60 protein-coding genes (2 of these 60 running past the window's edge) are annotated in these 54,646 nt (G+C 62.4%); 41 read left to right on the top strand and 19 right to left on the bottom strand.

Translation table 11 applies throughout. From position 1 onward, the window contains the following. From IC232_RS05430 to IC232_RS05365, 14 genes are all read left to right on the top strand, one after another. Positions 1–403 carry the 3' portion of a DUF1643 domain-containing protein gene (locus IC232_RS05430; protein ID WP_190843898.1) on the top strand. Its footprint begins 185 nt before the window's first position, so 403 of the gene's 588 nt are visible here — the last part of the coding sequence; the start codon falls outside the window, past its left edge; it ends in the stop codon at positions 401–403. Positions 404–448: 45 nt separating this feature from the next. After that, the gene (locus IC232_RS05425; protein WP_190843897.1) at positions 449–937 is read left to right on the top strand and encodes a hypothetical protein; all 489 of its coding nucleotides are present in this window, start codon (positions 449–451) and stop codon (positions 935–937) included. 11 nt (positions 938–948) lie between these two features. After that, positions 949–1,359, top strand: coding sequence for a response regulator (locus IC232_RS05420; RefSeq protein ID WP_190843896.1), 411 nt, complete (start codon positions 949–951; stop codon positions 1,357–1,359). Between the two features lie 92 nt (positions 1,360–1,451). Next, positions 1,452–2,606, top strand: a complete 1,155-nt coding sequence (locus IC232_RS05415) for a hypothetical protein (protein ID WP_190843895.1) — start codon at positions 1,452–1,454, stop codon at positions 2,604–2,606. Between the two features lie 358 nt (positions 2,607–2,964). After that, complete coding sequence (locus IC232_RS05410; RefSeq protein WP_190843894.1) at positions 2,965–3,633, top strand: response regulator transcription factor; 669 nt, start codon at positions 2,965–2,967, stop codon at positions 3,631–3,633. Positions 3,634–3,762: 129 nt separating this feature from the next. After that, positions 3,763–4,080, top strand: a complete 318-nt coding sequence (locus IC232_RS05405; protein ID WP_190843893.1) for a hypothetical protein — start codon at positions 3,763–3,765, stop codon at positions 4,078–4,080. A gap of 15 nt (positions 4,081–4,095) precedes the next feature. Further along, the gene (locus tag IC232_RS05400) at positions 4,096–4,341 is read left to right on the top strand and encodes a hypothetical protein (protein ID WP_190843892.1); all 246 of its coding nucleotides are present in this window, start codon (positions 4,096–4,098) and stop codon (positions 4,339–4,341) included. A gap of 39 nt (positions 4,342–4,380) precedes the next feature. Further along, positions 4,381–5,079 (top strand): hypothetical protein, encoded by a 699-nt coding sequence (locus IC232_RS05395; protein WP_190843891.1) that lies wholly within the window; start codon positions 4,381–4,383, stop codon positions 5,077–5,079. 94 nt (positions 5,080–5,173) lie between these two features. Continuing rightward, positions 5,174–6,208, top strand: coding sequence for a methyltransferase (locus tag IC232_RS05390; protein WP_246812042.1), 1,035 nt, complete (start codon positions 5,174–5,176; stop codon positions 6,206–6,208). 61 nt (positions 6,209–6,269) lie between these two features. Then, entirely contained in the window at positions 6,270–6,449 is a 180-nt protein-coding gene (locus IC232_RS05385) for a hypothetical protein (RefSeq protein WP_190843890.1), read from the top strand. Between the two features lie 53 nt (positions 6,450–6,502). Beyond that, complete coding sequence (locus tag IC232_RS05380) at positions 6,503–7,252, top strand: DNA N-6-adenine-methyltransferase (RefSeq protein WP_190843889.1); 750 nt, start codon at positions 6,503–6,505, stop codon at positions 7,250–7,252. Positions 7,253–7,272: 20 nt separating this feature from the next. After that, complete coding sequence (locus tag IC232_RS05375; protein WP_190843888.1) at positions 7,273–7,512, top strand: hypothetical protein; 240 nt, start codon at positions 7,273–7,275, stop codon at positions 7,510–7,512. Positions 7,513–7,536: 24 nt separating this feature from the next. Further along, complete coding sequence (locus IC232_RS05370) at positions 7,537–8,295, top strand: hypothetical protein (protein ID WP_190843887.1); 759 nt, start codon at positions 7,537–7,539, stop codon at positions 8,293–8,295. Positions 8,296–8,304: 9 nt separating this feature from the next. Beyond that, a complete protein-coding gene (locus IC232_RS05365) occupies positions 8,305–9,108 on the top strand; it encodes a PspA/IM30 family protein (protein WP_190843886.1) in 804 nt (267 codons plus the stop codon). A 117-nt stretch (positions 9,109–9,225) separates the two neighbouring features. On the opposite strand, the gene IC232_RS05360 is transcribed toward IC232_RS05365, so the two are convergent. Both IC232_RS05360 and IC232_RS05355 read right to left on the bottom strand, forming a co-directional pair. Next, positions 9,226–10,062: a hypothetical protein gene (locus IC232_RS05360; protein ID WP_190843885.1), complete on the bottom strand. Its 837-nt coding sequence runs from the start codon at positions 10,060–10,062 to the stop codon at positions 9,226–9,228. 1,370 nt (positions 10,063–11,432) lie between these two features. After that, positions 11,433–11,810, bottom strand: coding sequence for a hypothetical protein (locus IC232_RS05355; RefSeq protein WP_190843884.1), 378 nt, complete (start codon positions 11,808–11,810; stop codon positions 11,433–11,435). A gap of 73 nt (positions 11,811–11,883) precedes the next feature. Here IC232_RS05355 and IC232_RS05350 point away from each other — a divergent pair, with 73 nt between their 5' ends. From IC232_RS05350 to IC232_RS05320, 7 genes are all read left to right on the top strand, one after another. Further along, positions 11,884–12,231 carry a hypothetical protein gene (locus tag IC232_RS05350; RefSeq protein ID WP_190843883.1) on the top strand — a complete coding sequence of 116 codons (348 nt, stop codon included), beginning with the start codon at positions 11,884–11,886 and terminating at the stop codon, positions 12,229–12,231. Between the two features lie 912 nt (positions 12,232–13,143). Beyond that, a complete protein-coding gene (locus tag IC232_RS05345; RefSeq protein WP_190843882.1) occupies positions 13,144–14,085 on the top strand; it encodes an Eco57I restriction-modification methylase domain-containing protein in 942 nt (313 codons plus the stop codon). Beyond that, the gene (locus IC232_RS05340; protein WP_190843881.1) at positions 14,052–15,251 is read left to right on the top strand and encodes a tyrosine-type recombinase/integrase; all 1,200 of its coding nucleotides are present in this window, start codon (positions 14,052–14,054) and stop codon (positions 15,249–15,251) included. The genes IC232_RS05345 and IC232_RS05340 overlap by 34 nt, the downstream gene beginning before the upstream one ends. 118 nt (positions 15,252–15,369) lie before the next feature. Further along, positions 15,370–17,247, top strand: a complete 1,878-nt coding sequence (locus IC232_RS05335) for a tyrosine-type recombinase/integrase (protein WP_190843880.1) — start codon at positions 15,370–15,372, stop codon at positions 17,245–17,247. Then, the gene (locus IC232_RS05330; RefSeq protein WP_190843879.1) at positions 17,247–19,301 is read left to right on the top strand and encodes a hypothetical protein; all 2,055 of its coding nucleotides are present in this window, start codon (positions 17,247–17,249) and stop codon (positions 19,299–19,301) included. The genes IC232_RS05335 and IC232_RS05330 overlap by 1 nt, the downstream gene beginning before the upstream one ends. Positions 19,302–19,321: 20 nt before the next feature. After that, positions 19,322–19,789, top strand: a complete 468-nt coding sequence (locus IC232_RS05325) for a hypothetical protein (protein ID WP_190843878.1) — start codon at positions 19,322–19,324, stop codon at positions 19,787–19,789. An 83-nt stretch (positions 19,790–19,872) separates the two neighbouring features. After that, positions 19,873–20,049, top strand: a complete 177-nt coding sequence (locus tag IC232_RS05320) for a hypothetical protein (RefSeq protein WP_190843877.1) — start codon at positions 19,873–19,875, stop codon at positions 20,047–20,049. A gap of 92 nt (positions 20,050–20,141) precedes the next feature. Here IC232_RS05320 and IC232_RS33050 read toward each other — a convergent pair whose 3' ends face one another. The 4 genes from IC232_RS33050 to IC232_RS05300 form a co-directional block, all read right to left on the bottom strand. Next, positions 20,142–21,917, bottom strand: a complete 1,776-nt coding sequence (locus tag IC232_RS33050) for an ABC-three component system protein (RefSeq protein WP_190843876.1) — start codon at positions 21,915–21,917, stop codon at positions 20,142–20,144. Further along, positions 21,914–22,165 (bottom strand): ABC-three component system middle component 6, encoded by a 252-nt coding sequence (locus tag IC232_RS05310; RefSeq protein WP_190843875.1) that lies wholly within the window; start codon positions 22,163–22,165, stop codon positions 21,914–21,916. Before IC232_RS05310 ends, IC232_RS33050 begins: the two co-directional genes overlap by 4 nt. Next, the gene (locus IC232_RS05305; RefSeq protein WP_190843874.1) at positions 22,162–23,097 is read right to left on the bottom strand and encodes an ABC-three component system protein; all 936 of its coding nucleotides are present in this window, start codon (positions 23,095–23,097) and stop codon (positions 22,162–22,164) included. Before IC232_RS05305 ends, IC232_RS05310 begins: the two co-directional genes overlap by 4 nt. Positions 23,098–23,407: 310 nt before the next feature. Beyond that, complete coding sequence (locus IC232_RS05300) at positions 23,408–23,824, bottom strand: MerR family transcriptional regulator (RefSeq protein ID WP_190843873.1); 417 nt, start codon at positions 23,822–23,824, stop codon at positions 23,408–23,410. Positions 23,825–23,900: 76 nt separating this feature from the next. On the opposite strand from IC232_RS05300, the gene IC232_RS05295 reads away from it, so the two are divergent. The 5 genes from IC232_RS05295 (at position 23,901) to IC232_RS05275 (ending at position 29,207) form a co-directional block, all read left to right on the top strand. After that, complete coding sequence (locus IC232_RS05295; RefSeq protein WP_190843872.1) at positions 23,901–26,021, top strand: heavy metal translocating P-type ATPase; 2,121 nt, start codon at positions 23,901–23,903, stop codon at positions 26,019–26,021. Next, positions 26,021–26,509: a signal peptidase II gene (gene lspA / locus IC232_RS05290; protein ID WP_190843871.1), complete on the top strand. Its 489-nt coding sequence runs from the start codon at positions 26,021–26,023 to the stop codon at positions 26,507–26,509. Before IC232_RS05295 ends, lspA begins: the two co-directional genes overlap by 1 nt. Continuing rightward, positions 26,509–27,180, top strand: coding sequence for a methyltransferase family protein (locus IC232_RS05285; RefSeq protein ID WP_190843870.1), 672 nt, complete (start codon positions 26,509–26,511; stop codon positions 27,178–27,180). Before lspA ends, IC232_RS05285 begins: the two co-directional genes overlap by 1 nt. 4 nt (positions 27,181–27,184) lie before the next feature. Further along, complete coding sequence (locus tag IC232_RS05280) at positions 27,185–27,817, top strand: cation diffusion facilitator family transporter (RefSeq protein WP_210335225.1); 633 nt, start codon at positions 27,185–27,187, stop codon at positions 27,815–27,817. A 235-nt stretch (positions 27,818–28,052) separates the two neighbouring features. After that, positions 28,053–29,207: a murein L,D-transpeptidase family protein gene (locus IC232_RS05275; RefSeq protein WP_190843868.1), complete on the top strand. Its 1,155-nt coding sequence runs from the start codon at positions 28,053–28,055 to the stop codon at positions 29,205–29,207. Between the two features lie 95 nt (positions 29,208–29,302). On the opposite strand, the gene IC232_RS05270 is transcribed toward IC232_RS05275, so the two are convergent. Together IC232_RS05270 and IC232_RS05265 are read right to left on the bottom strand one after the other, a co-directional pair. Continuing rightward, positions 29,303–29,473 carry a hypothetical protein gene (locus IC232_RS05270; RefSeq protein ID WP_190843867.1) on the bottom strand — a complete coding sequence of 57 codons (171 nt, stop codon included), beginning with the start codon at positions 29,471–29,473 and terminating at the stop codon, positions 29,303–29,305. A 182-nt stretch (positions 29,474–29,655) separates the two neighbouring features. After that, positions 29,656–30,831, bottom strand: coding sequence for an adenylate/guanylate cyclase domain-containing protein (locus IC232_RS05265; RefSeq protein WP_190843866.1), 1,176 nt, complete (start codon positions 30,829–30,831; stop codon positions 29,656–29,658). A 262-nt stretch (positions 30,832–31,093) separates the two neighbouring features. Between IC232_RS05265 and IC232_RS05260 the strand changes: the two genes are divergently transcribed. Then, the gene (locus tag IC232_RS05260; protein WP_190843865.1) at positions 31,094–31,900 is read left to right on the top strand and encodes a DUF1194 domain-containing protein; all 807 of its coding nucleotides are present in this window, start codon (positions 31,094–31,096) and stop codon (positions 31,898–31,900) included. A 450-nt stretch (positions 31,901–32,350) separates the two neighbouring features. On the opposite strand, the gene IC232_RS05255 is transcribed toward IC232_RS05260, so the two are convergent. Both IC232_RS05255 and IC232_RS05250 read right to left on the bottom strand, forming a co-directional pair. Further along, positions 32,351–33,013, bottom strand: a complete 663-nt coding sequence (locus IC232_RS05255) for a transglutaminase-like cysteine peptidase (RefSeq protein WP_190843864.1) — start codon at positions 33,011–33,013, stop codon at positions 32,351–32,353. Positions 33,014–33,136: 123 nt separating this feature from the next. After that, positions 33,137–33,652: a hypothetical protein gene (locus IC232_RS05250; RefSeq protein ID WP_190843863.1), complete on the bottom strand. Its 516-nt coding sequence runs from the start codon at positions 33,650–33,652 to the stop codon at positions 33,137–33,139. 215 nt (positions 33,653–33,867) lie between these two features. Between IC232_RS05250 and IC232_RS05245 the strand changes: the two genes are divergently transcribed. The 7 genes from IC232_RS05245 to IC232_RS05215 all read left to right on the top strand — a co-directional run bounded on the left by IC232_RS05245 (position 33,868) and on the right by IC232_RS05215 (position 38,295). After that, positions 33,868–34,251: a hypothetical protein gene (locus IC232_RS05245; protein WP_190843862.1), complete on the top strand. Its 384-nt coding sequence runs from the start codon at positions 33,868–33,870 to the stop codon at positions 34,249–34,251. 217 nt (positions 34,252–34,468) lie between these two features. Next, on the top strand, positions 34,469–34,972 hold the full coding sequence (locus tag IC232_RS05240) for a copper chaperone PCu(A)C (protein ID WP_190843861.1): 504 nt from the start codon (positions 34,469–34,471) through the stop codon (positions 34,970–34,972). A gap of 9 nt (positions 34,973–34,981) precedes the next feature. Further along, a complete protein-coding gene (locus IC232_RS05235) occupies positions 34,982–35,614 on the top strand; it encodes an SCO family protein (RefSeq protein WP_190843860.1) in 633 nt (210 codons plus the stop codon). Between the two features lie 36 nt (positions 35,615–35,650). Beyond that, positions 35,651–36,094, top strand: coding sequence for a disulfide bond formation protein B (locus tag IC232_RS05230; protein ID WP_190843941.1), 444 nt, complete (start codon positions 35,651–35,653; stop codon positions 36,092–36,094). After that, positions 36,087–36,749: a DsbA family protein gene (locus tag IC232_RS05225; protein WP_190843859.1), complete on the top strand. Its 663-nt coding sequence runs from the start codon at positions 36,087–36,089 to the stop codon at positions 36,747–36,749. Before IC232_RS05230 ends, IC232_RS05225 begins: the two co-directional genes overlap by 8 nt. Positions 36,750–36,837: 88 nt before the next feature. Then, on the top strand, positions 36,838–37,479 hold the full coding sequence (locus IC232_RS05220) for a TlpA family protein disulfide reductase (protein WP_246812040.1): 642 nt from the start codon (positions 36,838–36,840) through the stop codon (positions 37,477–37,479). An 87-nt stretch (positions 37,480–37,566) separates the two neighbouring features. Next, positions 37,567–38,295 carry a cytochrome c biogenesis CcdA family protein gene (locus IC232_RS05215; protein ID WP_190843858.1) on the top strand — a complete coding sequence of 243 codons (729 nt, stop codon included), beginning with the start codon at positions 37,567–37,569 and terminating at the stop codon, positions 38,293–38,295. Positions 38,296–38,437: 142 nt separating this feature from the next. On the opposite strand, the gene IC232_RS05210 is transcribed toward IC232_RS05215, so the two are convergent. The 3 genes from IC232_RS05210 to IC232_RS05200 form a co-directional block, all read right to left on the bottom strand. Beyond that, a complete protein-coding gene (locus tag IC232_RS05210) occupies positions 38,438–38,860 on the bottom strand; it encodes a Fur family transcriptional regulator (protein WP_190843857.1) in 423 nt (140 codons plus the stop codon). 26 nt (positions 38,861–38,886) lie between these two features. Further along, complete coding sequence (locus IC232_RS05205; RefSeq protein ID WP_190843856.1) at positions 38,887–40,236, bottom strand: Nramp family divalent metal transporter; 1,350 nt, start codon at positions 40,234–40,236, stop codon at positions 38,887–38,889. Positions 40,237–40,379: 143 nt separating this feature from the next. Beyond that, positions 40,380–41,114 carry a DUF1223 domain-containing protein gene (locus IC232_RS05200; protein ID WP_190843855.1) on the bottom strand — a complete coding sequence of 245 codons (735 nt, stop codon included), beginning with the start codon at positions 41,112–41,114 and terminating at the stop codon, positions 40,380–40,382. Between the two features lie 199 nt (positions 41,115–41,313). Here IC232_RS05200 and IC232_RS05195 point away from each other — a divergent pair, with 199 nt between their 5' ends. After that, a complete protein-coding gene (locus IC232_RS05195; RefSeq protein ID WP_190843854.1) occupies positions 41,314–42,069 on the top strand; it encodes a DsbA family protein in 756 nt (251 codons plus the stop codon). 250 nt (positions 42,070–42,319) lie between these two features. Here the strand turns inward: IC232_RS05195 and IC232_RS05190 are convergent, their stop codons facing one another. Continuing rightward, on the bottom strand, positions 42,320–43,930 hold the full coding sequence (locus tag IC232_RS05190; RefSeq protein WP_190843853.1) for an amidohydrolase: 1,611 nt from the start codon (positions 43,928–43,930) through the stop codon (positions 42,320–42,322). Positions 43,931–44,358: 428 nt separating this feature from the next. On the opposite strand from IC232_RS05190, the gene IC232_RS05185 reads away from it, so the two are divergent. Together IC232_RS05185 and IC232_RS05180 are read left to right on the top strand one after the other, a co-directional pair. Beyond that, positions 44,359–45,348, top strand: coding sequence for a GGDEF domain-containing protein (locus tag IC232_RS05185; protein WP_190843852.1), 990 nt, complete (start codon positions 44,359–44,361; stop codon positions 45,346–45,348). A gap of 638 nt (positions 45,349–45,986) precedes the next feature. Then, positions 45,987–46,604: a L,D-transpeptidase gene (locus IC232_RS05180; RefSeq protein ID WP_190843851.1), complete on the top strand. Its 618-nt coding sequence runs from the start codon at positions 45,987–45,989 to the stop codon at positions 46,602–46,604. Positions 46,605–46,701: 97 nt separating this feature from the next. Here the strand turns inward: IC232_RS05180 and IC232_RS05175 are convergent, their stop codons facing one another. The 3 genes from IC232_RS05175 to IC232_RS05165 are packed head-to-tail and all read right to left on the bottom strand — an operon-like array spanning position 46,702 to position 48,023. Further along, positions 46,702–47,253, bottom strand: a complete 552-nt coding sequence (locus IC232_RS05175; protein ID WP_190843850.1) for a Spy/CpxP family protein refolding chaperone — start codon at positions 47,251–47,253, stop codon at positions 46,702–46,704. Between the two features lie 27 nt (positions 47,254–47,280). Then, positions 47,281–47,754: a DUF411 domain-containing protein gene (locus IC232_RS05170; protein ID WP_190843849.1), complete on the bottom strand. Its 474-nt coding sequence runs from the start codon at positions 47,752–47,754 to the stop codon at positions 47,281–47,283. Between the two features lie 11 nt (positions 47,755–47,765). Further along, on the bottom strand, positions 47,766–48,023 hold the full coding sequence (locus IC232_RS05165) for a heavy-metal-associated domain-containing protein (protein WP_190843848.1): 258 nt from the start codon (positions 48,021–48,023) through the stop codon (positions 47,766–47,768). Between the two features lie 162 nt (positions 48,024–48,185). Between IC232_RS05165 and IC232_RS05160 the strand changes: the two genes are divergently transcribed. The 4 genes from IC232_RS05160 (at position 48,186) to cueR (ending at position 52,516) form a co-directional block, all read left to right on the top strand. Next, positions 48,186–48,548, top strand: a complete 363-nt coding sequence (locus IC232_RS05160; RefSeq protein WP_190843847.1) for a hypothetical protein — start codon at positions 48,186–48,188, stop codon at positions 48,546–48,548. Between the two features lie 111 nt (positions 48,549–48,659). Beyond that, complete coding sequence (locus IC232_RS05155) at positions 48,660–49,172, top strand: DUF305 domain-containing protein (RefSeq protein ID WP_190843846.1); 513 nt, start codon at positions 48,660–48,662, stop codon at positions 49,170–49,172. Between the two features lie 356 nt (positions 49,173–49,528). After that, positions 49,529–52,009: a heavy metal translocating P-type ATPase gene (locus IC232_RS05150; RefSeq protein WP_210335232.1), complete on the top strand. Its 2,481-nt coding sequence runs from the start codon at positions 49,529–49,531 to the stop codon at positions 52,007–52,009. 12 nt (positions 52,010–52,021) lie between these two features. Beyond that, the gene (gene cueR / locus IC232_RS05145; RefSeq protein WP_190843844.1) at positions 52,022–52,516 is read left to right on the top strand and encodes a Cu(I)-responsive transcriptional regulator; all 495 of its coding nucleotides are present in this window, start codon (positions 52,022–52,024) and stop codon (positions 52,514–52,516) included. 170 nt (positions 52,517–52,686) lie between these two features. Here cueR and IC232_RS05140 read toward each other — a convergent pair whose 3' ends face one another. Together IC232_RS05140 and IC232_RS05135 are read right to left on the bottom strand one after the other, a co-directional pair. Beyond that, positions 52,687–53,103 (bottom strand): hypothetical protein, encoded by a 417-nt coding sequence (locus IC232_RS05140; protein ID WP_190843843.1) that lies wholly within the window; start codon positions 53,101–53,103, stop codon positions 52,687–52,689. Positions 53,104–53,186: 83 nt separating this feature from the next. Then, positions 53,187–54,646 carry the 3' portion of a heavy metal translocating P-type ATPase gene (locus IC232_RS05135; protein ID WP_190843842.1) on the bottom strand. The gene runs 937 nt beyond the window's last position, so only the last 1,460 of its 2,397 coding nucleotides appear in the window; its start codon lies off the right edge, out of view; the stop codon is at positions 53,187–53,189.

The following is a 54,646-nucleotide window of genomic DNA, read 5'->3' as shown; positions in this document are numbered from 1 at the left end:
CCCTTCGGTGGCTAGCTTTGATGTAGATGATCCCACATGCGCCCGTGAACAGGAGTTCACCCGCCGCTGGGGTTACGCATCATATGTCAAATGCAATATCATGGATGCGTGTTTTACAGAGCAGAAGCGGCTGCGCGATCCGGATGTCATCCCCTGCAGCGAGCACAACCTTCCAGCCATCCGCGACCAGGCCAGCCGCGCCGCCATGATCGTTCTCGGCTTTGGGGCGGTTCATCCTTCCCTGCAGCACTATGCAGACGCAGTGTGCCAGGCGCTGGTCGAGGACGGACGTCGCCTCTGGTGCCTGAAACTCACCAAGAACGGCAACGCCGGGCACCCCCTCTACATCGCCGGCGACACCAAGCCGGTTCCGTACGCCCCAAAGCTGAAGCCTGCTGTCTGAAGCAGAGCGTCAGTGCTCACCTCTCCCGCCATGAGGACATTCTACATGACCGCCAAGTTCTGGACCCTCCTAACGGGGGTCGATACGGTTCAGCCATTCTACGATCAAGCTGAAGCTGAGACTGCGGCGGCCAACTTCGTTCAGTCCTGCGATGACAGCCGGATTGTGACTGTCGAGAACTGGCGGGACGAGCTCGCCGCCCTGAACAAGGAAATGGATGATGCCGGCGAGGCCGGCTACCTCTGCACTCTGACCGAGCATTCTGTTCCTGAGCTTAAGGCTGTTGCCGTGCTCGAGGAGGGGGAGGTCTGCCGCATTGAAACTGCATCGCCGTTGCTCCAGCACCTGAAGGTAGCTGTGGTCGAAACCAAGTTCAGCCGACTCGACTACCATCCGGACGACGTGTTCCAGGTTGAGACTCCGCACGGACCGATCGACGCCGTCGGCCATGTTCAGGCGGTTCAGCCTCAGGATTGGCCGATTGAAACCGTCTTTGAACGTATCTGCGCTAGTGAACCAGTCCGCGTGATCTGAGTACAATACCTATGGCCCTTGATACCTCTGTTCCAGTTCTGATCATCGACGATTATCAGACGATGCTCCGGATCATCCGCAATCTTCTCAGGAAGATCGGCTTCACCGACGTGGACGAGGCCAAGGACGGCCGTGAGGCACTGGGCAAGCTCAGGCAGAAGCAGTATGGGCTCGTCATCTCCGACTGGAACATGGCGCCCATGACCGGGTTCGAACTCCTCCAGGAGGTCCGCGCCATCCCGGCACTCAGCCGCTTGCCATTCATCATGGTCACGGCCGAGGCGAGGACCCAGAATGTGATCGCCGCCAAAGAGGCCGGTGTCGACAACTATATCGTGAAGCCGTTCAGCGCCGAAACCCTTAGAGCGAAGGTAAGCACAGTGCTCGGGTTCCCGGCGGAGAACCATGCGCGCTCAACCTGACCAAGCAATCCAACCAGCATCGTTACGGAAACCCGCTACGGTAAGGCGGCCGGGGCAGATCAAAACCAACTAAAGCCTACCCGAGGAACATTATGCACCCCCTAAACTCCCGCCTGTTGGCTCTCGGCATTGCTGTGGCTGCGAGCCTCAGTCTCGCCGGCTGTTTTGAGTCTAAGACGAAGGCTATTGAAGTCGGTGAGGATGTTGGCTTTCCCAGCAAGGCATTCTGTACAACGCTGGGCAAGAAAAAGATCGAGCAGCTTCCTGCCCCCGAGATAGAGCCAAATGGTGGGGTCATTTACCGCTCAGACGGCAAGCCAAACAAATTCGCATTCAAGAAAGTAAATAAGAACCTTTATCTTGCTCAGGAAGAGACCCAAGGCAAATACAGGTTTGGCTATCTCTGGCGCGATGACAAAAAGCTTCGGACCCTCGTCTTCCCTCCTCAAATAACCGAGGGAACCAGGAAGTCCGTAGAGAATGCGGGCCTCACCCTCAGCCCCCAAGCTGATGGTTTTCAGGAACTTGTCGGTAAGCAGGCGGACCTTCAACGCTTTCTTCTCTCGCCGAACATAGACAACCTAGTTGCCTTCTCCGAGTGCAGCTTTGACAAACCCGCAGACTGGGATCCCCCGCTGATCGGGCAGGTTCGGAAGAATATGAGCCGCGAAGAGGTTATGTCGCTGCCTGGAGCGACTGAGTGCGGCGACAATATATGCTTCAGTGATCTCGGCTTGGCTCGCATCAACCCAAGATCTCAGCGGAATGGCTCTGGACAGATCCGCGTCAAATTCAGCGAGCAAGGCGTGAACCGGATTTCCGTGCGCGCAAAGGGGCTCGACCTCGGTTGGCAGGAGGGTCTCCTTAACAAAACGGTCCAGTCGCTCCTTCTGGTTCCTTATACTGGCGATGAAGGCGCATTTGTTTTTCTCCAGGTTAACGGTGACCAGGTGCTATACTCCGGCCCCGATGCGACCAAGCTCTCTGATGATGTGGCAAAGCGGCTGGGCACCTTCCACCAGGAAATCCAGCGCCGAAGCCATGTGGCTAACATCTTCAGCAACCAGAGCATCCGGTTTCTTCGGATTGTCCTGACGGATAGCAAGGGCATCGAAGCTATCAAGGACCTTGCCGACTTGAATGCCGCGATCCACGAACTGGGGTTGCAGAACCGGCCCTACATCGATTTCACTCTCGAAAGAGAAAAGGATGTCGGGCAACGCCTGTCTATCGATAGCCAACACTGAATGGCGGCGGTTCGAAGAAGAGGACCCGATCTACCGAGCATCAGGCAGCGTTCATGAACGAGCGTAACTATTAAGTATTTGTTAACCTTATGCTCGGAACCGCTACATACTGTAATCCGGATGCAACACTCTGGGGCAGTCACGAGCCAAAAGAGTGTTCGTGATTGACCCTGACCCGCCCTAACGACATCTTCACGCAAGGTTAGTTGATTCGAAGGAATCACAACGGCGGCGACGGACGCACACAATCTATTCGAAAACAATACTAACGGACCTGTGGATCTTTTTATGATCAGCGGGAGCCGGAGAATAGAAAGTGGGGCGTTCCAATAGTTCTCTGGGTTGGGGCATTACTAAGATGTTTATCGTTGTTGCTTCGCAGCAATCGGCTGCGGCTGCCTATGTGTCTGAGTTTCAGCATGAGGGAATCCCCTCCATGGGATTGTTCTCGAACGATTTTCAGACTTGGCTTGGCGATCCATCTAAGAACGACCTGAACGGGGTCCGCGGCTTTCTGATCGACGAGAGCGAAGAACCCGCCATGTTCGCTAAGACGATCCGCCAGCGTACGCCCGCTCCGATCATTGCCTTTAGCGAATCCCGCTCGCTCGAAAAGACGCTGGAACTGCTGACCGCCGGGATTGACGACGTTGTCCGCCGGCCGATCCACGTGAAAGAGATCCTTGCCCGCTCTGAGGCTGTCTGGCGCCGTCACCGTGAAAGCCAGCCTGTTACATCAACTGACCGCGTTCGGGTCTACAACAACGGTCAGGATGCAGAGGTCGACGGCATGCCCCTGATCCTGCCCCGGCGCGAGCTCTGCATTCTCGAATACTTCCATCGCAACCGCGGCCGCTCCGTCACAAAGACCCAGGTCTTCAACGCCGTCTATGACAGCCAGGAAACCGGGGTCTCGGACACGGTGGTCGAAGGCCATATCAGCAAGCTTCGCAAGAAGCTGCGGCAGCGTCTCGGGTATGATCCGATCTTGGCCAAGCGGTTCGAAGGCTACACCTACTTGGGTTAATGCAGACAGCTGAGTTCAACCTCAACTGATCTGTTCCTGTAGGAACGACAGAATCTAAAACCCCAACAAACTCTTGCGAGCGCCGTCCGAACCACCTCGGGCGGCGCTTTTGCTTGTCATGAGGTCAACATGCCTGATGTGAATGTTCGCACCCTTGCGGATTTCAAGCGCTTCCTCGCCCGCCCCGGGGCCTCCATCGAGACGGTCCGGAACGACGTCATGATGAGGAATGGACAAACGCCCGAGACCCGGCCACAGGCCTATGGCCTCCGCCAGGTTAAGAAGCTCCAGACGAACGCCGTCCAGTTCACGGGCGACAACTGGCTCTGGTTCGACAAGGTTGCCAAGTACCGCTTCGCCGGCGACACCGTGACGATCGACGTCAGCAAGGGTGAGCCCTTCGCAGAAGTCATCGAGTACAAGCTCTCATTTCAAAATGCAGCTTAGAACAGGGAGGCATCCATGGGATTGACCTGGATTCGCAAGGACGACGTGCGCAAGGGCCTGCTCGATACGAGCAACCAGCATATCTATGCAACTTATCGTGAGGTGCGAAAGCGCGGCGGCGCTCCGAACACCTTCATGGTTGAGGGTTACGCTCAACGGGCAAAACGGCACCCGGCCGACGAGAAGGAATGGCCGGACGTCGACAGTGCCCAGGCGGCATGCCTCCGCATTGCAGCCTGCTACACCCAGGCCACCCTCTAAGCGGTGGCCGCCTTCTCCCTCACCCGTGGATCATCGCCCATGTCCTCTCAAGTCCAGGTTCGTCACCAGAAGCTCAAGCAATTCGTCGAAGAAGCTCTCGATGCCGGCGTGTTCTATGAGCGGGATATGAAGGAACGCATCCTGCCGCAGATTCTACCCTTCGACGAAGCGGTCGAGAATCTGTTCGGCACCTTCACCAATCCATCGTTTCAGGAACTCCAAAGCCTCGAAAAGCAGGTCTGCGCCCTGCCTCGCGGCTCCTGGGCCATCATCCACAAGGAATGGGATGGCGGTGGATGCTACTCTCTGATCTTCAGCGACGGGACCGGAGACCGCGCCCCAGGTGTGTCGTATGACACGTATGATCGTGTCCTGTCCTACGATGAGGCCCTGGCCAGTGTCGTCGGCTTCGAAATCTACAAAATGCGACAGGCGGTGGAACTCGAACGTGAGATCGCCGCGGACCTCAAGGCCATCGCGGACAACGGCTTCGAGCTGTATCAAAAGTTCGAAGGCCTCAAGGTCGAGTCCCGCATCTTCACGACGGCGCAGATATCCGAGATCCGCCCCAACGGCCATATCGTTCTGCGCCTGACGCTCCGGGGTAGCCGCAAGACCTATGAGACGACCCTCGGGGGCCGCGACCTTGAACGCCGTATTCGTGAGGCGGAGGAAAGGGCAGCGCCCAAAGCGGCTAACGTCGAGCCCGCTGGCCAGACGGCCCTATTCCTCGCCTAGATCAGCTTCCTCTCATCGCCAACACAGCCGGCCGCGCTGCCCTTCGCTGCGCGTCGGCTCCGCTCGTCCAGATTCACAACCGTAGCGCCAGCCGATGCCCAAGATTTCCAAGGAAGAAGCGGCACGCCACCAGGCGGCCGAGAAGCTCCTCGAAAAGGACGTTCTCACCATCTCGGAGCGCGAATTCGTTCTGGAGCACTGGCACGAGGGAGCCCGGCACCTCAATTCCGTGGCCGGTGCGTTCTTCACTCCGCTCGAACTTGCCCGCGATTTCGCCGTCGAGGTCACGGGCCGCCGGATCATCGACCTGTGTGCCGGAATCGGGAGGCTGTCTTACCTGATCAAGGCCGCAGCCGAATTCTCCCGTCAGCCCCTCGAACTCACCTGCGTCGAGATCAACAAGGACTACGTCGAGGTCGGCCGCAAGATTCTCCCTGAGGCGCGCTGGATCCACGCCGACGTGCTCGATCTTCCCAAGCTCGGTCTCGGGTCCTTCGACTGCGCGATCGGCAATCCGCCCTTCGGCGCGATCCGCTCCGACGGCAAGGCGCCTCGCTACAAGGGCAGCAACTTCGAATATGCGGTGATCGATCTGGCCTCGGATGTGGCCGACTACGGCGTCTTCATCATCCCGCAGGGATCGGCCCCGTTCCAGCTCAGTGGCACCCAGACGTTCCGGCATGCGACTTCGCAGAAGTACGAGGCGTTTGTGAAGTCCACCGGAATTGCCCTGCAGCCAAACTGCGGGCTCGACACCTCGGGCTACGATCACCTGTGGCGCGGAACCTCCCCGCGCACCGAGATCGTCTGCGCCGATTTCAAGGAGGTGAGGGCAGAGCGCCAGGCAAATGCTGCTCCGGCCATCGCCTCCCTCCTTGATCTTGCACGTTCGCCATCCATCCCGCCCGTCCGACCAGGCCTCGCGCAACAGGCCGATCTCTTCGCCTCAGGATCCCATGACCGAAACGATCCATTCCCCGACCTCCCGCTCCATCGCTTTCAACGAAACCACAGAGTTCGAAGCGAAGGGGCGAAACGGCTTCATGAAGACGGCCGGCATCACCCTGGTGCAAATGCCCAACGGAGAGATCCATCTGGGATGCATCACATCCAAGGGTGTGCCCTCTGATGCCGTTCGGCTCCCTGTTCCGAAATCGGCTGTCATCCCACTGGCGAACGCTCTCCTCGCCATGGTTCAGGCCGAACAGGTGACCGGACATGAAACGGTCATCACTCCCGAGCAGGCCGAAGCCGCCCAGACCCTCCTTCAGATTTCGATGGATAGCGGCGGGGATCTCGCCGACCTGGCGCAGGCGGTATCCAACGCTCTTGATGGTGATCGCATCGTCATCCGTGATCCGGACGCATAGTTCTGCCGGCCGCTGTCGCCGATTCCCATTCTCCAAAAAGAGCTTTGATAATCATGACCCTGCACAAAGGCATGGGCGGCCACCACAGTTCTGCGGCTTTGACCGAGTCCTGGCTCACCCCGCCCAACGTCATCCAGGCGCTCGGCTCGTCCCGGTCATTCGACTTGGACCCTTGCGCCGCTCCCAATCCGCGGCCGTGGGACACCGCCCGTGAGCACTACACCTGGCCCGAGCAGGACGGGCTGAAGCTGCCTTGGGAGGGCAGGGTGTGGCTCAACCCGCCCTATGGCCGCGCCATGACGGATTGGCTCAAGAAGATGAGCCGCCACAACAAGGGCACAGCTCTGATCTTCGCCCGCACGGAAACCGAGGCTTACCACGAGTTCATCTGGCCCTACGCCTCCGGCATCCTCTTCCTGCGCGGAAGACTGCACTTCCACTATCCTGATGGTCGGCGGGCCGAAGCCAACTCCGGAGCTCCCAGCGTGCTCGTCGCCTATGGTGAGGAGGATGTGGAGCGGCTGATCCACAGCGGTCTTGATGGCGCCTTTGTCGGCCTCACCCGTCCGGTGCTCCTGCATATGGTGCTCAACTTCGAGCAGCCGATGCCCCATTGGCGCGAGGTGGTCTGCGATACGATCAAGAATCTCGGCGGCATGGCCCGGCTTCAGGACATTTACCAAGCCCTGGAGAACCACCCCCGAACCAAGGTCAACCCTCACTGGAAGGCCAAAATTCGACAGACCATCGGAAGGCTCGGCCTCCCGCGCATCGACGACGGTCAGTACGCCCTCTTCGCCTGAACCCTCTGAAAGGCTTCCCCATGACCCACGTCCTTGTGACGGTTGCCCAGCAGGTAACCGATCAGGAACTCGATGCCGACGACAGCCCCGAAATCGCCGGCAGCTATGTCGTCCAGGTTAAGGATGGATCCACCGATCCGACGGAAGATGCACTCGACACCTTCCACGACACCATCGGCATCGCCTGTCTGGATGATTTTAGCATCTCGGCCAGCCTCATCGATCCCGCCAGCATTCCGGCTGACGCCAGCTGGATCTGATCATTTCCAGAAAAGAGAACTCCCATGACCGACCAGGATGCCATTCTCTGCCAGACCCAGGTCCGGGACTGGCGCATTGCCGAAGACAGCACGGAGGATCTTGTCGGCCGCCAGACGGAAGACTGGCTCGTCGAGATATCCCATTCCCACTACCAAGGCTTGTCGCTCACCTTCAAAACGCCCGATGGCTCCGACCGCCTGGTCGACATCGAGATTGACCAGGGCAACGTGGTCGTTCGCTCGTACCGCGGCGATGAGCCCGATGCGAAAATGATCGTCGCGGCCGACGCCACCTATGTCTCCTCCTGCGCCGAGATTGGCCCGCTGGGGCGCAAAATCATCCGGTACGAACCGGAAGATGCGGCTCTCCATGGCGGAGAGGTCCCGGCCAACATGGGCACGCTCGCAACCGAGATCGTCGCGACGGGCGACAAGTTTCAGGCCAGCCTGGAATGGATCGGCGAAGGTGAAGACGGAGATTACCGTCCCGACGACCCCAATGACCGCCCGCTTCTTCGCTTTGATGTCGCCCAGATGGACGAGAGCGGCGCTTGGGAAGACGTGCCGGACACCAGCTATTGCATGCAGCTCGATGCCCGGCTCCCCCGTGCAGTTCGGGAACTGGCAGCCAACCTCGTCCTGAAAGCCGTCGAGGAGGCCCATGCCGCTGGCCTGTCCCTCAAGCGGGTCTGTGAACGCCTGTCCTGGATGGACGAGGCAGCCGCCAGAGCCGGTGACACCGCCACATTCCTCAAAACCGAACTTGTCGCCGCTGCGGAGTAAATCGATCCGATGACCAAAAAGAAGAACAACACGACTGAGCCGCGCTACACCGTCATTCTCGACAATTGCGGCAACCCTGATCGCGGTCAGGATGCATCCCGCCGTCTCCCTGGCACCGTCCGAAAGGTGGTTGCCGCGGACCACTTCCCGGCCGCCTCAAAAGCCTGCCGCGATTACATCGAGGAGAACGATCTCGGCGGCGGCAACTGGACCGGCGGTGATATCCGCGAGAACGGCAAGGTCGTTGCGAAAGTCTCCTACAATGGGACTGTCTGGCCGCCTGGCGAATTCGCCGTCGGCATGAAGCCACTGTGGCCCGAGCCGAAGGAGGACGCTCCCAAGCCGAAAGATCCTCTCGAATGGGAAACCGCCCAGGTCGACACGCCCTATGGGCCCATTCTGGTCGGCGGATGCTTCCGGATCGGCAACGTAAAGAGTGTCGAGGGCAAGTTTTCGGTCGACGGGCAGCACTATGAGTTTATGACCTATGCGACCTTCGACGAAACCGGGCTCAAGGACATCCAGAGCCACAACCTTCTCAAAAACGGCGTCTATTCAGACACCGTGGCGCCATCGAAGGAGGTCCGGGATGCCATCCGGTCGGCTGTCACAGCGTGGGCGTCGGTTCCGGCCAATATGGCGCTGATCGTCCGGAATGAGATCAAGGACCAAAAGAAATCGGTCCAGCATGTCGAGCGGCAAATCGCTAGCTTTGAGCAGCAAATCGCCAATTCACGCGAACAGCTTGCTGTCCATAAAGCGCAGATCGCGGAGCTTGAGGAAAAGGCCTCTCATCTCGGAACTCGCTCCTAGTCACGAGCAGGGTCTCAGCGGAAAGCTCTACAAGATCTCCGGCGCATTTGAGGTTCCACTTACCCGCTTCTCTGAGACTTCCAAGAATGCTAGGCGAGTGAGCTGAGGCCCACGGCCTCAGTTAAGCGACACGTCCTCGATTTCGCACGAAGCGGTTGAGACCGACGCACCATAAACTTGGTCGAAATCAGAAAAATCGAACGACAATGTCATGGTCTCGCTCTCGCTGTCGTGAGCGTAGAGTGTGTGGGACTCGTCATCCTCCGCGACTTCGGAGCCTGAGAACCCTTGGCGCTTCTTAGTATCGATCGATGCCTCACACTCGACATCTACGTCGATTGAGGACTGCCCCCGGTAGTCAGAGGACACTTCGTACGAGATCAACAGGGCACAGGAACTGTAGCTTCTTCCATCAAATGACTCATCGCAGTCCAGATTGACACTCTCGACTGAGACACAGACCTCAGCCCCCGACTGGCTCTCTGTTTCACAGTCGCCCTTGGCCGCCTGTTGCCTCGCCAATTCAATAAGGCGCGCCATCTGCTCCCTGTGCGCTTTTAGTTCCTGCGCAGTCATCACCCTGCATATGTCTCCTTCACGGGTGAATCCAGACTTACACTGCCAGCCATTTCCAACGGAGTTGAGCTCCGCATTCTGCGGCACCACCACGGGACGACAGTTGTCATCGGTGCGATAGAATCCCCTCCGGCATTGCCAGCTATTGCCGAGAGCATTCAGTTCCGCATTCTGGGGGACCTGTACCGGCTGGCAGCTGCTGTCGGAGCGATAGAAACCTCGTTTGCACTGCCAGTTGTTGCCAAGAGCGCTAAGTTCCGCATTGACCGGAACTTGAACCAAGGAGCAGCTTTCACCCGACCGGAAATAGCCCCTCCGGCACTGCCAGCCATTTCCGAGGGCATTAAGCTCCGCATTTTGCGGGACTTGAACCACCACGCATCTATCGCCAGAGCGGAAATAGCCTCTTCGGCACTGCCAACCGTTTCCTAACGCATTAAGCTCCGCGTTCACGGGCACTTGGACAGGCAAACAGCTGTCACCAGAGCGGTAGAAGCCTCGATTGCACTGCCAGCCGCTACTGAACCGACTAGGTGATGCATTTTGGGGCACGGACTGAGCTACCGCTTCAATCGATGCTAAGCAAAATAGAATGCAGAGACTCCTCAGAAACCAGTGCAGCATTGCCCCCGACCCTTCATTTTAGGGGAACCTATAGCCCTAGCTGCATTCCCCGCAAGACATTGGTGTTGTCAAATTTTTGCGCACCCTTCGACGGCTCCGCGGACCCGCCTGTCATCTGTCCCGGCTCGTAAACATATGAAGGAACGGGTTCGGATGAGGTTATGGAGCGCCGCTTCCCCTGCTGCCCAATCAGGGCGACGTAACAAGCCCTGGTGATATCTGATCACTAACGACATTGAGGCGCTGGTTCTCTAAACGGACCAATTCGACCAACCTCGCCTCTCCAGCATGCCAGTTCTTCGTCCGGGCAGCCTCAATCAGGTCGTGGCAGGGCTTACAGACTGGAACAAGCGGGGACAGGTCTTCTCCAGCCAAAACTCGGGGCCGGTAGTCCCGGTGGTGAACTTGCGTTGCTCGTCGTGGGCAACAGGCACACTTATGGCCTGCCTTCTCAAGAACCTTGCCCCTTATCCTCTTCCAAACGGTCGTTTCTAGATAGGCCTCGTAGTTGATAGCTGGCCGTATCCAATTCACGAATGGGACCAGGAACGCATTTTCGTCCTGCTCGATAAGTCCCATTCGCCATCTCGATTCGGCTGTGAAGCGATCGAGTTCCGGGACGCCCGAATCTCCGGGCAGATAAGGCTTCAACTGATCGTTGGTCGGCGAGGGGTCCGGCGGGATAGGAGTTAGGATGAAGGGTGCCGACGATCTCGGCTTCGACCTATTTGAGTCGTTTGCGGTAGCCTGCTTGAGCGGAACCGGCCGATTGAGGCCTCTCTCAAGCTCCTCCCACCTGCTGTTCCAAATAGCGATTGCTCCAACATGAGCACGATCGCGATCCGCAGCTGTCCTGAAGTGAGGGACCCCGTTTATGTTTCGATGGTGGATGCCAAGTTCCCTTATAGCCGCGCGCAGTGCCCCTTCCCAAACCGTGTCTCGAGGACTGCCGGTTAGATTGCGCTTTGGTTTGCGTGGACGTGGGTGAGCACGGATGGTGAATGCCTCAAACGACGCCTCCACCAAGCACGCCAGCTCCGCACGGACCTCGTCATCCTCCGGCAAATTGCCGAACAAAATACGCTTACTTAAGCTCATTACGCCCCGCGCCTCGCCGAGATCCATCATGGCGACCGACAAGGCGGCCCGCAACCTTCATCATCGTCTATCAGCACGTTCGAACCGAATTGCCACGTTGTCATTGTTATCTTTGAGGACACTGTTCCTTGGCACGGCCGGCTTGCGGCCTCAGCAGACAAAGGAATGACCATGGCTACGAACAAGAAGGACGGTACCCAACCTAGCAGGAGCCGGAAGACATCAGAGAAGTCGGCCTCGAAGTCCGCTTCCCGATCCACCCAGAAGAAGGAAGCTAGCGCTTCCAAGCGGGCGCAGCCCAAGGCAATGGCAAGCTCCCGGTCAGCCACGAAGTCCCAGGCTGTTCCCGCGAAATCCCGTTCTGCCGCAGGATCGCGCACGGCTGCGCGCTCGACCTCGGGCACGTCGCGATCCCGCTCCACAACACAAACCCGCTCCGGATCGCGTTCGCAGTCACAGGGCAGCATGCTGAACCCGATGACATGGCTCTCCAGCCTTGAGACCACGCTCGTTTCCCCGCAGGCCCGGTCGATGATGGCTGAGGCTCTTCGGGCGGTTGCAAATGTGCTTGAGAAGCCGCAGGGAGCCGACCAGAGCCAAGCCGCCGAAACTCAGGAAGGTCGGGACGCTGTCTCGGCTGCAGGAAGCCTGGGGGCCGAAATCATGGCTGCCCCCCTGCAGGTTGCAGCTGCTGCTGTCGGAGCGGCAGGGGAGGTCGTGACGACCGCTCTTGGTGGCTCGTCGGGCGAGGGGCAGAGCCGAAGCAACGGCGGCAAGGGAGGCAGAAAGTCCTCGTCGCGCAAAGCTTCAGACACGAAGTCGTGACATAAAAATGGGCAGCGATGCTGCCCAGATGGTCTTGCCTGCCGTTTAGGCATGAACTATATTGTGCATTGCAGCATAGCGATTGGCGTTGCTTTGCTGCTGCCCTTCTTGGGCGTTTCCTCCCTAAACTTCGGGCCGCTTTCGAGCGGCCTTTTTTCTTGCCGCGAGACTATAGGCTAGTCATTCGCACGCAATAACGAAAAAGTCGTACCCGCCCGCCTCTTGCCTTCACTTAGGAGCCGCCTAGGCGAAGATTGGCGCTCACCACGCTACCTTGGGCAAACGCCGCTTCCATCGATCCCCACGGGGCAATCGATCGACTGCTGCCGCTTTCCGCGTGGATCTCGACAGCCGAAGCGGGATGACCATGCCCGCCTCGACGGCATTTCGACCGCTCTCAACTATGTGCTCCGCCGTCGCAACCGCCCTCTCTTCGAATGCAATCACGGGCGCAACTTTGCGCTTGCGCCGCACGACAGGCGCCTGTGCTGCCCCTGAAGCCTCAGCGAGTTGCTCAGCAGGCTGCTTCGGTAAGCTCTCCAGGATCCTGCGTTCTACCGCGGGGGACTGGTTTCTATTCTCCGAGGATTCCCTGTCAGCAAGACGTGCAACTGACGACGATAGCTTCCGCTTTGGCTCCAGAACAAACCGCTCGAATGACGAAGGTTTGTGAGAGGAAAGCTTGGAGCGTTTTACTTCGAAAGTAAAAGATGGGGATGTTTTCTTCATCTGAGAAACAACCATGTCCCACGTATCGGCCTGAACCGTAGAGGACAATGGATAAGAGATTCTTTCCAAATTGGATCGGGAATTGACCTGACATCTTGAACACAGGTCTTGGGTAAACCCCAGAACTGCATCGGCCAGGCCCGCAGATACATAGCACGGCCCGAAGACGAGGCAACATCCACAATGCTCGATCTCTTTGACGCGGCTGGCGATATGTCTGCCGCTATCGAAGCCCTCCATGCTGCCACCGCGCTCTATACGGCAGAACCCGTGGTCGACGTTCTCCTCGACCGCATCGGATGGCCGGATGCGGATGGCGGTCTCGTCGATCCCAGCGCCGGTGACGGCATGTTCATGGTCCGGGCTCTAAGCCGTCTCGACCTCGCGCCCGATGATTTCCGGGAGGTAGCTCGTGTCCAAGGCTGGGAGCTTCATCCGGGTGCCATGCGATCCGCCCGAGAGCGCGTGCAAGCCCACCTGATCGGCAGCGGATGGTCAATCGCATCCGCACATAAAGCCGCCCAGATGATTGTTCACCACGGGGACTTCCTGACCGGAGGCCCGGCGCCCGGCACCTTCCGGTTCTGTGCAGGCAATCCCCCTTACCTGCGCTACGGGCATCTGCCTGAGGTCCTGAAGGAGCTCTACCGACCGATCCTGCCGGATTTTGCCTGTGGCGACCTTCTGCACGCCTTCCTCGACCGTTGCGTCTACAACATGCCGGCGGACGGAATCATTGGCTTCGTCACCAGTGACCGGATCTGGGTGAACGACACGGCGGCCAACCTCCGCAAGCAGCTCGGGCACAAGGTCGGCATCGACCACATCTCCCGGCTCAATCCGAGCTCCAGCTTCTACATGCCGAAAACCCGTTATAGACCAGCATCGATTGCAGGATTTAACGCTGTCCTACAGGCAAGCTTAGCAATTACTGTTACCAGGAGTTTATTAGCCTTAACGACGTCGGACCGGGCTGCCGAAAGCTGCCCAGAGCATCAAACATGGCATTCCTCTTTCGCCGCGACCGAGTTTCTTTGGTCGACGCTGGCTTTCAGTCTCTCGCGCACGTCCCGTTTATCCTCAATGGAGACATGTCCTATGCAGATGAGGTCAACCGCTTCCTAAGAGAACGGGCTCTGCTCGATTGGCATCCAAATAATCGCTACGGCGAGCCTTCATCTCCTGTTCGCGCACCTAGCGAAAATACGATGTGGGCCATCGGGTGCGACCTGGAAAACTTTCTAACTTATACAGAGATCAACAACCTCGACTGGCGCACTATAGACTACCAAGGGATTCTTCAGACATATCAGGCCGATCAGTTGAACGGGTCCTGGAGCGAGCGCGGCGAGTCGTTGGCGGCGAGCACTATCAATCGCCGTGTCGGTTATGTCTGTGAGTTCCTGTCTTGGGCCAAGGAACGCTGCCTGCGCCCGGATTTTGTTGTGAAGGGGAGTAGCTCCACGATCCGCGACCGCTCGGGCACGGCTACCACTAATCGTTCCTATGAGGTCCGTAGTCGTGCAGGACGAGTGCGCGAACGAATAGAGCGGCTTCGGATCCCTACCGCTGCAGAAATTGGCGCTTGGCTTGCAGAAGTTGAAGTTAGACGAGGTAAGACCAAAGCGCTCGCCTGCAAGACAATCCTTGAAACTGGTATGCGATTAGAAGAGGTGTCGTTGCTGCGTGCTTCACAAGTCCCGGAGCCAGAAACAGTGCTGCCTGGCTATCCGGCCCGTATGGATATTTGCTTCGGCACCAAGGGCTCACGCCAAGTTGGTGATCCGGACAAGAAGGGCAAGCCGCGGACGCTCCGATTCGGGGTCGGCTTTCTCCATGCTCTCGACGACTACAGACGCTTACGCAGAGCAAAGGCACTAGCGGCGTTCCGGCGTAACAACCCGGGCAAGCGTCCCTCAGACATCTTATTCCTGTCCGAGAGTACGGGCGAGCCTCTAACCAAGAAAATGATCTACGACGCTTGGACGCGCACAGAGACGCAGCCTTTCCCCGGATGGAGCCCACACGCGGGACGTCATGCATTTGCCTGTCTGCTGCTCCTCCGTTTGATCCACGAGGAGGGAGAGCGTATCGGGCAGTCAGCCGCCACTTTGCCGCGCTCGGTCATGATCACCCAGGCCACTGATCTCGTTCAAATGTACGTTCGCCCCGTTCTTGGTCACGTCAGCGAGCAGACTACCGCCCGTTATCTTGAGTGGGTCACTGACCATTTCATGGTAGCGGAGCATCGCGCCGCCTGGGCTCATTATCTTGAGGGCAATGATGCCTAAGTTAATAGCTAAACGTTTACCTCAAAGGCAAACTGCCTCGTCCCACGTCGTCCATATCCAGTTCGACACCAACCCTCTGGTTTGGCGAGTCCCAGCCCAGCACCGTAGACCCTCGTATATGGTCGATCTAACACTCTTCGCCAAAGGCGACGAGAGGCTTGGACTTCCTGCAGTGGCGGTGCTCATCGGACAATTCGCCCAGGTGCTTCGCGCCTTATCGCTCGATAAGTCGAAGACGACCGTGATAGGCTATGTCTCCGCGCTGCGCGTTTTCTGGCGCTTCATTGCGACCCTTGAGGCTAGAGGTCACCCTCCCGTCGCGGACATCACCTCAATCACTCCCGAACTCGGCCAACTATACAAGCTCCACTTACTCAATGATCTCAAGTTGCGGAGCTACGGCAGACAACACCTTCAGATCGTCGCTCGCCTTGTGGAACTCACACGTGACCGGCTTGGAATTGTCCCTAATCGCCTTATCTGGCCGACGATCCAGGACCCGCACGGTGCGACTCACAAGGATATTGAGCCAGCGGCGATCAGGACGTTATACAAGGCCGCTAAGGGGGTCCTGCGGCGCTTTGCCTCCGCTTATTCCGAAGGGCAGCGCCTCGTTCTGCTTGGGACGGATCCGCGCCCCCATCGCGGCCGCACCCAAGTGTGGGCTGCGTGCGAGAATATCGCTTGGCTAACCCGCCACTACCTCGATGTGCTGCTCGACGATTCGGGTCGGCGTAGTACCGACGCCCTTTTGGACAAACGTTTCCGCAGCACCGATCGAAATCCGATCTTTCCTGCCGCCTATCCCGACGGCACCCTATTCGATCGCTTCCGCTGGTTTGTTCCAACCGCCGAGGACACAACGGCCTGCATTGTCCTTGTACTGCTGCACACTGGATGGAATGTCGAGACAGTGATGAACCTCGACATTTCCGGCGACGATTGGCATCAGCATCGTCTTAGCTCCGAAGCTGGCGAGACAGTAGCGATCTTCTCACAGAAGAGCCGCAGCAGCAGGGAGCAGGTGGCTTTCAGCCTCACCCGGCCGGAATTCCATCCCTTCCGCGTCATTAAGGATATGACCGAACGCACTGAGCCATTGCGTCAGAGGCTCCGTCGCCAGCTGGCCGCCCTGGAAAACCAGGATGCGGCACCCCACCGCCAAGACGAGATCATTCGGCTCCGCCGAGCGATTTCTTCGCCTTGGCTCTTTTTGTCAAAGAATGCCCGGTCTGGCGGCCGAATCGGCGCGATGGCCATAAGTACAAACACGTTCGCCGAGTGCTTTCGCTCCTTGCTCAGTTCGGCTGGGATCGAACAGACCATGTCTCCTTCCGACCTGCGCGACGGCTTCACGAGCTTTCTGTACGGCAATAGCCTCTACAACGTGCTCTTGATCAAGCGCGCCCTCGGCCACGGCGATTTGAACGCCACCAAGCATTATCTGCGACAGCGAAAGATGCTGGCCCAACGGTTTGCTGACTATACGGCGTGGTCGGAAGCTTTATTCGACGAGATCAGGCGCTTCCAGATTGTCGACCCAACAATCCTTTACATCCGCGCCCGCTTCGGCGACATCACCGAAGAGCAGCGGCAGCGCCTAGCCGACCACCGCCTCCGCACACGCATGGGCATGGGTTGCTTGGATCCCGAACATCCGTCAGCAGCCATCGCACCGATGCACGTCGGAGGGCTCTGTGCAGTGCAGCGGTGCATCCTTTGCCGCCATGGTGTCATCTTCCCAGATTCTTTCAAACCGCTGGCGCAACGCCTAGCGGAACTCCGTGTCATCCGGGGGCACACCCCATTGGATAGGTGGGAAGGGTCCTCCTTCCAAGCGGAGTGGATCGCTATAGACGCAACTGTGGACCGAGTGTTCCCAGGCCGGCGCGACGAACTTAAGGGGCTCGTCGACGCTCATACAGAACGATTGCTCCGCGGAGATGCCTACCTGTTCGACCAAATTGGCATCGGCGAAATCTCAGGAGCGGCTTAATGACGATGGTCGCGCCTGGCGCCCATCGTGCCTCCCTAGCTCGGATAGGCGCCTTCAATACCTTATGGACGGCGAAATGGGAGGAGATCCAGCACGTGGAGATCATCCCAGGCTTCACGATGGATGCCGATGCCATCGAGCTCCCAGCCGACTGGGTCTCGACCAAGCGCCAGCGTAAGAAGGGTTACAGAACCCTCAACCTGCGGAGCGCACTCACCGTAGCGCTCGACCACGATACTGTTCGTGCGGAGCATCTCTTCCGGCGGATCAAACGCCTTGCGGCGATCCTGCTGGTGACACCGATCGCCTTTGAAACCACAATCCGCCAGCCGTCTGCTCCCCAGACCTGGATTGAAGACTGCCGCATCCTCCTGCGGACAGTGGTGTGGATCGTGTTGCACAAGGGGATATCTCGGGAGCCGAGCTCATGCCCAGACGGACATTCCATCTTCCGCGGTCTCAGCAGGAATGATCTGAACCAGATGAGGCAGGCCGAAGGATTGGCAGGCTTCTTCTCGCATACGGCACCAAAACTGGCGGCGCTCGCCCGCATGGGGGTCATAGACGATTGGCCAGACCTCGACCTTGGTGCCAAAGGGGAGCCCCGACGCCGGGACGCCGCTTTGCCGGCGACAGCCTTTGCCGCCAAGATCAGATGGCAGCCATTCCCTGACGATTTCGTTGCGCTCATCGGGAAGACGTCGGTTTGGCTCATTGAGGAACTGGGGCCGTCGCTCCTCGACAGTCTGGAGACCATCCTGGCGGTGCCATCGCAAAGGCAGGATGGAGCGCCACTCAGCAACGTTGCCCTCAAGCATCGACGGTGCGCCGCCTTAAGGCAGTGGACTGCCGACAACTTCCAGCGCCCACAGCATCTCCCGATCAAGTTCCGGGTCACGACGCGTGCCCAATCCGGCGCTACCTTCCTCCTGAACTCGTGGCCGCCGCCGGCTTGGAGGGCATTGCGCCGGATGGCAATGCACTTACAGACGGCTCATCTCGTGATCGTTGCCTTGGCGACTGCGGCCCGCGATAGCGAGCTCATGCACCTGCAGCGAGACTGCCTACGAACGGTCTCCTCCCAGGACCTTCTGCTCGGCCACACGTTCAAGCTTTCCGATCAGCCCGACGGCGAGGCTCGAAACTGGCCACTGCCGCGGATTGCCGTTTCAGCCATCCGTCAGCAGCAGCGGCTGGCGGACATCTTGTCGCCTGGGCGGCGATCACTGTGGCTTTCGTTCAACAGCCACGACGGCTCCGACCAGTTCCCGGACTTGGCCGTCTTTGGGTACGTCCTGCAATCGTTCGTGAAGGGCGTGATTGTAGACGGTCAGGCGCTTAATGACTGGAGTGATGGCAACGTCCACCCTCATCGGTTTCGCAAGACGGTCGCTCGCCTAGCTGCGCTCTCGATGGTCGGCGCAACTCCGATCTTGTTCGATATTCTCGGCCATCGCGACCCCGAGATGACTCTGAATTACATCTTGAGCGACCCCGGTCTCCAGGACGAGATCCGCAAAATTGCGTCGGAAGCCAACATCGTGCTGTCTCAGGAGGTCATTGAGCGATCCAGTGAGAACGGCGGTTGGGCCGCGCCTTTGGTGCAGGATCTTCGACTACGGGTTGCAGCGCGATCCGGCGAGGTTGAACTCGGCGTGGACGTTTTAGCCGAGGCTGCCGAAATCCTTTCGATGAACGGTCAGGTCACAATGGTCAAACCTGGCGTCCTATGCACCAAGTCTCTGGGGCAGCATGGCCCCTGCACCAAGAAAGCCGGCCTTCCCGATGTCGGCAACTGCTCAACAGACTGCCAGCACCGACTTGAGCATGCGGCTGCCATTGACGATTGCACTAAGGCAATTGAGCGCATCCTCATCGAGATGCCGCCGCCAGAGAACACTATGATGAGGGGGTGGTGGCAGACACAGCTTGCTGGGCAATTGCAACGGTTCCCGCAGATCCGCCAGCGCTACCTCGCTGAGGAACGTGTTCAAATCGCCCTTGCTGGGATGGATGCGGCCACCATGAACAATCTTACGAGTGCCCTCAAGTAAGCTTTTCAGGAGAACGTCGCGTGACCACCAGGATCCAGTCGCTAGTTGCCTATCAAGCCAACCAGAAGCAGAACACAATTGGTGCCATCGAGGCAGCAAAGCGGGCAATCGAAAATGAGTTCGTGGAACACGGATACTATCCACACAATGGCGGTCGCCTCAGTAAGCTCGAGGTCTTATGCCGCGCAGGGGTCTCACCACAGACGCTTAAGAATGCAACTCACAAAGAGACGTCCGAAGCACTGGATCGCTGGCTCTGCCGCATCAAAAAGACAGCACCGACCCTAAAGCCCCAAGCACAGGACGCCAAGGTAAACAAAATTAAGGCTCTAGAAACGCAGTTAGCGAAAGTTGTCACCCATTATGATCTCTTCAAGCTGGAGTACAACGAGCTGCTGCGGCGCTATGAAGACTTAGAGACAGAAAATGCTGCCCTCAAGCGGCAACTTGCCAAGGACAGCAGCGTAATGGTTTTCAGGACAACGTGACGAGAAAAACAATATTTCTTGCGTGAGGGAAGATTTGTCCTGACCAGCTTCCACCGCACCTGTTTGCGGAGGCCCATCGTCAGATGAACGCCGCCTACAAGGACGCAGTCACTCTCATTCAGCACCGCCTGCAAGCGATCAGCCAACTCGCTACATACCTAATGATGCACCTTGCTGCACCTGATCCGGTCATTCGCACGACCATTCGCGACAACTCAAACCTGCCCACAACAGTCGCCGGGAGCAACACGCAGCACTGATCCAGCCAATTCAGTGAAGTTGGTTAGGACTAATTTTGGAGCGTTGCTCTTGGCTCCGCCTTAGACACACGCAACAAACCCGGTCTGCAGCCCTAATCGAACCTAAACCCAAACAGTCCTCCGGTCTCGTCGTCAGTTAGCCGGACAGGAAGGATCGCCTCGGCGACTTCGGGCTCGTTCTGGAGCCCGGTGCGGCCGAAATCGTCGCTGTTCATCGTAACAATGTACTGGCCGCGCTGGCGCTCGGCGACTCGCATCCCAAACATGATGGCCGCATGGACCTGTCTAGCGTCGACACCGTCGAATAGGTGGCTGTCGTGGATCACGAATCCCGGTCCTCCAAAGCGCTCTGAGACCAGCTCAAAAAGCATCATGTCGAAGCAGAAGATCTTCATCATGTCGATGCCACCCTGGTTGCCGCCTCCCTGGATCGCGATGCCGATCTGAGGGCCGTTCTTGGATGATGTAATGATGAGGTTACCCGTTCGGTCGTCGTAGAGCTCGCCGATAGCGTGATCGACCTTGACCGTCGCGTCCTTGATGGCGTTCTCGTTCCGCTTGTGGTCCTCCTGCAGCGAGAGCTCGAGGTCGGCGCTCTCCCGCTTCTGCTGGGCCAAGTTGTTCTCGAGGATGTTGGCGTTCTGGAGCTTTGTCCGCAGCGTCTCGGCACGGCTCGTCAACACGGCAAGGTCCTCGCGCATGTGTACGAGGTCCTCGAACGCGCCCTTGCCATCGAGGATCTTCAGGAGCCCAGACTTCTTCTCATCCGCGGCGGCAAGTTCAGTCTCCAGTCGACTCTGGGTCTCCCGAGCTTCCGTCACCTGCCGCTCGAGATGGAGCCGCCTGTTGTCGATGACCGATTGCTGGAACTGTCTGACTTCGTCGAACCGTCGAAGCGCAAGCGTCGGCAACTCGACGCCAGCCGCCTCGTACAGTTTCTCGACTGCAGTATAGGCCGGCGACTTCTCCCCTTGGACCGAGCGGGAGAGATACGCGATCGTCTCCTTGGTCGATGCCAGCTCGAAGGTGATCTCCGACATGCGGTCCTTCAGGTGCGCGACCTGATCGGCGAGTTCGCGATAGCTTTCTAGAACGCGAAAGTTGTCGATCTGGACCTTGAGACGGGCGATGCGTTCCTCGGTGCGGGCCAGCTCCGGGCGGATCTCGGCCGAGGTGCCGAACATCGCGCCGAACTCGCCGCCCTTGATGGCTTGCCGCAACGATGCGAGCGTCTTCTTGCGCGAACGGAGGTCCTGGATTGCTTGAGGTACGTCCCACCCAAGGCCGAGCAGGTAAGACAGGTTTACCTGCCAATCCCACGGCTGCTGGTATTCGTTCTGCTTCTCGATGGTGACATACCCGCCCGACTTACGACGGCGTACCAGATAGCTGACGAGGGAGCGGAACGTAGGTGTGAAGCCTCCTTCGAATGCCGTACCCTTGCGCTCCAACGGCAGGCCGAACCACACGTGCCCGAGGAAATCTCTCCACTCCTCCACGGTGACGTAGGCGATCCCATTGGCTTCGTCGCGGCGCAGACCGATCGCGAGCGCCCGCGCGTCCTCGGGCGAGAGGAGAACCTTCCTCTCGTCAGCTCCGCCGCGGGTGACGGTGATCGGAACGCCCTTGATCCTAAAGACCCCCGTGAACGTGTGCCGGACGAGTTCAGGCTTCTTAAACAGCGAGTTCTTGTCTGCTTCGCCGCCCAGCAGGAAATGCACGATCTCGATCAGGCTCGTCTTGCCGGCGCTGTTGCGCGTCTGCCTGTCGGTCGACTCCGAGGTGACATCGGCCAGCAAGACGTTCAGCCCGGGCCGGAAGACAAGGGACTTGAACGTCGGGATGGAGCTGGAGATCGAGACGATCACACCTGCCTCCTGACCGGCCTGATCCGGTCGTTCTGGAAGTCGATGGCGGACATTGCGTAGAGGAGGGTCATGGCGAGAATAAACCAGTCGTAGGGCAGAGACGACGCATTCTCGCGGCTGGCTCGGAGGGTTTGGACCTTCTCCCATATCTCCGAGACAGTCGCGGGCCTGTCAAGAACCGATAGGATGTCGCCGCCGACCGAAATCAAGGCTCGGTCCGGCCGGATGTGCTTGCCGGGCAGGATCATGCCGCGACCTTAGAGGGATCGTCCTCGAAGATGGTGCACTTTTCGAAGAGGTGGGCCAGGAGGCTCCAGACGGCCACCTCCCGCGGGGTCGTGCCGCGCTGTCCTCCCAAAGCGAAGTCGTAAAGGCCGTCCATGATCTCCCCAGGCCTCAAGCCCTGGGTCTTCAGCTCCAGGTATTTGGCCTTGAACACCCCTGCGATGGTGCCGTCCAACGTGGGATCCGCGTAGTTGAGCAGGTACTCGGCGACCCGGCTGGCGTTCTGAAAGCCCTGCTTGATCCTTCCCCGGTAGATGTCAGGCAGCTGGTTGAAGTCAAGCTTGGCGGCAGGCACCTCCACCGGAACGTCGTCGCGAACGACGCCGTCAGCGACCCGCTGCATGACGTTGTCGATCACCGACTGGACCTCAGGGATCTGCATGCAGCGGAAGTCCTCGTCCGTTGCGGCATTCCCAAGCAGCTCCTCGATATCCGCCATGTCGAACCCGAGGATGATGTTCTCGAACTGCTCCTGGCCGAACTGCTTCACCTTGTGGCCGTTAGCTGCATCCAGCTTGAGGATCTCCTGGGTGATCTGGGGCGGGCAGCCGCCAATGAAGTTGGAGACAAAGATCCACTCCTTCAGGCCCGGCCAGTTTTCGACTGCCCCGTCGTGATCCTCTGTCACCTTGGCTACTGCCTTCGCCAAACCCTGCGCCGTCAGCCCCTGGCCGCCATTGGTGGGGCCGTAGCAGGCGAAGATCGTCAGCGGATCTAAGAGAAGACCGTCGCACTTCAGATCACCTTGGGAGTAATGAGCGGTGGCACGAACGAAGTTGTCCCCGTGCCGCTTGCTCATCACGTCTCCAAGGAACTCTTGGAGCATGTCACCACGGCACCGGCGCAGCTTAAGCTCCAGGGCATTGGAGAACGCGCGCCGCTTGATAGACGTCATTCCGATCTGCATAGCTCGCCTTTGATGTCTTGTTTGGCTTGGCCAAGCGCAGACCGCCTGTTACCGCGCCCCCGAACAGTTGCTTCCATTTTACCACTCTGCCCGGAAAGTTATATACGGAACAGCACAGCTGTCCTCATAGAGGGTTTGAAATACTCAGGTAATATGGAGCCAGTGTTCTCAAACCAGGATCCAGAGGCTGGCAGGTGCCTTCAGGCCGCTCGAAATCAGTCGGCCTGTACACCGCTCGAGACGCCGGCCATGGTCCCGCTTGCGGCGGAGCAGACGGGGTTAGGGAACAGCAGGAGCCTTAATGTTGATGATGTTGGCATTGGCCGTGATCGGCCAAGACCTCGATAATCCGGCACTCGGAGACCCGCCGGTTATCACAGGCGACCATTGTCTCAAGTTCGTCGCGTAGGGCAGTCAGGCGGGCGATCTTGTCATTGATCTCGTCGAGATGGGCCTTTGTGATCTCATGGGCCTCGCCGCAGCACCGATTGGGATCATCCGCCAGACCCAGAAGTTGCCGTATGGCATCAACCTCGAAACCGAGCTCGCGGGCATGGCGGATGAAGTTGAGGCGGCGCACCTCGGCTGGGCCGTAGCGCCGCTGCTGGCCTTCGGTTCTGACCGGCGAAGGGAGGAGGCCGATCTGCTCGTAGTACCGGATCGTCGGGATCTTCACCCCGGTTCGCCGCGAAAGGTCGCCAATCGCCAAATTCATCAAAAAACCTCTTGAACCTCTAACCGCTAGAGGTTGTAGCGTGCCCGACAGATAGGATCAAACTGGATTTCTGACAATGACCGACCGCTTGCGTTACCGCGTCGAAGGCATGGATTGCGGCAGCTGCGCCCGCAAGATCGAGACCGCGCTCGCCCGCGTGCCCGGCGTCTCCGACATCAACATCACCACCACGACTGAGACCCTGCGCCTGCGGGTGGCGGAAGCCGGCACGGGCGAGCAGGTCGAGAGGGTGGTCCGCGACCTCGGCTATGGCATCTCGCCCATTAGCGAGGAGGCGCGGCATCATCATGACCATGAGGCCGAGGACGGGTCTTGGTGGCGCTCCGCCAAGGGACGGCTGACGATCCTCTCAGGCCTTGGCCTCGCGGCCGCATGGCTGCTGGCCATGGTCCTGCCTGGCTATGAGGCTTGGCTCTACACCGCTGCCATGGCCATCGGCCTGGTACCGATTGCCCGCCGTGCGGTTTCCGCCGCCATGGCGGGTGCACCCTTCACCATCGAGACCCTGATGAGCATCGCCGCAATCGGCGCTGTGATCATCGGTGAGACCGAGGAAGCTGCCATCGTGGTGCTGCTATTCCTCGTGGGCGAGCTGTTGGAGGGCGTCGCCGCCGGCAGGGCGCGCGCCAGCATCCGGTCCCTGACCAGCCTGGTGCCGAAGACCGCCTTCATCGAGCGCAACGGAACCCTGGAGGAGGTCCAGGCCGAGACCCTCGCGGTGGGCGACGTGATCGCGGTTCGCCCCGGCGACCGCGTACCGGCCGACGGCACCATCATCTCGGGCGAGAGCGCCATCGACGAGGCGCCGGTGACGGGCGAGAGCACCCCCAAGCGCAAGGGCGAGGGCGAGAGCGTCTTCGCCGGCACCATCAACACCGACAGTACGCTGCGGGTCCGGGTCACCGCCGAGGCGCAGGACAACACCATCGCCCGCGTGGTGCGCCTGGTCGAGGAGGCGCAGGAGTCCAAGGCGCCGACCGAGCGCTTCATCGACCGCTTCTCGCGCTACTACACGCCGGCCGTGCTTGTCGTGGGCGCCCTCGTGGCCATCCTGCCGCCGCTGGTGGCCAGCGAGCCCTGGGGCGAGTGGGTCTACAAGGGACTGGCCGTGCTCCTGATCGGCTGCCCGTGTGCCCTCGTCATCTCGACCCCGGCCGCCATCGCAGCCGGCCTGGCGGCCGGTGCCCGGCGCGGCCTCCTGATCAAGGGCGGAGCCGTGCTGGAAATCCTCGGCAAGGTGACCGCTGTCGCCCTCGACAAGACCGGCACCCTCACAGAAGGGCGGCCCAAGGTGACCGACGTGGTCGCCCTCGGAGAGGCGAGCGAACGCGACGTCCTGGAGGATGCGGCCGCCCTTGATGCCACCTCGTCCCACCCCATCGCCAAGGCCATCTTGGCGCGGGCGCAGGCCGAGGGCATCGAGGTCGCCCCCGCTGTCGGTGTCTTGGCGCTCGGCGGCAAGGGCGTGAAGGGACGCTTCCGTCGCCGTGGCCTGTATCTGGGCTCGCCCAAGGCGGCTGCTGACATCGCACCTCTCCCGGCCGAGGCCGAGGCCCGCATCAGCGCCCTGCAGGAGGAGGGCAAGACCGTGTCCGTTCTTCTCGTGAACGACACGCCCGTCGGGCTGATCGCGGTGCGGGACGAGCCCCGCGAGGACGCTACCGCCGGCTTGCAGGCGCTCAAGGCGCGCGGGATCAAGCCGATCATGCTCACCGGTGACAACGCCAAGACGGCGGCGGCCATCGCCCATACCTTGGGCGTGGAGCCGCGGGCCGACCTGCTGCCGCAGGACAAGCTTCGCATCGTCAACGAGCTCAAAGCTCAGGGGCAGGTCGTCGCCAAGGTCGGCGACGGCATCAATGACGCTCCGGCTCTGGCCGCGGCGGATGTCGGCATCGCCATGGGCGGCGGCACCGACGTGGCGCTGGAGACGGCGGACGCCGCCGTGTTGCATGGACGCGTGCTCGACATCGCCCGCATGATCGCGCTCTCCAAGGCCACAATGGGCAACATCCGCCAGAACATCGTCGTGGCTCTCGGGCTCAAGGCCGTCTTCCTGGTGACCACCATCCTCGGCATCACCGGGCTGTGGCCGGCGATCCTTGCCGACACGGGCGCGACCGTGCTGGTCACAGCCAACGCCATGCGCCTGCTCGGGGCCGGACGGAGCGTGTGATGACGGTCATGGCGAGGATTGGCTATCTTCTGGCGGTCACGGGACCGATCATCCTGCTCGATCAGGCCACCAAGGCGATGGCCCGGGCGTCCCTGATGCCTGGGGAGGTCCTGGAGGTCCTGCCGTTCGCGAACCTGCGGCTCGGCTTCAACCGGGGGATCAGCTTCGGCCTCCTGCCCGCCGACGAGGCCTGGGGCGTGCTTGCCCTGATCGGCATCACGGCCCTGATCTGCGTTGGCATGGCGGTCTGGAGCGTCAGGGCGCAGGCCCGGCAGGAGAGTGTGGCCTTGGCCCTGATCCTCGCGGGCGCTCTCGGCAACCTGATCGACCGCGTGAGGGACGGCATGGTGACCGATTTCATCGACCTCCACGCCGCCGGCTACCACTGGCCGACCTTCAACGTGGCGGACATCGCCATCACACTCGGGGCGATCTGGCTCGTGACCGACAGCCTCAGGATCGGGGCCCGACGCAAGGAGGCATCCTGATGCCGTCTGCCATTCTCCCCGTCCTGCTGCTCGTTGGGCTCGGTGCGGCCTTCACGCTGCTCACCCGCCGCGTGTCGCAGCGTCTCGGCCGCTCGGTCGATAGGTTCGGCACGGGCGACACTGCTCATGATTTCGTGGGGTGGGTCTATCGCGTCGGCGGCGCCATCCTGTTCGTCTTCCTGGTCGTGCGGGTGGTCCTGCCGAGCGCCGATATGGCCGCCGGCCTGGTTCCGGGAGTGGCCCGACCTGCCATCGCATGGCTGGGTCTCGCGGTGATGGCTGCAGGCAGCGCGGTCATCCTCGCCGCCCAGGTGCAGATGGGGACGTCCTGGCGGATCGGCCTGGATCAGGAGCGGACCGGGCTTGTGACGTCGGGCCTGTTCGCCTGGTCGCGCAACCCGACCTTCCTCGGCATGGTCGCCGTGGTACTCGGAGCCTTCCTCATGGCCCCGACCACGGTCACAGGCATCGTGCTCGCGGCCGCTTGGGTGGCCTTCTCGGTCCAGATCCGCATGGAGGAGGAACACCTGCGACGCATGCACGGTCCTGCCTATGAGGCGTATCGAGTTGCCGTGCCGCGCTGGATCGGCCGCCGATCCGCCCGTCTTGAGGGCCGGTCAACGGGGGGTGCCGAAGGAAGCGAAAGCCTTCGCTCCATCACGGGGAACTGATGTCATGAGCCGTGATGACGACGATGACGACGGCATCCAGGATTACTCCCACGTCACCTCAGGCTATCGCCGCGCCCTGTGGACCGTCGTGGTGCTCAACGTCGGCTATGGGCTCGCCGAGATCGTGGCCGGGTTCGTTTCCGGATCACAGGCCCTGAAGGCGGACGCCCTCGACTTCCTCGGCGACGGAACAATCACGCTCCTCGGCCTGATCGCCATTGGGTGGAGCCTGGTCTGGCGGGCACGGTCCGCGCTTCTCCAGGGCGTCTTCCTCGGGCTCCTCGGCCTCGGCATCCTTGTCACCTCCGCGTACCGGGTTTTCGTGCTGCAACAGCCCGAGGCCGAGATCATGGGCCTGTTCGGGGTGATCGCGCTCGTGGTCAACGTTGCCTCGGCCTGGGTCCTGCTGCCGCATCGGAGCGGGGACGCCAACGTCAGGGCGGTGTGGCTGTTCAGCCGGAACGATGCCATCGGCAACGTGGCGGTGATCATCGCCGCCGGCCTCGTCGCCTGGACCGCGACGCCGTGGCCTGACCTTGTCGTTGCCGTCGTCATCGCTGGGCTGTTCCTCCAGTCGTCCTGGGCCATCATCAAGGATGCCCGTCGCGACCTCAGAACCGCCCAAGCCTCGGCCTGACCGCTGCATCGTTCGGGCAAGGCGTCAGAGGGGGCCTCAGGCATCCTGTGGATCGCGGGTGAGCGGAAGCCGGACGCCTCAATCCTGCCGGACTTGAAGGCAACCTTTCATGCCGGTTGGCAGGCTTCCGCCGGTTCCTGTGCCTGTGGCAAGACAGCGTTAAAGCCAATCCCTTAGAAAAATGGGGAACCGTCCGGGATCAACCCCGGGCGCACAGAATGCGGGAATTCCCACGATGAAGCGTATTGCATTGGTTGCGGGCCTCGTGCTCGCGCTCGCCGCCTGCCAAGGCCAGGACATGTCCACGCGCCACCTGGCGCCGATCCCCGCCGCCACCATGGCGCTGATGGAAACGAAGGGCATGTCGAAGAACGACCCGATCCTGATGCGCTCCTACAAGAAGGAATCCGAGATCGAAGTTTGGAAGCGGGGCCGCGACGGCCGGTACGCGCTCCTCAAGACCTACCCGATGTGTCGCTGGTCGGGCCAGCTCGGGCCGAAGATCCGCGAGGGCGACCGCCAGGCCCCGGAGGGCTTCTACACCGTCACCCCGGCGCAGATGAACCCGAACTCGCAGCTCTACCTCTCGTTCAACCTCGGCTACCCGAACGAGTACGACCGCGCGCTTGGCCGGACGGGGTCGCACCTGATGGTGCACGGATCGTGCTCGTCGCAAGGGTGCTTCGCCATGACCGACGAGGCCATCTCTGAGGTCTATGCCCTGGCGCGGGAGGCCTTCTCCAGCGGCCAGCGCGGCTTCCAGTTCCAGTCCTATCCGTTCCGGATGACGGCCGAGAACCTGGCCAAGCACCGCCTCGACCCGAACATCGCCTTCTGGCGGAACCTCAAAGAGGGTTCCGACTACTTCGAGATCGCCAGGGACGAGCCGCGCGTGTCCGTCGCCAATCAGCAATATGCCTTCAGCGGCGACACCTCGGTCATGGCGGCCGTCGCGCAGAAGCGGCAGAGCGACGATCAGCAGGTGGGTGCGTTGGCGGCCAATGGCGTGCAGCCGGTCAAGCTGGTCTACGCCGACGGCGGGCAGCACGAGAGTTTCCGGCAGGCCTTGTACGGCGATGCAGGCCAGGGCGGATCGCCTGCCGTCGACGCCAACGCGCGCAAGCGCCTTGGGGACGTCAGCCGCCCTGAGGCGCTGGCCGCCGGACCGCAGGAGGTCGTCCTCGCTGCAAGCGGGAAGCCGAGGCAAGGACCGTCATCGACCCTTGCCTATGCTTCGCAAACCCCCAAGAGCCAGATCCGTGCTGGCGACGCCGCGCGGCCGTCGACATCTGCTCCTGTTGTGAATGCGGCGCCTGGGCCGGCAGTGCAAGCGGCGGGAAGTGAGGGGCGCTCTGTGCTCGAACGCTTCCGGGGGCTTTTCGGCGGCTGAGCCTGGGGCCCTGCAGGGTTGGTCCGCCATGCAAGGCTGATCGCCATCGAATGGGCAGTGTTCGGTCGTTCTGAACGACGGCTGTTCTGCTCGGCCTATGGCGTTGCCTTGGCGGGGGCATGAGCTTGCGAGGTGTCTCGATGGCGCTGGTCCTCAAGCTCACGGGTTTTCACGAACGAGACTGCGTAGAGGATGACGACCAGGCCCAGAAGCGTCAGGGCCAGCGCGAGGTTCCTCCGGTTTCGCCGTTGTTTCCACTCATCCATTTCTTCATCTCCCCGAAAGGCCCGCGGTGCGGAACAGGAACCTGAGGCGTGCGGCGGCAGGGATTGCGGGGAGGAGCGGCGGGCGAAGGGCCAGATCCATATGGCGTGTATTCCGAAGGTTGAAGGTATCTCTGGCTAGCACCTCAAGCTGCTAGAGGTTCAAGTGCATTCTTGGCCTTCCGCTACGGGTGTTCGCCGGATCCGTGTAGCGAGAAAATCATCTGCTCGTCTGGAACACCCTTCAGAGCAAACGTGCCCAGAGCATGCGTCGCCGCTGATGGGAGGAGTGCGGCGACCTCCCGCGAGCACACCGCCACGTTGCCTGTACTCTTTGCGAAGGCTTCGAGCCGACTGACCAGATTGACCGTCGGCCCAACCACGGTGAAGTCGAGGCGGTCGGGGCTGCCGATATTGCCGTAGGTGACAGGGCCGATATGCAGGCATGCGACAAACTGCAGATCACCCTCCTCATGGGCTCTCGCCAAGGCGGCGTCCAAGGCCCGGCAGGCCTGCCGGGTGGCCTCTGCCTGACCACTCTCTTCAACAGAAAAGATCGACAGGATGCCGTCGCCGATGAACTTCAGCACGTCACCACCCTCTGCACGCACAGCCCCGACAACCACCTCCAGATAGCGGTCGAGGTGCTCCAGCACCTGATCGGGGGGCAACTGCTGCGACAGAGACGTGTATCCGCGCAGATCCGTCAGCAGCACGGCTGCTTCAATCTCAAAGCAATCGCCTCGTCGAATGGCCCCTGCCACAACGCGTTTGGCAGGCCCCTCGCCAAGATAGGTTTGCAGAAGACTCTCACTGGAGCGCCGCATCGCGGCAGGTTCCAGGGCCGCGGCCAGGAACGGACCCAGCTCCTCGATGAGGCACACCTCCTCGGGGCTGAAATCCCGTAGGCCGTAGGTCGTGAAGGAGGCGCCCTGAACAGAGCCATCCCCGTACATGATCGGGATAGCCAGGTAGTCTGTGCCGCCCTCAGAAGCTACCTCTAAGAGCACGTGATGGTCGAGGGCCGGATCCAGGTGCCGAAGGGAGCGGCGGAAGCTGGCTCGTGTCGTGTTGACCTGCTCGAAGGGGCTGCCGCTGTATGAGCGTGTCGCCAGGATCCTGTGGGGCACGGTGTAAGCCTCGGCCCCGGCTCCGCGCACCCATTTTACACCCCAGACGCCGATGAGTGGATTGGCCAGGCGCTGCCCGACCCGAACGCGCCAGAGTGGTACGCCTGCGGCCAGCAGCCGTTCGCAGTATTCTGTGACGATGGCAGCTGGCGCGAGTGTGGTGCGGGCTGGCCCAGCGAGCCACCGCGCAAGGTCGAGGACGCAGGGGAGGCGTTGGGGGATCTGGGGCATGCTTTGCCCCCGCTTTCTCGTCAAAGACCGGTGAAGTGCTCGATACGCTGCTTCGGAATGCCAGAGGGGACGGATAGGTAACGTCGGGCGATCTGATAGGTCCCACTGGGAAACCCCGGCAGTGAGCCGAATGTCCGCGTAAAACGGGAACATGGCACCCTCCCGAATGGCAGGTGATTTCCGGTTCAACCCGCAGCCGACATTCATTGGCCCCAAGTCCATGTCATGACAGCTCTTTGGAGCATCCCACAGGGAGGCAGTCATGCCTGGGCGACATCACGGCGCGTGCTTGGGTCTGTCCCTGGTCTGCCTCTGGAGCGGCGCTGCCGCCGGAGCCGAGGCAACGCTCGACCTCGCCCTCGTACTTGCCGTGGATGTGTCGTCCTCGATGACCTCGGCCGAGCAGGAGCTCCAGCGCTCAGGCTTCATTGAGGCGTTTCGATCTCCAGCGGTCCACAAGGCCATCGTGAAAGGCTCGCTGGGTCGCGTTGCCGTCGTTTACGTTGAATGGTCCGGGGCAGACGAGCAGGTCGTTCTCGTTCCCTGGACTGTGGTCGATGGGCCGGAAGCCGCAAGGTCCTTTGCGGACACGCTTGGTCGCAAGCCGCTCCGTCCGGCAGGCATGACCTCGATCTCTGGCGTGATCGACTTCGGAATGAGGCTCTTCACCGATCTGAAGGACGAGCCAGCGCGGCGGGTGATCGATATCTCGGGAGATGGTCCGAACAACGACGGTCGCAAGGTCAGGTACGCGCGTGACCGCGCCGTGGCCGAAGGTATCACGATCAACGGGCTGCCAATCCAGATCGAGGGAACGGTGCGTGGCTGGGACGTTGCCGATCTGGATCGGTACTACGCGGACTGCGTGATCGGAGGACCAGGCTCGTTCATGATCCCGCTCCGCCATGCCGATCAGTTCCCATCAGCGATCAAGGCCAAGATCCTGCGCGAAATCGCCGGAAGCGGAGGATCTTCCCTGTTCCTTCCCACCGGAGCGCAAGCGGACTGCCTCTCGGGCGAGAAACGCCGCACAGAAGAGGAAGCATGGGAAGGCGAAGGAAATCCCTAGGATCGTGATGGTGCATCTACCAGAGGCCTATGCAGCCTCACGCTATGCATGTTCGACGGCGTGTTCAATGGCGGTACGGAGTTCCTGAAGGCAATTGGGCTGTTCCACGCCCTGACGCAGGACCCGCAGATCGTCCGTCGGGGCGCCTGTATGCACGGAAATCCGAAACAGAACAGGGGCGCCAGGGAAAACTCCTGCAAGGCTCCTGCGGACCTCATCCAGGAGCCTCTTCCCCCTGTCGTCAATCCCTCGACGCCGGAGATTGACACCTAGACGCTCAAGGTGTGGCCGTGCATTCCAATGGATTTCGACAATGTCGGCGCTCACGGCGATCTCCTGCTCGGAACCTGACACAGGTTAACGCCGCCGCAGGGGCAAGGGTCCAAGCCTGCCGCAACGGAGGCGAGCTCGCGAGGATGATGCGAGAATTCACCCGATCCGGGACTGACGCTACTGGTTTGCCGTCATGGTCGGCGACGTCCGGCCGCCGAGCGAGGCCCAGGTGGAGCCCTCATCGCCCTCGCGCTTGATATAGGTGTAGCCGGTCTTGTGCCATGACAGGATGGCATTGCGCTTGTTGTCGAGGATGAGATCGCCCCGATTGGTGCGGACCATCATGACCGCATGCCCAGCGCCTTCCTCATCGATCACCACGGTCATCCGCAACGCCCGGCGGGGGAAGCCCGCCTCGACCAAGCGCTTGCGCTTGACGAGCTGATAGTCCTCGCAGTCGCCGTAGCCGTCCTCGGCGAAGTCCCAGCGGTCCTCAACGCCCCAGTGATCCTTGTCCGTCTTCGCCTTGATATCTGTGTTCACCTGCTGGTTGATCCGGACGAGGGTCTGCCAATCCTTCGGAGTGAGATTGATCGTGGCAGGCTCGGAGGCATCGACGGCGCATTCCACCGGGTTCTGCTCGCAGAAGCGGATCCAACCCGGGATCGGCTTCGCTGCGCCAATCATCCCAACTGGCTGGGAGGCCGTTGGCAACCCTGCAACGGTCTGCGCCTGCGCTCCACTGCCGATCATGGTGAGCCCAATCGCGAAGGCGGCGAGACGAAGCGTGTTCCGGAGAGAAGGCCGAGTGTTCAGAGACCCGAAGAGAGGTTGCCGCATTGCCCCCACCGATTTGCCGTTAAGGTTTTGTTCATCAAACCTGACACAACGGGCGGGAGCCGCTCAAGGCAAAAGTTAAACGAGAGTTAACAGGTCGCACCCTGTTTCGTTCCGGAAATTTTGTTAACCATGTCCTGCGCGTAATGTCGCAGCAGTGATCTCCAGGCGCCCGCTGACATCGTCGAATGACAGGGCGTAATGGACGTCTGCGCTGTCCCGGTGCGCCTCACCCACGCTCAGCGCGGCATCACCCAGTTCAAGCAAGAACTCGCCGCGCCGGTCCTCGGCCATCCCTGGATCGTAGACCACCATGGTCGCACCGAGCACGGTCAGCGTATCATCGATAAGCTTCGTCGCCGCCGCATCGTCTCCTTGGCGGAACGTGGCCGCGATCATGATCCGCTCGGTGACGGGACGATCCGGCGGGCCGACCACTTCGATGCCGACCTGACGCGCGGCGTAACGGCAGTGACTGCTGACCATACAGGAGGTTTGCCGGACGCGAAGATCAGTGCCGACCTGTCGGAGGGCCGGATTGACCGCTTCTGCATACATCGGCGGCGGGGCGTCAAACGGATTGGCTGTCGCTTGGGAGGCAAGGGCGAACGTTGCTATGAAAAAGGCAAGGACTGGTCGCATGGCCCCTCCGAATGTTGCCGACATGGCGCCTGAGCATCATGGCAGGCGCATGACCCACCATTCATTTCCGGTGTCGTTTTCCCCGTAAAAATGGAGCATGGCAGACAGGGCTGCCAACCTCCCGGTTGGAATGCGTCGCTTTACCTCTCCAGCGGACACAAGCTATTGATTGTGCCGCGCTTCACATTTCAGGGGGCATGTGAGAGGTTCCCGGCATGAAGCCGTGGCTTGCCATCACACGTCTGCTCTCGATCCTTGCGATCCTTGGGCTCGTGCTTGCCCCGTTCACCGTTCCCGCGGTGGCCGGAGGGCTGGTGGTGCCCATGACGGCGTCTGACACCGGAATGGCTCGGGTCTCCACAACCTATGACATGGCGATGGCCGAGGTGCAGTGCTGCGCGCCCGCCAGGTCATCCAAACCCGACGGCCCCAAGGCCTGCCCGCTTGCGGCCTTGTGCCATGCGAAAGTTCTCCAGGACGTTTCGACCGCCAGTGCGGTGGTGCGCTGGTTCAGCCCCGCACAGGCACTGGTGCCCGGGGATGACGCCACACCGGAGACTCTGGCCCAGGCTCCACCTGCTCGGCCCCCGCAAGTCTAATGATCTTGCCGGCGCAAGCGCCGGAAGCCGCGTGGCCCTCGCCACGCCGAGGCCGACCCGTTGGGTCACGGCCGCCGTCAACCGGTGGGATAGTCCGATAAAGCCATGTCTCTGGGCCTGCCCTCTCGGCGGCGCTCCTCCGCGCAATTCCAGGACGGCCCTGACACCTAAGCACAGATGTGATGATGCACCCCGTCGAGGGGCGAAAGACACCAAAATGACGAAGCGATCTCTCGTTGCTCTTCTATCGACCCTGGCCATCGGCGGCATGCCGGCTGCGATGGCCCAGGCTCCTGAAACCTACCGCGCCGGCGGCATCGTGGTGGAGGCGCCCTGGTCCCGCGCCACGCCGGGCGGCGCCAAGGTGGGCAGCGGCTACATGCGGATCATGAATACGGGTTCGGAGCCCGACCGTCTGGTCGGCGGCTCCACCGTGGTCGCGGAACGCTTCGAGGTGCACCGCTCCACGGTTGTCGAGGGCGTCGCCCGCATGGAGCCCGTCACCGGAGGCCTGGAGATCGGCCCGGGTCAGACGGTGGAGCTGAAGCCGGGCGCGCTGCATGCCATGCTCGTCAATCTGCGGCAGGGACTGAACCCGGGCGACACGGTGAAGGGCATGCTTATCTTCGAGAAGGCGGGCGTGCTCAAGATCGAATACAGGGTCGGCGGCATCGGGGCACAGGCCGCCCCGGCGGCTGCCAACGTTCACCAGGGCCACTAAGGCGGTGCAATGTCATCCACTCTCAAGATCATTCGCTGGGTCGCATTTGCGCTCATCGCCGTCCTGCTGCTCCAGATCGGTTTCTTCGCTTGGCACTGGTACCGCGGGGAGACGTCCGGCTCTCGGTTCGCCCAACCCGTCATCACGACGACCGGAGTTCCGGACGTCGGTGGTCCGTTCTCGCTGGTGAACCATCGGGGTGAGCGGGTCACGCAGGACACCTTCAAGGGCAAGCCGACGGTGTATTTCTTCGGCTTCACCCACTGCCCGGAGGTGTGTCCGACGACGCTTTTCGAAATGAGCCAGCACCTCAAGAGCCTCGGCCCCGACGCCGACCGCCTCAACGTCGTCTTCGTGACGGTCGACCCCGAGCGGGACACCCCCGAGTTGCTGAAGACCTACATGGAAAGCTTCGATCCCCGGATCATCGCGCTCACCGGCACGCCGGAGGAAGTGACGGCGGCGGCGAAGACCTTCCGCGTCGCCTACCGCAAGGTGTCGACCGAGGGCGGCAACTACACGATGGAACACTCCGCGTCGGTGATCGTGACCGATGCACAGGGCGGGTTCGTCAGCCTGATCGACTACCACGAGGACAAGGCAACGGCGCTCGCGAAACTCAAACGGGCGATCCGAGGATAGGACATGAGCCAAACCGCCACCACTCGTCACGTGACCATGCCCGATGGGCTGCTCACAACCTCGGGCCGTCACACGTGGGCGTACCTGTTCGCCGCCTGGATCATCGCGCTTGCGGCAACCTTCGGGGCCCTGTTCATCGGGGAGGTCATGGGGCAGACCCCGTGCCACCTGTGCTGGCACCAGCGGGTTTTCATGTTCCCGCTCGCCGTCATCCTGGCCGTGGCAACCTTCCGCGAGGATACCGGCGTCTGGCGCTACGCCTTGCCCATCGCAGGGCTCGGGTGGCTCGTCGCCGCCTTCCACTCGCTGCTGTACGCCGGGATCATCCCCGAGGCGATCAAGCCCTGCGGACAGGGTCCGTCCTGCTCCAGCGCCGACATGACCGTTCTGGGCCTGCCGCTCCCCTACCTGTCGCTCGCAGCCTTCACCGCCATCGCCGTTCTTCTCGCCCCCATCCGCCGAAAGGTCTCCAATGTCTAAGCGCCTCCTCGTCATCCTGACCGCCCTGATCGTGGTCGCCGCCTTCGCCGGTGGCGCCTTCCTGTATGACCGCTCCGGCAAGGGTGCCGAGCCTGCTTCCGCGGCCACCGTCGCCAACGGCACCCTGATCCGGCCGCACTCGCCGGTCATCGGCCCACCGGAGGCTCCGGTTACCATCGTCGAGTTCTTCGATCCGATGTGCGAGGCCTGCCGGGCCTTCTACCCCATCGTCAAGCAGATCCTAGCGGACTTCCCGAAGGACGTGCGCCTAGTCCTGCGGTACACGCCCTTCCATGAAGGGGCCGACACCGCGGTCTTCATCCTTGAGGCGGCTCGCGGACAGAATAAGTTTGAGCCGGTTCTCGAAACCCTGCTGGCGAACCAGCCGGAATGGGCCGCCCATGGCGCGCCGGATCTGGACAAGGCTTGGCGCTTCGCCGCGGCCGCGGGCCTCGATGTGCAGCAGGGCAAGAAGTTGGCATCCACACCCCTCATGGGTCGTATGCTGGAGACGGAGATTGCCGACGTGAAGGCCAACGACGTGCGGCAGACGCCGACCTTCTTCGTCAACGGCAAGCCGCTGACCAATTTCGGGCCGCAGCAGCTCCGCGACTTGGTGCAACGCGAGGTCGACCAAGTGCGGAAGGGGTCATGATCGCCTCGATTGGTCTTAGGTCCGAATGGGATCCGGCCAAAGGTCGGATCCCCGGCGGCCTGAACTGTGGTCGTTCTCGGAGGCTGCGTTGAAACCCTGGCCACCCGCTGATCTCATGCCCGCCCGCGTCAAACGATCCTCCCGACGTCCGCTCGCGAAGTCGGGGGGCACCCCTTGGGTCAGGGTCCTCACCGTCGCCCTCGGCCTTGCCCTTGGGCTTTCGGCCGCCGGAGCCGCAGAGGCGCCGGCGCGTCTGATCGTGCACGAGACGCCGCGCCCCATCCCGGAGCTTTCCTTCGAGGACGAGGGCGGGCGGCAAGTTTCCCTCGCCGATCTGCGCGGCAGGATCGTCGTTCTAAACATCTGGGCGACCTGGTGTTCCCCCTGCCGCGAGGAGATGCCCGCCCTTGATCGCCTCCAGGCCCAGTTCGACCGAAAGGATGTCGAGGTCGTCGCCCTGTCGATTGACCGGAAGGGGTTCGATCCGGTGCGAAAGTTCCTCACCTCGGTCGGTGTCAGGCATCTGGCGCCGTACATAGACGAGAGCGGCGGCGCGGCGCGCAACCTGGGCCTCGTCGGCCTTCCGGGCACCCTGGTGATCGACCAGGATGGGCGGGAGATCGGCCGCCTGTTGGGCGCCGCGGAGTGGGACAGCCCGGAAACCGTCGAATTCCTGAAGGCACGCGTCGAGCAGGGGAAGACCGCCCCGGCCCGGGAGCCCGCATTGTGATGCTGGCTCGATCCCGCCACCTGCCTTGGACGAACACTTTGGCCGCCCGGGCCTCGTGCCGCGCCGGCAGGATGGAGTGAAGAACCCATGCTCAGTGTCTCCCTCCCGGCCGCCATGCTCGGCGGGCTCATCAGTTTCTTGAGCCCCTGCGTCCTGCCGCTGGTGCCGCCGTATCTGTCCTTCTTGGCGGGCACGACGTTTGATCGCCTGAGCGCAGACGACGACCGCGCTGTCCGACAGCGGGCTGTCCTGGCGGCGCTGCTGTTCGTGGCGGGCTTCTCCACCGTCTTCGTGCTGCTGGGTGCGACAGCGTCGGCCCTTGGCCAGGTGATCCGACAGTACCTCGATGTGCTGAGCACCCTCGCTGGCGTCTCTATCATCGTGATGGGGCTGCATTTCCTCGGCGTGTTCCGCATCGGGCTGTTCTACCGCGAGGTGCGGTTCAGGGTGCCCAAGCCGACAGGGCTGTGGGGCGCCTATGTGATGGGTCTGGCCTTCGCCTTCGGCTGGACGCCCTGCATTGGACCGGTGCTGGCTGCGATCCTGACCGTGGCGGGCTCGGAGCAGAGCGTCGCGCAGGGGGCCTTGCTGCTCGCCGCCTACTCGGCAGGCCTTGGCATTCCATTCCTGCTCGCGGCGTTCGCCATGAAGCCCTTCGTGGCGCTCCTGAAGAGCATGCGCTCCCGCTTCGTGCTGATCGAGAAGACCATGGGCGGCCTCCTCGTGCTGACCGGGATCGCCTTTCTGACCGGCTGGATCACCAACATGTCGTTCTGGCTTCTGGAGACGTTCCCGGCCCTAGGGACGTTGGGCTGAGGCGGAAGCGAGTTGGTGCCATCTAAAATGACACCGCTCATGGTGTAGGCGTCCGCGCAGGACTTTTGCCCGATCACCCTCAATCGGAAGCAGCTATCCTTTGCCCGCTCAACGATGGGTCTTGCCGGCCACTTCGTGGCGTTCAGGATCCCTTTCGCGCGGTTCTTCTTCGCCCATAGAGTTCCAGGCGATGGCCAACGAGGTCAAACCCGAGTTCCCGCGCGACCACAGCCTGAAGTCGCTCGATCTCCTCGGAACGGAACTCAATCACTGTGCCCGTATCCACGTCAATCAGGTGGTCGTGGTGCCGCTTTGCGGCCGGCTCGTACCGCGCCCGCCCGTCCCGAAACTCATGTCGCTCAAGGATGCCGAGTTCTTCGAAACGCTTCATGGTCCGGTAGACGGTCGCGAGGGAGATGCGATCATCCTCCTCGGCCACGCGGCGGTGCAGTTCGGGCACATCGGGATGGTCGTGGGCACTGGCAACAACCTGCGCGATGAGCTTGCGCTGGCCCGTGAGCCGAAGGCCCTTGGCCCGGATCTGAGCTTCAATCCTGTTGGTCATATGCACTGACTCCCAGGCGGCCGAGATCAGCCTATCACAAAGTCCACCAGGAGCTTGACGTTCAAGGTCACGATCACGGCGGCGATGATCCCCGCGAAGCCCACGAGCCACGCCGGAGCGACGAGCGCGCCCATCTTCGCCTTGCTTGACGTGAACATGATGAGCGGGATCACCGCGAAGGACAGTTGCAGGCTCAGGATGACCTGGCTGAGGATCAGCAGTTGAGCAGTGCCGCTCTCGCCGTACCAGACCGTCACGATGGCTGCCGGAACAATCGCCACCAGGCGGGTGACGAGCCGGCGCAGCCAAGCCGGCAGGCGGATGTTGAGGAAACCCTCCATGACCGCCTGACCGGCAAGGGTCGCGGTGACCGTCGAATTGAGGCCGCAGCAGAGAAGCGCGATGCCGAACAGCGTCGGCGCGATGGCAGCGCCCAGAAGCGGCGAGAGAAGGCTGTGCGCTTCCCCGAGTTCCGCCACCTCGGGGCGTCCGGTCGTGTGGAACGCCGCAGCGGCGAGGATCAGGATCGAAGCATTGATGAAAAGCGCGAACATCAGCGCGACCGTCGAGTCGATGGTGGCGAACTTCAGGGCCTCGCGCTTCTCAGGCAGTGAGCGCCCGTACGACCGCGTCTGCACGATGGCCGAGTGCAGGTAGAGGTTATGGGGCATCACGGTGGCGCCCAGGATGCCGAGCGCCAGGTAGAGCATCTCCGGGTTCGTCAAGATCTGGGTCGTGGGCGCGAAACCACGGATCACCCCGCCCCAATCCGGGTCCGCCAGCGCGATCTGCACGCCGAAGCAGACGGCGATGACGCCGAGCAGGGCGATCACGAAGGCCTCCAGGTACCGGAACCCGAGCCGCTGCAAGTAGAGGATCAGGAACACGTCGAGCGCGGTGATGACGACACCGATCTCCAACGGGATCCCGAACAGAAGATTGAGGCCGATGGCCGTGCCGATCACCTCCGCCAGATCGGTTGCCACGATGGCTAGTTCCGCCAGGAGCCAGAGCGGCACGCTCACAGCCTTGGGGAAGGCGTCGCGGCAGGCCTGGGCAAGGTCACGTCCTGACGCGATGCCAAGGCGGGCGCAGAGCGACTGCAGCACGATGGCCATGATGTTGGAAACCAGGGCGACGACAAGGAGCGTGTAGCCGAACTTCGAGCCGCCGGCGATGGAGGTCGCCCAGTTGCCCGGATCCATGTAGCCCACCGAGACCAGGTAGCCCGGACCCACGAACGCGGCGAGCTTGCGCAAATTGCCCCCGATCCTGGGCACCGCCACGGTGCGGTACACCTCCGACAGGGGGGCGTCCCGCCGGGGCTGGCGCCAGCCCGTCAGGTCCTCGGCGAGATCGGGAGCTCGGGCGTCCATGGTCAACTCCAGCGTGTTGCAGTTGCAAGTGATTTGCAAAAGCATGACACAGTCCGTGCCCCGTGTGAAGTCCGGGTCGTAAAGGCTCTTTAGGAGAGGCCGGCAAACCTCGCCATGCCCCCATCCTGGCCCTGGAATGGCGCCTACAAGCCCGGCCCCTTGGCGGCTCCGAGGATCCTGCCCGGCTTCCCGTCCCATGCCTTCTGAAGAAGGACGACGTACGTGTCGGCCCCCTGTGTCTCGACGGCTTCGAGGGGCATCTCGAAGCGGATGTGAGAGCCCGACCAGCGCCCGAGGGGATACAGTCCGCGCACGACATTCGTGTACGTTTCCGTGCGCCCGGCGTTCTCTCCGCGATGGATCGCAACCTGGCTGTGCCGGCGGACCGGCAGCAACCAAGCCTCAGCCTCGCCGTCGCCCTCACCGACATCGACGATGACGAGACCGTTCTCCTCCTTCACCTGGATGGTGACGGGAAGGGAGCCCCCAGCCGTTGCCTGATCGATGGATCTTATGACCTGGTCCCGCGCCGACCCGATGCAGGACACCACGCCGTTGACGATCATCTCGGGCGTGTAGATCTGACCCGCCTTGCGGGCTTTCGCATATCCCTTCTGCCGTAGGGTGAAGAGCGTGTCCGCCAGCGTATCCTTCCAGCCGAGATAATCCCAGTAGTTCACCGGCAGGGTCAGCACGACGAGGCTGGGATCCCGTTGCCACTCCATCATGAGCTCGTCCGCGGGCCGGCAGGCCGAGCAGCTTTGGCTGACGAAGAGTTCGAGAACCGCGCGCGGCTCCGGCGAGGCGGCAGCCTGACCCACAACGAGGGTGGAGAGAGCAGACAGGAGGCCAGTCCAGGTTCTCAGAGGATATCGCATGCCTCTAACTCAGCACGCCGTCCGGACGGCGTGGAAGTCACGTTCCCTTGATCTCGGCCCGCCCGGGACGTCAGGCTGGCTGCCGTGATCGACAGCGGGAATCCGAATCGGTAGTCATGGGGAGCTTGCAACCGGCAAGTGGCTGACCCGTCCGGCGCGGAGCCGCGAACAGGACGGTCTGAACGCAAGGATCTCTGTGATGCCCTTCAACGCCCCCGCCGTGCGCCGTGTCGCGCTCCTCGCCGCGCTCGTCCTGCCGTCGGCGGTGCTGGCCCAGCCCGCTTCGTTCACGCCGGAGCAGCGCGAGGCCATCGGCGGGATCGTCCGGGAGTATCTCCTCAAGAACCCCGAGGTGCTGCAGGAGGCGTTCACCGAGCTCCAGCGGCGGCAGCAGGTGGCCGAGCAGGCGGGCCGGGCGGAGGTTCTGACCGCCGAGCGCGGCAAGCTGGAGAACTCGCCCCGCGACTTCGTGCTCGGCAACCCGCAGGGCGACGTCACCATGGTCGAGTTCCTCGATTACAACTGCGGCTACTGCAAACGTGCCATGGCCGACGTGAAGGCGCTCATCAAGTCCGACCCCAAGCTGCGGGTGGTGATCAAGGACTTTCCGGTGCTTGGGCCAGGGTCCGTCGAGGCCAGCCGCGTCGCGCTGGCGGCCAAGTCGCAGCTTGCCGGCGACAAGCTCTATGATTTTCACACCAGGTTGATGGAGAGACGCGGCCAGGCCAACGGGGAATCCGCCAAGGCAGTCGCCAAGGAGATGGGCCTCGACATGGCCCGCCTGGAAAAGGATCTGCAGAGCAACGAGATCGACGCCACGCTCCAGGAGAACATGGGGCTCGGGGAAAGATTGGGGATCAACGGCACGCCTGGCTTTGTCATCGGGAATGAGGTTATTGCGGGCGCCGTCGGGGTCGAGCCACTGAAGCAGGTCATCGCGAACACGCGGAAGTAAAGGTGCGGACCAAGGCGCCTATGGACCAACGAGGATGCGGCCAAGCCGGCATTGAAGGAACAACGGCTTGGCCTACGCGATCTCCTGCGCGTTCGTTCCCTAGCGCCCAGAGTTCCCAACATGGTCGTCACCCCTTCAACGTTTCCTCGCAGCTCTTACGAGCTGAGCGAAGCGGGCACGGCGGCAATATGAGGTCGCCGTGCCGTGAAGCGCTGCCCCCTGCAGTTGGCAGCGGGCAAATTTCCAGTCTTCAGTTCTTCGGCTTCTCCAGCACCGGGAACTTGATGCCCAGCTGATCGAGGTACGTCGCGTACTTGGACGGATCGTAGTAGTACTTCCTCATCTCGGGCCGGTACTGCGCCATGATGTCGGCGTTGATCTGCACCTGCGGCTTGTCCTCCGCCGAAATCATCGGGACGTACTTCTGGTTCTTCTGCTGCTCGTTGGCGAAATAGCCCTTGGCCTGCACCAGCAACTCCGGCTTGGACAGCAGGTCGATGGACGTCATCGCGATCACCTTCGCCCCGGCAACGACGCCCTTGTGGGCGATGGGCGTCGCCATCGACATGGCGTTCGCCCAATGGTGCCCCGGCAGGTTGGGGATGTTGGAGGGATAGTTCAGCGTGATCGTCGGGACCGTCCACGAGATGTCGCCGATGTCGTCGGATCCGCCGCTCTCGGGCTTCTCCAGCGGTGGTTCGAGCTTCTTCAGTTCGACGGCGAGCCCTTCCTCCTTGTCCTTGACCGTGCGCTGCACCGCCTTGGCGAAGGCCTGCTCGTCCTCCGTCCACTGCGGCAGCCCAACCTGCTGGATGTTGGCGTAAGCGGCTTCCGCAATCGGCTTGTTGAAGTGGCGCGGCGCCGCCGTGCCGATGATCCGTCGGGTGACCGTGGTGTCGGTCATCTTCGCGGCGGCTTCCGAGATGGTGTTGGCGATCTCGAAGTTCTTGCGGATATTCGCGAAGTCCTGCTCGCGGATGAAGTACCAGACGCTGGCGACCGACGGCACGACATTGGGCTGGTCGCCTCCGTCCGGGATGACGTAATGCGAACGCTGCTCTGGCCGCAGGTGCTCGCGGCGCATGTTCCAGCCGATGTTCATCAGCTCGACACCATCGAGCGCACTGCGGCCACGCCACGGGGCCATGGCGGAGTGGGCCGACTCGCCACTGAACGTGTACTCGACGGAGACCAGGCCCGTGCCGCGGGGCTGGCCCCAGGTGGTCTCAAGATTGTTGCCGACATGGGTGAAGAGGACCGCGTCCACGCCGTTGAACACGCCGTCGCGGACCATGTAGGCCTTGCCCGCCACGAGTTCCTCGGCGACGCCAGGCCAGAGCATGATGGTACCGGGGATCTTCTCCTGCTCCATGAGCTCCTTCAGGGCGAGCGCAGCGACGACGTTGAGGGCTTGGCCCGAGTTGTGCCCTTCGCCGTGTCCCGGCGCGCCTTCGATCATGGGTTCCCTGTATGCGACGCCTGGTTTCTGAGACGCCTTGGGGATGCAGTCAATGTCGCTGCCGAACGCGATCACCGGGCCGCCAGAGCCCCACTTGGCAACCCAGCCCGTCGGCAGGCCCGCGACATTGCGCTGAACGGAAAAGCCGTTCTTCTCAAGGATGTCGGTGATGTACTTCGAAGTCTCGAACTCTTGGAAGGCGAGCTCGCCGAAGCTGAAGATCGAGTCATTCATCTCCTGGGCGAGCTTGGCGCGGGCCTCCACGCCGGCGACGGCGCGCTTCTTCAGCTCCGCGATGCGCTCCACGAGCGCAGCGCTCTGGTCGGTGGTCTGGGCCAGGACGGGGGCGGCGGTGGTGAGCAGGGCGGTGAGTACTAGGCTGGGCAGTAAACCACGTTTCATGAGAACCTCCCGGGAGTGTCGAAACCGCGCGGGCAAATCAGCGGGCGCGAGCAACATCGGAGCAGATCACACGGAATTCAGCTTCAGTGCTGAACACATTGCAGCCATCAAATATGAACATGGCCTTCGTTGGAACTTTTCGCCCACTCACAGAATGGAGATGGCCTCGGACAAGGCACCGACAAGGGTTGAATGGGTGTCGATCAAAGCGATAGCGTAGCCGCCAAGCAGAGATCTGGCGTAAAAAGTTCAACGTTCTTGTCTGCGTTCGAACTGCACGACTAGTTCTTGTCGGTCATGTACCAGTGACTCGACTGTCTTGAGAGGTTCCGCACTCCGGGGAGCGAGCGCGGCTCCTAGTTGGGGTGACCCAGATCGAGAAACCCGTGTAGAAGACCAGAAATCCCTTCCTGAGCCGCGCACCACATATGCCGTCTTTCCCTATAGATCCAGACGAAGAGACGCTTCGGAACGTCGTTGAGGCGCTGACCGAGAGCGGACAGGCCGTCTCCATCTACGATGCAGAGGACAACCTCCGCTACGCGAACGAGACCTATCGGGGCATGTTCTTGGTCGGCTATGAGGGTCCGTACACATTCCCAGACATCCTCCGTTACGGTGCCGCGCATGGGCTTGGGGTGAGGATTGATGATGGTGATGTCGAGGCCCTGATCGCCAGGACCCTTCCGCGGCGTAGGACGTCCCGCCGGAAATCCTTCGAGACGGACCTCGTTGATGGCCGCTGGTTCTGGATCGAGCACACGGTGCTGCCCAATGGGTGGGTGATGACCGTGGGAACGGACATCTCCGCTCTGAAGCACAACGAGAAGTCCCTGCGCCAGGCCCACGAGTCCGCCCTGCTTGCCTCGCGCACGGACCTCCTCACCGGCCTGCCGAACCGGCGCTACATTCTCGAACTGCTCGACGAGGGCCTCACGGCGGGTGGGGCATCCGGCGCCGGCCTGTGCGCCGCGATCATCGACATCGACCAATTCAAGGTCGTCAACGACACCTACGGGCATGAAGCCGGCGATGCCGTCCTCCGGCATTTCGCGCAGGTTTTCCGCGAGAGCCTGCGCTCCGGAGACCATCTCGGCCGGATCGGAGGCGAGGAATTCCTGCTGCTGCAGCCGGATGTCCGTCTCGACGACGCAACTCGTCTGATCAACCGGATCAGAGCGGAATTCCCACCTGCCACATTGCCGGACCAGGCAACGCGTCGGCCCATCGCCTTCAGCGCGGGCTTGACGGCGGCCCTGCCGTACGACGACCGGGGCTCGATCCTTTCCCGTGCGGATCGTGCTCTTTACGCTGCGAAGGCTGAGGGACGGAACTGCACCAGGATTGGCCTTGGGATGGAACGAACGGCCACGGATCGTGCTCACGCGCCAGCGAAGACGGCTGGTCGGAGTTCCTGACCCAAGCGCTCCCTGGCCCGAGTAGGATGATGGCTGCCCCGTCCCGCAGGCCGCAGCCCTCATTTGTAGAACACTTTTTTGCACGCGGGTATGGCTGTGTGTTATAAGATGGCATGAACAAGAGCCCGGCTCCAATTGGATGGGACATTGTGAGCTTTGCCCTTGTAGGGGCCATCCTCGGTATGTTGGTCGGGGCAGTGTTCTGCTGCTACCAGTTGGTCATGGGCCCAACGCACGCCCCGCATATGGTCAGGGATCCAGCCATTGGTGGGGTTATCTGCGCCCTCTTCTTCGGCACTCTCTCCATAATCGGTAACCGGATCATGCGGGCCAGGAATTTCCGATAGGCGCATATACAGAACCGGATAGGGTATTCTTTCAGCGTATTCGGAAGGAATTCCGGTGGATGCCTGCCTCCCTTCTGTGAGCACCTAGTCTAACTGGCTCCGGCGGAGACTTCGCCACTTGTGCATCGCCCGACCAGCCACAACCAAGGCAGCGCTCACAGCCTCCCTCTAGCTCTTTCTCAAAGCGGGTCCACACAGTTGTGTGAGTTCGGACCGCTCCGCGGAACTGTGGTTCTGACAAAACGTCTGTAGGAATATCGCCTTGTATTCCTACCTAGAGGACTTCTCCCTATGCGTCTTGTCGGTCTGCTTGCCGCCTCCTTGCTTGGCACTCTCACACTCGGAGCTGGCTGGGCGAAAGCGGATGTCCTGATCACCGTCGACAAGACCATCCAGCACATGTCGGTCTCCGTTGGTGGCCAATCGCGCTACGCCTGGTCGGTGTCGACTGGCAAGGCAGGATATGAGACGCCGGTTGGCACCTTCACGCCCTCTCGCCTGGTGAAAGACCATGCCTCCAAGGAATGGGACAACTCGCCCATGCCCCACTCGATCTTCTTCACGCACCGGGGCCATGCGATCCACGGCAGCAACGCCACCCGTAGCTTGGGGCGGCCCGCTTCGCACGGCTGCGTCCGCCTCGCGCCCGCCAACGCAGCAAAGCTGTTTGCTCTGGTTCGAAGCGAGGGCCTAGGGAACACGAAGATTGTGATCCGAGGAGATGAGCCGAAGAAATCCTCGGCTCGGACGGTCAAACGGGATCGACCCAAGGCCCGGAATGCTGAACCTACATCGGTCGGAGCAGGCTATTCCGACCGTCGGCCACAACGTCCAGAGGCCCTACGCCCAGCACCGGCTTATGGATACGCGAGCCCGCTGAACACGCAGGCGATCTTTGATTGGCAATGAACAATGCCCTGCCTCTCACCCCAAAGACAAGCGTATGCCAGGAACATCAGCCATCCCGCGACCACGGCGAGCGCCGCCCCAACGGAGCCGAGGGCCGTCAGTGGTGGCCCTTGGGGCCATGCCCCTGGCCTCCCGAGGCCTGATAGCCACGCAGTTCGCCGTAGCGGCGGACCTGCTCGGGCGTGAGCATGTCGAGGGTGGAGAGGTGATAGCGCAGATGGGCTCCGCGAAGGGCGCCCTGCGTTGCTCCGATGTCGGCTGTGGCGGCTTGCAGGCTCGCCGAGGTGACTGACTTGGTGGCAAATTGTCGGTCGAGGTCCGCTTCCTGCGCGATCAGGCGCTCGCCAAGCGGCACCGTCTCCGCCTTCATCGCCGCGTGGAGTTCCTCAACCCGGGTGCGCTGCTCCCCGGTCAGCGCAAGCTTCTCGCCGAGTTCCAGGACATGGACCGGACCAGGATAGCCGTTGAGCTCCGCCGGAAGTGCGAGGCCCATGCCGCGCCCCGCCCTGAGGTCGGCGATCTGCTGATCCGATAGCGCCTTGACCGGGCGCATCTCAAGTCCGGCATAGGGCGTGGGGGAGGCATGTTGGGCCTGGGCGGCGCCAACGGCAGCGAGCATTGCGGCAATCACGATCCAGGTACGGGGCATCAAATGATCTCCTGGCAAGAGACAGGGTCAGAGCAGGCGTGCCCCTTCATAGCGGGCGAAGGTCTTCTGGCCTGATGGCCCAAACAGCACGACGTCGTAGGTGTCACTCCCAACACCTGCGACCTCCATGCCGGGGGATCCAACCGGCATGCCAGGGACGGCCAAGCCCTTCGCTTGAGGCTTCTCAGCCAGCAGGCGCTTGACCGCGTCCGCCGGCACGTGGCCCTCGATGACATAGCCGCCGACCTCCGCCGTGTGGCAGGAGGCGAGGTCGTCAGGTACGCCCAGGCGAGCCTTGACCCGGTTGACCTGGGGCGTGGTGACGACCTCCACCGGGAAGCCGGCGGCCTTCATGTGCTCGACCCAGCCGCCGCAGCAGCCGCAATTCGGGTCCTTGGTAACGACGACCTTCGGCAGGGCCGCCTGTGCGAAGGCGCGTCCCGCCATGAGGGCGCCGGCGGAGGCACCGAGAACGGTCACGAAGCGGCGGCGGTCGAGCATGGGGTTCTCCTTCAGGCTGCGGTCGGGGTGTAGCCAGCCTCGGTCACGAGGGCCTTGATGGAGGTCAAGTCGGTGCTGCCCCGGACGGATACAAGCTTCGAGGCAGGGTCCGCTTCAACGCGCGTGCCGGGCAGGCCCGTCTCGATGGCCTTTTTGATGGTGCCGGCGCAATGGCCGCAGGTCATGTCCTCGACGCGCAAGGTAAGGGCATCCCGGTGGCGCTCCACGGTCTGGGTCGCCTGGGTCTGGTGGGTACTGCATCCGCACATGGTCGAATCTCCGTTTGGTTGGACGATGCGCACACCCTGCACCTTCCCACGATGGCAAGGTCAAGCGGCGATTTGAACCGTCCGTCCCAAGGCTTTCTGGCCAAGCCAGGGGAACCCGACGCCGAAGGTCACCGTTGGGCCGATGATCGTAGGGATGACGCCTTGCATGACATGATCCGCCTCATGCTCAGCCGCCTGACGGTCGCTCTGCTGGCCCTCGGCCTCGCCAGCGCGCCGCTGTATGCGGCTGTCCAGGCGGGAACGTCTGACTACGTACCATCCTCCCATGCGGTGCAGACCGCGCACGCATCCCATGGCCAAGCCGATCACCACCACAGCGGGGCCTCCAAACCCTATGCGGCCGGCCAGTTCTGCTGCCATCCCGGCTGCATCATGGCCGTCTTCCCGGTCCCCGCGAACCTGGCTCACGGTGTGCCGCTGTCCGAGGTGGTCCCGATCCCGCCGGACCTGACGCCCATGCCAGCCATGTTGTTCGGCATCGACCGCCCGCCGAAACACGCCTGATCCACAACCGGGCGGCCATGCCGCTCGCGATGAAAGCCGGCCCGTTGGCGTGTCCGGCGCCGCGCCCACGTGGGCCGATCAGATCACCGCGCTTGGAAGAAGGATTTCAACATGACCATTCGAATGATCGCTTTCGCGACCGCCGTTCTCTCCGTCAGCGCCTGGGGCGCCGCGGCTCAACAGAACCAAGGCCAGATGCAGCACCCCTCGGGCGGCCAGATGGCCATGTCCACCGAGGGCCTGCCGGAGGAGTGTCGGACCGCGGTCCAGGCCGGCGGGCCGATGCCGAACATGCAGGGCATGGATATGTCGGGCATGCACCAGGGCATGCAGGGCATGATGGCCAACATGAACGAGGCCCAGAAGGGCTACATGGACACCATGATGAAGATGCACGGTCCCATGATGAGCGCCCACATGATCAAGGACTCCGACGTCGCCTTCGTCTGCGGGATGATCCCCCACCACCAGGGCGCCATCGACATGGCCCGCGTCGTCCTGAAGACCGGCGACAATGCCGAGGCCAAGAAGATGGCGGAGACAGTGATCAAGGCGCAGGAGCAGGAGATCGCCGAGATGAAGGACTGGCTCAAGAAGAACGCCAAGAAGGAAGGCTCGCAGTAGCAACATAAAGCCCTCGCCATGGCCCGGCGGGGGCTCTTCCACCCCCACGCGGCGGGCGTCAACGCTGTGATGCCCGCCGTCGTCACGGCATCCTCGGTTACCACCATCTGCGGGAGATTGGAGTGAAGACCAGCCTCGTTGCCGGCTTCATAAAGGTCATCTGCAGGGACGCGGGATCACCGCCCGCGCACGGCGCACCCAAGCCAGGCAAGTGTCAACAAACCGCTTGACCTTCCCAGGATGGGAAGGTTTACAGAAGAGGCCAATGGTTCTCCAAGGAGACGGCCGTGGCCGATCAAATCACTTCAAAACAGCAGTCCGCATCCGGAGCAACGCTCGACATCCCCGTCCAAGGCATGACCTGCGCCTCCTGCGTGGGACGGGTCGAGAAGGCGCTCCGCGCCGTTGACGGGGTCGATGCCGCCAGCGTCAACCTTGCGACCGAACGCGCCCGCGTCTCGCTGAAGCCGGGCGTGACCGACACCTCGGCCATCGCCGAGGCCATCCGAAACGTCGGCTACGAGCCGGGCGAGGAGACGGTCGACCTGAAGGTCACCGGCATGACCTGCGCCTCCTGCGTCGGACGCGTCGAGAAGGCCCTCAAGCGGGTGCCCGGCGTCGTTGACGCCACGGTCAACCTCGCGACCGAGCGGGCCTCGGTCCGCACCTTGGGCGGCCCCGACATGACGGCGGCGCTCATCGGCGCCATCGAACGGACCGGCTACGAGGCCGAGCCGGTGCGCAGCGGGACGGAGCAGAGCGACCGCGAGCGCGCCGCGCGCGAGGCCGAGATCACGTCCTTGCGCTGGTCCATGATCCTGGCGGCCATCTTGACGCTCCCGCTGCTGGTCTTCGAGATGGGCGCGCACTTCTTCGAGGGCATCCACCACTTCCTAGCCGGGCGGTTCGGCATGGACAACGTCCGGATCGCATCCTTCGTCCTGGCCAGCGTCGTCCAATTCGGTCCGGGCCTTCGCTTCTACGCCAAGGGCTGGCCGGCGCTGCTGCGCGGCGCGCCCGACATGAACTCGCTGGTGATGCTCGGCACCAGCGCCGCCTACGGCTATTCCGTGGTCTCGACCTTCGCACCCGGCTTCCTGCCGGAGGGCACCGACTACACCTATTTCGAGGCCGGCGCGGTGATCGTCACCCTCATCCTCCTGGGCCGCTACTTCGAGGCCCGGGCCAAGGGGCGCACGAGCGAGGCCATCCGCCGCCTGATGACCCTGCAGGCCAAGACGGCCCGCGTCGTTCGCGACGGGCAGGAGGTCGAGGTCGGCATCGAGGCGGTGCGTCCCGGCGACATCGTCGCCGTCCGTCCGGGCGAGAAGGTTCCCGTCGACGGCGAGGTGGTCGAAGGCGCCTCCTACGTCGACGAGTCGATGATCACCGGCGAGCCGGTCCCGGCCCAGAAAAGCCTGGGGTCCGGCGTGGTCGGCGGGACGATCAACAAGACCGGTGCCTTCCATTTCCGTGCCACCAAGGTCGGCGCCGACACCCTGCTGGCCCAGATCGTCCGCACCGTCGAGGAGGCCCAGGGCTCGAAGCTCCCGATCCAGGAAATCGTCGACAGGGTCACCACGTGGTTCGTGCCCGCCGTAATTGCAGCCGCCGCGCTGACCTTCGTCGCATGGGTGGCCTTCGGTCCATCGCCCGCGCTCACCTATGCCCTTGTCAACGCGGTCGCGGTCCTGATCATCGCCTGCCCGTGCGCCATGGGCCTGGCCACCCCGACCTCCATCATGGTCGGAACCGGCAAGGCCGCGGAGATGGGCGTCCTGTTCCGTCGCGGCGAGGCTCTCCAGGCCCTCAAGGACGCCAGCATCGTCGCTCTCGATAAGACCGGCACGCTTACCAAGGGGCGCCCCGAGCTCACCGACATCCAGGCTGCGCCCGGCTTCGTCGAGGCCGACGTCCTGCGGCTGGTGGCGGCCGTCGAGACCCGCTCCGAGCATCCCGTCGCGGAGGCCATCGTTGCCGAGGCGCGCCGGCGTGGGCTCGATCTGCCCGGGCCGGCATCGTTCGAGGCGGAGCCAGGTTTCGGCGTGCGGGCCGAGGTCGAGGGACGCCGCATCGAGGTCGGGGCCGACCGCCTGATGCGCCAGCTTGGCTTGGACATCTCGGGCTTTGCTGGCGTGGCCGCACGCCTCGCCGACGAGGGCAAGACGCCGCTCTACGCCGCAGTCGACGGGCAACTGGCTGCCGTGATCGCGGTCGCGGATCCGATCAAGGAGAGCACGCCCGCCGCCATCGAGGCCCTGAACAGGCTGGGCCTGAAGGTGGTGATGATCACCGGCGACAACCGGCGCACCGCCGGGGCCATCGCCAGACGGCTCGGGATCGACGATGTCGTGGCGGAGGTCCTGCCGACGGACAAGGCCGAGGTGGTGAAGCGCCTTCAGGCGGGTGGAACGGTCAAGGTCGCCTTCGTCGGCGACGGCATCAACGACGCGCCGGCGTTGGCGCAGGCCGATGTCGGTCTTGCCATCGGCACGGGGACGGACATCGCCATCGAGGCCGCCGACGTGGTCCTGATGTCGGGCGACCTGCGCAACGTGCCGAATGCAATCGCCCTCAGTCAGGCCACGATCCGCAACATCCAGCAGAACCTGTTCTGGGCCTTCGGCTACAACGTGGTGCTGATCCCGGTCGCGGCAGGCGCGCTCTATCCGGTTTTCGGGATCCTGATGTCGCCGATCTTCGCCGGCCTGGCGATGGCGTTCTCCAGCGTCAGCGTGCTCACGAACGCCCTGCGCCTGCGCCGCTTCGTGCCGCCGCTTCCGGTGGGCGAGACGACATCACGGATGGTGCCGGCCCGCCTGGCGCCGGCGGAATAAAAGGAGGGGACTATGAACATCGGAAAAGCCGCCGAGGCCTCGGGCGTCTCGGCCAAGATGATCCGCTACTACGAGTCCATCGGGCTGCTCGCCAAGGCGGTCCGGCGCGAGAACGGCTACCGGGACTACGACGAGCGTGACGTCCACGACCTGCGCTTCATCAAGCGGGCACGGACTCTGGGCTTCTCGGTCGAGGCGACCGGCGAGCTTCTTGCCCTGTGGCGCGACAAAAGCCGCGCGAGCGCCGACGTGAAGGCATTCGCCATGCGGCACGTGAGCGACCTGGAGACCAAGATCTCAGAGCTTCAGGCCATGACGCGCACGTTACGCCATCTGGCAAGCCACTGCCATGGCGACGCGCGTCCCGAGTGCCCGATCCTCGACGACCTGGCCACGCCGGGCGCCGGGGAAACGGAGCAGGATGCGCAGGTCAATGGAGTACGGGCTCGTAAACCCCGTGTTGCGGGAGCGCAGATCCGATCAGCCCGGCGCCCGGCAACAGCCTGACCCCCGGGCGGACGCACTGAGTGGGCATGACCGCCATTGCCCTTGGCAGGCCGCCCAATGCGATGGCCTCGACGCTGAACCTTGTTGGCTGGGCTCGCCTTGATCTCGCGCAAATTTTGCGGACACCAGCGGGCGGAGGATCACGCCCGCTGACGTCGTATCGTCAGTGCTCAGGCGGGCATCAGGTCGATGACGCGCATGACCGCCGTCGCGGTGCTCTGGTTCTTGTCTTCCTCGAACGTGTCCTTGGCGCAGGCAAAGACGTGGCCGGCCTTGGCCGTGTAGGTCTTATCGCCCTGCTTGACCCAGACCTCGCCCTCCATGATCTGGCAGATCATGTCGTTCTTCATCACCTCGTCCGGAAACCCGGAGCCCGGGGCGAAAACATAGTCGGTGACCACCGCCGTCTTGTACGCCGCGATGCCGATGGGCCATTTGCCAAGATCGACCTGCCGGATGCCAGGCATGATCTCCTTGCCGGCATCAGGGGCGTACATCGAGGCCGCTGCTGCCGGACGCGGCAGTCCAACGACCGGGGCAAGGGCAACACCGAGGAGAAGAGCCGACCTGCGATTGAGGCTTTCCATGGGAACCTCCATCCCTGATGCATGTGCGTCCTGCACGTGCGTCAGGAAGTTCACTCCCAGTCAGCCCTGCTGTCAAAACACATTCACAGGCGAACCGTCCGCAAGCGAATGGCGTTGCCGATCACACTGACCGACGACAAGGCCATCGCCGCCGCGGCGATGATCGGCGACAGTAGGATGCCGAAGAACGGGTAGAGCACGCCCGCCGCCACCGGCACCCCAAGGGCGTTGTAGATGAAGGCGAAGAAGAGGTTCTGGCGGATGTTGCGCATGGTGGCCTGCGACAGACGCCGCGCGCGGACGATGCCGGTGAGATCTCCCTTGAGCAGGGTCACGCCCGCGCTCTCCATGGCCACGTCGGTTCCGGTGCCCATGGCGATGCCGACGTCGGCCGCTGCCAGAGCAGGAGCATCGTTGACGCCGTCGCCAGCCATGGCCACCACGCGTCCCGCGCGCTTGAACTTGTCCACCACGGCGCTCTTCTGGTCCGGCAGGACCTCGGCCTCGACCTCGTCGATCCCGAGCTGTCGGGCGACCGCCTTCGCGGTCGTCCAGTTGTCGCCGGTCAGCATCACAACCCGGATGCCTTCCTCCTTCAGGCCGGCCAGCGCCTCGGGCGTCGAGGCCTTCACCGGGTCGGCGATGGCGATGGCGCCCGCCACCTTCCCGTCGATGCCGGCGAAGATCGCCGTGGCGCCGTCCTCGCGCAGCCTGTCGGCCTGCTCGGCGAGAGGGCTGACGTCGATGCCGTGTTCTGCCAGGAACTTGGCGCTGCCGAGGACGACGCGCCGGCCCTCCACGGTGCCCATCGCGCCCTTGCCGGTGGGAGAGTCGAAGTCCGAGACCGGGGCCGTCGCGATGCCCCGCTTATCGGCCGCCGCGACGATGGCCAAGGCGAGCGGGTGTTCGCTCGGGCGCTCGGCGCTGGCCGACAGGCGCAGGACCTCGGCCTCCGTAAAGCCCTGCGCCGGCACGATGGCCGTCACGGCAGGCCTACCCTCGGTCAGGGTTCCGGTCTTGTCGACCACGAGCGTATCGACCTTCTCCATGTGCTCCAGGGCTTCCGCATTCTTGATCAGCACGCCCGCCCCGGCGCCGCGCCCGACACCGACCATGATCGACATCGGCGTGGCAAGGCCGAGCGCGCACGGACAAGCGATGATCAGCACCGCCACGGCGGCCACCAAGCCGTAGGAGAACTGCGGTTCGGGTCCCCAGATCGCCCAGGCGATGAAGGCGAGCACCGCCACGCCGATGACGGCCGGAACGAAATAGCCGGATACCTGATCCGCCAGGCGCTGGATCGGAGCGCGGCTGCGCTGCGCCTCCGCCACGAGCTGGACGATCTGGGACAGCATGGTGTCGCGCCCAACCTTCTGGGCCTCGATGACGAGGCCGCCGGACTGGTTCATGGTGCCGCCAATCACCTTGGCCCCGACCTCCTTGGTCACCGGCATCGACTCGCCAGTCACCATTGACTCGTCGACGGCGCTGCGTCCCTCGATGACGACGCCATCGACCGGAACCTTCTCGCCGGGGCGGA

Source organism: Microvirga sp. (genome assembly GCF_014699075.1).
GTDB lineage: Bacteria > Pseudomonadota > Alphaproteobacteria > Rhizobiales > Beijerinckiaceae > Microvirga.
The sequence above is the reverse complement of the archived record's forward strand: the minus strand, read 5'-3'. Positions and strand labels throughout refer to the sequence as shown.

What these genes read in the sequence shown, in the direction of transcription:
- IC232_RS05425 (WP_190843897.1), top strand. Translation starts at nt 449, where the DNA reads ATGACCGCCAAGTTCTGGACCCTCCTAACGGGGGTCGATACGGTTCAG.
- IC232_RS05420 (WP_190843896.1), top strand. Translation starts at nt 949, where the DNA reads ATGGCCCTTGATACCTCTGTTCCAGTTCTGATCATCGACGATTATCAG.
- IC232_RS05415 (WP_190843895.1), top strand. Translation starts at nt 1,452, where the DNA reads ATGCACCCCCTAAACTCCCGCCTGTTGGCTCTCGGCATTGCTGTGGCT.
- IC232_RS05410 (WP_190843894.1), top strand. Translation starts at nt 2,965, where the DNA reads ATGTTTATCGTTGTTGCTTCGCAGCAATCGGCTGCGGCTGCCTATGTG.
- IC232_RS05405 (WP_190843893.1), top strand. Translation starts at nt 3,763, where the DNA reads ATGCCTGATGTGAATGTTCGCACCCTTGCGGATTTCAAGCGCTTCCTC.
- IC232_RS05400 (WP_190843892.1), top strand. Translation starts at nt 4,096, where the DNA reads ATGGGATTGACCTGGATTCGCAAGGACGACGTGCGCAAGGGCCTGCTC.
- IC232_RS05395 (WP_190843891.1), top strand. Translation starts at nt 4,381, where the DNA reads ATGTCCTCTCAAGTCCAGGTTCGTCACCAGAAGCTCAAGCAATTCGTC.
- IC232_RS05390 (WP_246812042.1), top strand. Translation starts at nt 5,174, where the DNA reads ATGCCCAAGATTTCCAAGGAAGAAGCGGCACGCCACCAGGCGGCCGAG.
- IC232_RS05385 (WP_190843890.1), top strand. Translation starts at nt 6,270, where the DNA reads ATGGTTCAGGCCGAACAGGTGACCGGACATGAAACGGTCATCACTCCC.
- IC232_RS05380 (WP_190843889.1), top strand. Translation starts at nt 6,503, where the DNA reads ATGACCCTGCACAAAGGCATGGGCGGCCACCACAGTTCTGCGGCTTTG.
- IC232_RS05375 (WP_190843888.1), top strand. Translation starts at nt 7,273, where the DNA reads ATGACCCACGTCCTTGTGACGGTTGCCCAGCAGGTAACCGATCAGGAA.
- IC232_RS05370 (WP_190843887.1), top strand. Translation starts at nt 7,537, where the DNA reads ATGACCGACCAGGATGCCATTCTCTGCCAGACCCAGGTCCGGGACTGG.
- IC232_RS05365 (WP_190843886.1), top strand. Translation starts at nt 8,305, where the DNA reads ATGACCAAAAAGAAGAACAACACGACTGAGCCGCGCTACACCGTCATT.
- IC232_RS05350 (WP_190843883.1), top strand. Translation starts at nt 11,884, where the DNA reads ATGACATGGCTCTCCAGCCTTGAGACCACGCTCGTTTCCCCGCAGGCC.
- IC232_RS05345 (WP_190843882.1), top strand. Translation starts at nt 13,144, where the DNA reads ATGCTCGATCTCTTTGACGCGGCTGGCGATATGTCTGCCGCTATCGAA.
- IC232_RS05340 (WP_190843881.1), top strand. Translation starts at nt 14,052, where the DNA reads ATGTCCTATGCAGATGAGGTCAACCGCTTCCTAAGAGAACGGGCTCTG.
- IC232_RS05335 (WP_190843880.1), top strand. Translation starts at nt 15,370, where the DNA reads ATGGTCGATCTAACACTCTTCGCCAAAGGCGACGAGAGGCTTGGACTT.
- IC232_RS05330 (WP_190843879.1), top strand. Translation starts at nt 17,247, where the DNA reads ATGACGATGGTCGCGCCTGGCGCCCATCGTGCCTCCCTAGCTCGGATA.
- IC232_RS05320 (WP_190843877.1), top strand. Translation starts at nt 19,873, where the DNA reads ATGAACGCCGCCTACAAGGACGCAGTCACTCTCATTCAGCACCGCCTG.
- IC232_RS05310 (WP_190843875.1), bottom strand. Translation starts at nt 22,165, where the DNA reads ATGATCCTGCCCGGCAAGCACATCCGGCCGGACCGAGCCTTGATTTCG.
- IC232_RS05305 (WP_190843874.1), bottom strand. Translation starts at nt 23,097, where the DNA reads ATGACGTCTATCAAGCGGCGCGCGTTCTCCAATGCCCTGGAGCTTAAG.
- IC232_RS05300 (WP_190843873.1), bottom strand. Translation starts at nt 23,824, where the DNA reads ATGAATTTGGCGATTGGCGACCTTTCGCGGCGAACCGGGGTGAAGATC.
- IC232_RS05295 (WP_190843872.1), top strand. Translation starts at nt 23,901, where the DNA reads ATGACCGACCGCTTGCGTTACCGCGTCGAAGGCATGGATTGCGGCAGC.
- lspA (WP_190843871.1), top strand. Translation starts at nt 26,021, where the DNA reads ATGACGGTCATGGCGAGGATTGGCTATCTTCTGGCGGTCACGGGACCG.
- IC232_RS05285 (WP_190843870.1), top strand. Translation starts at nt 26,509, where the DNA reads ATGCCGTCTGCCATTCTCCCCGTCCTGCTGCTCGTTGGGCTCGGTGCG.
- IC232_RS05280 (WP_210335225.1), top strand. Translation starts at nt 27,185, where the DNA reads ATGAGCCGTGATGACGACGATGACGACGGCATCCAGGATTACTCCCAC.
- IC232_RS05275 (WP_190843868.1), top strand. Translation starts at nt 28,053, where the DNA reads ATGAAGCGTATTGCATTGGTTGCGGGCCTCGTGCTCGCGCTCGCCGCC.
- IC232_RS05270 (WP_190843867.1), bottom strand. Translation starts at nt 29,473, where the DNA reads ATGGATGAGTGGAAACAACGGCGAAACCGGAGGAACCTCGCGCTGGCC.
- IC232_RS05265 (WP_190843866.1), bottom strand. Translation starts at nt 30,831, where the DNA reads ATGCCCCAGATCCCCCAACGCCTCCCCTGCGTCCTCGACCTTGCGCGG.
- IC232_RS05260 (WP_190843865.1), top strand. Translation starts at nt 31,094, where the DNA reads ATGCCTGGGCGACATCACGGCGCGTGCTTGGGTCTGTCCCTGGTCTGC.
- IC232_RS05255 (WP_190843864.1), bottom strand. Translation starts at nt 33,013, where the DNA reads ATGCGGCAACCTCTCTTCGGGTCTCTGAACACTCGGCCTTCTCTCCGG.
- IC232_RS05250 (WP_190843863.1), bottom strand. Translation starts at nt 33,652, where the DNA reads ATGCGACCAGTCCTTGCCTTTTTCATAGCAACGTTCGCCCTTGCCTCC.
- IC232_RS05245 (WP_190843862.1), top strand. Translation starts at nt 33,868, where the DNA reads ATGAAGCCGTGGCTTGCCATCACACGTCTGCTCTCGATCCTTGCGATC.
- IC232_RS05240 (WP_190843861.1), top strand. Translation starts at nt 34,469, where the DNA reads ATGACGAAGCGATCTCTCGTTGCTCTTCTATCGACCCTGGCCATCGGC.
- IC232_RS05235 (WP_190843860.1), top strand. Translation starts at nt 34,982, where the DNA reads ATGTCATCCACTCTCAAGATCATTCGCTGGGTCGCATTTGCGCTCATC.
- IC232_RS05230 (WP_190843941.1), top strand. Translation starts at nt 35,651, where the DNA reads ATGCCCGATGGGCTGCTCACAACCTCGGGCCGTCACACGTGGGCGTAC.
- IC232_RS05225 (WP_190843859.1), top strand. Translation starts at nt 36,087, where the DNA reads ATGTCTAAGCGCCTCCTCGTCATCCTGACCGCCCTGATCGTGGTCGCC.
- IC232_RS05215 (WP_190843858.1), top strand. Translation starts at nt 37,567, where the DNA reads ATGCTCAGTGTCTCCCTCCCGGCCGCCATGCTCGGCGGGCTCATCAGT.
- IC232_RS05210 (WP_190843857.1), bottom strand. Translation starts at nt 38,860, where the DNA reads ATGACCAACAGGATTGAAGCTCAGATCCGGGCCAAGGGCCTTCGGCTC.
- IC232_RS05205 (WP_190843856.1), bottom strand. Translation starts at nt 40,236, where the DNA reads ATGGACGCCCGAGCTCCCGATCTCGCCGAGGACCTGACGGGCTGGCGC.
- IC232_RS05200 (WP_190843855.1), bottom strand. Translation starts at nt 41,114, where the DNA reads ATGCGATATCCTCTGAGAACCTGGACTGGCCTCCTGTCTGCTCTCTCC.
- IC232_RS05195 (WP_190843854.1), top strand. Translation starts at nt 41,314, where the DNA reads ATGCCCTTCAACGCCCCCGCCGTGCGCCGTGTCGCGCTCCTCGCCGCG.
- IC232_RS05190 (WP_190843853.1), bottom strand. Translation starts at nt 43,930, where the DNA reads ATGAAACGTGGTTTACTGCCCAGCCTAGTACTCACCGCCCTGCTCACC.
- IC232_RS05185 (WP_190843852.1), top strand. Translation starts at nt 44,359, where the DNA reads ATGCCGTCTTTCCCTATAGATCCAGACGAAGAGACGCTTCGGAACGTC.
- IC232_RS05180 (WP_190843851.1), top strand. Translation starts at nt 45,987, where the DNA reads ATGCGTCTTGTCGGTCTGCTTGCCGCCTCCTTGCTTGGCACTCTCACA.
- IC232_RS05175 (WP_190843850.1), bottom strand. Translation starts at nt 47,253, where the DNA reads ATGCCCCGTACCTGGATCGTGATTGCCGCAATGCTCGCTGCCGTTGGC.
- IC232_RS05170 (WP_190843849.1), bottom strand. Translation starts at nt 47,754, where the DNA reads ATGCTCGACCGCCGCCGCTTCGTGACCGTTCTCGGTGCCTCCGCCGGC.
- IC232_RS05165 (WP_190843848.1), bottom strand. Translation starts at nt 48,023, where the DNA reads ATGTGCGGATGCAGTACCCACCAGACCCAGGCGACCCAGACCGTGGAG.
- IC232_RS05155 (WP_190843846.1), top strand. Translation starts at nt 48,660, where the DNA reads ATGACCATTCGAATGATCGCTTTCGCGACCGCCGTTCTCTCCGTCAGC.
- IC232_RS05150 (WP_210335232.1), top strand. Translation starts at nt 49,529, where the DNA reads ATGACCTGCGCCTCCTGCGTGGGACGGGTCGAGAAGGCGCTCCGCGCC.
- cueR (WP_190843844.1), top strand. Translation starts at nt 52,022, where the DNA reads ATGAACATCGGAAAAGCCGCCGAGGCCTCGGGCGTCTCGGCCAAGATG.
- IC232_RS05140 (WP_190843843.1), bottom strand. Translation starts at nt 53,103, where the DNA reads ATGGAAAGCCTCAATCGCAGGTCGGCTCTTCTCCTCGGTGTTGCCCTT.